This window comes from Streptomyces sp. yr375 (assembly GCF_900110755.1).
GTDB lineage: Bacteria > Actinomycetota > Actinomycetes > Streptomycetales > Streptomycetaceae > Streptomyces.
The window spans coordinates 1-55,980 of record NZ_FOFF01000054.1; the positions used below are offsets into that span (position 1 = coordinate 1).

Consider the following 55,980-nt stretch of genomic DNA (forward strand, 5'->3'; position numbering starts at 1 on the left):
TGGAAGGAGCGGACGAGGACTTCGTAGAACACGGCGCGTTTGAACCACTCCGGGTCGCGGTCCTTGGCGGGGGTGTCCTCGAAGGTGTCCGGAACAGGTGAGTTGACGGTCATGGCGGTCGGGAGCCTCCGATCGGAGGTGCGGGTCACCGGACGTGGAACACGTGGGCAGGCGTCCGGCCGGGCTCCAGGCGCACGTAGTTCGCGCTGCCCCAGGCGTATGTCTCGCCCGTCAGTTCGTCGTGCACGGTCAGGGACGCGCCGTGGTCCAGGCCGAGTTGCGGCATGTCCAACGACACCGTCGCCTCCTGGGTGTGGTGGGGGTCGAGGTTGACGACCACCACCACCGTGTTCGACCCCGCGCGCTTGCTGTACGCGATGACGGAGGGGTTGTCCGTGCCGTGGAAACGGAGGTTCCGCAGCCAGTGCAGGGCCGGGTTCGCCCGCCGGATCTCGTTGAGCTTCGTGATCAGCGGGGCGATCGTGCGGCCGTCCCGCTCGGCCGCCGCCCAGTCACGGGCTTTGAGCTGGTACTTCTCCGAGTCGAGGTACTCCTCGCCGCCTTCCTTCTGCGGGGTGTTCTCGCAGAGTTCGTAGCCGCTGTAGATGCCCCAGGCGGGGGAGAGGGTGGCGGCGAGCACGGCGCGGACCTCGAAGGCGGGACGGCCGCCGTGCTGGAGGTAGGCGTGCAGGATGTCCGGCGTGTTGGGGAAGAGGTTGGGCCGCATGTACGAGGCGGACTCGCCCGACAGTTCGGTGAGGTAGTCGGTCAGCTCTTCCTTGGTGGTGCGCCAGGTGAAGTAGGTGTACGACTGCTGGAAGCCGACCTGGGCGAGGGTGTGCATCATCGCGGGGCGGGTGAACGCCTCGGCCAGGAAGATCACGTCGGGGTCGGTGCGGTTGATCTCCCCGATGACCCGCTCCCAGAACACCACGGGCTTGGTGTGCGGGTTGTCGACGCGGAAGATCCGCACCCCGTGCGCCATCCAGTGCCGCAGGACGCGCTGGGTCTCGGAGACCAGCCCCTTCATGTCGGCGTCGAAGGCGACGGGAAAGATGTCCTGGTACTTCTTCGGCGGGTTCTCCGCGTACGCGATCGTCCCGTCGGGCCGGTGCTGGAACCACTCGGAGTGCTTGTGCACCCAGGGGTGGTCGGGCGAGCACTGGAGGGCGAAGTCGAGAGCGACCTCCAGCCCGTGCTCCCGCGCCTCCTGCACGAACCAGGCGAAGTCCTCGATCGTGCCGAGGTCGGGGTGGACGGCGTCGTGACCGCCCTCCGGTGAGCCGATCGCCCACGGCACGCCCACGTCGTTTGGCCCTGCGTTCAACGTGTTGTTGCGGCCCTTGCGGAACGTCGTACCGATGGGGTGGATCGGCGGGAGGTAGACGACGTCGAAGCCCATCGCGGCGATGGCGGGCAGTCTGCGCGCGGCGGTGCGGAAGGTGCCGTGCGGACGCTCCGGGGTGCCCTCCGAGCGCGGGAAGAACTCGTACCACGCGCCGTACAGGGCGCGTTGCCGCTCGACCAGCAGGGGCATCGGTTCGGCGGCGGTGACCAGTTCGCGCAGCGGATGGCGGGCGAGGACGGCTTCGACCTCCGGGGTCAGCGCCGCCGCGTAGCGCTCGGCCACCGGGAGGGCGTCGTCGAGCAGCCGCTTCGACGCGTCCCGCAGCAGGGTGCGCTCCGGGCCGCGCGGGGCGCGGGCCGCCGCCCGTTCGAAGAGCCGGCCGCCCTCCTCCAGGACCAGACCCGTGTCGATGCCCGCCGGGATCTTGATCTCCGCGTGCCGCCGCCAGGTGGCGACCGGGTCGCTCCAGGCCTCCACCGTGTAGGTCCAGCGGCCCATGGCCTCCAACGTCACCTCGGCGCCCCAGCGGTCGCTGCCCGGGGCGAGTTCGCGCATCGGTGTCCACGGGCCGCGGCCGCCGTCCGGGCTCTTGAGGACCACGTTGGCGCCGATGGCGTCGTGGCCCTCGCGAAACACCGTCGCGGAGATCCGCACCGTCTCCCCGGTCACGGCTTTCGCCGGCCGCCTGCCGCACTCCACGCGCGGTTCGACGTCCCGTACCGGAATACGGCCGATCGCCCTGGTGGACTTCACCTCTGCACCTCCGTTTGCTGAAACTGGCTTCGCCCGCCCGGTGTTGGGCGGCCTGACTGCCGCACCGCGCCGTAGCGCTACATCTCCGCCGGAAGCAGGGGGAGGGACCGCGTCACGGACAACCGTGCGACGCCCGTACGCCGGATCGGCCCCCTGCGCTCGCGTTGACGGGGGTCCCCGGCGGCCCGCAGATACTGTTCGGCGGCGTCCGCGGCCTCGCGCGCGCAGCGCTTGCCCAGCAGCACGCACAGGGTGTACCCGCAGTCCTCGAACGCGGCCCGCACCGTGCGGTCGCCCGGGCGCGCGAGCATCGCCCGCTCCCAGGACCGGTAACTGCCCAGGGCTTTGGCGACTTCGGTCTTCGCTGGTTGCAGCATCGCGCTGGTCACCTTCCGGGAGTCCAAGAGGTACGCCGCTCGGCGAAACGAGCGGGCCGGCCCTTTCCGCAGAGGCGCGAATGCGTCCAACCTCCCGTGGCCTTCACTTATGGTGCACGGCGCATCACCCAACGTCCTGTTGGATCTTGGTTGTGGTGTGCTCGTGTTGCACGAATGGCGTAGCAGCCGCACTGTGGTTGTGACTCAGAAGCGATTACCGCTCACGCTTCGTATCGGGGAACTCGGTCCGTCGGGCCGAGGATGAGCGCAGCCTCGCCGGTGAGGAGCCAACGACGATGAAGACAGCAGTCCCCTGCTACTACCACCTCGACGTGGACGTCAGTCCGGATCGCGTCGGACAGGTCAGGCGCATCCTGGCCGCTCATCTGAACCACTGGGACCTCGACCCGCTCGTCGAGCCCGTCTGCCGGGGCGTCGAGATGCTGCTGAAGGCCATCGACGAACACGCGACGGACAAGCACACGTCGATCGAGATGTGGTGGAACGGCCAGCATCTGATCACCGCGATCGGCGGCGACGACCGCGATCTGCGCCCCGACCACGACCTGCGCGCCTGCCTGGAGCGCATCGCCGTGATGAGCGACGGCTGGGGCTGCTGCACCACCGCCACCGGCAGCAAGGTCGTCTGGTTCTCCCAGCGGGCCCGCGCCGGCGAGCGCGTCCCCCGCGTGCACCTCGGGCCGGCGCCCACCCTGCGCGAAGGGTGCCAGGTGCCCCGCGCCCTGCCGGCGGCTGCCCTGGCCGCCCCGGCGGGCGAGGAGCGCGGCGTCCTGGCGGCCACCCGGTGACCTTACGGCCGAACCGGCCGTACCGCGGTGCAGGGGTGTCCGCCTGGAGCGGGCACCCCTGGCCGTCCGCTTCGACTTCAGCACAGCGAAGTCCCCTGGACGAACTGGCGGTTGACCGACGAACAGCGCGGCCTCGCCGACTTCTGCCGGCGCCTGCGGTGGTTCAGCGTTCGTCGTGCGAGGTCACCGTGAACTGGGCGCCGTCCTGATCCCGTAGCACCGCCTCGTGGGCGGACTCCACCAGTACGCTGCCGCCGTGCTTCTCGGCCGCCCGTGCGCAGGCCGCCACGTCCGCGACGGCGAAGTGGACCTGCCAGTGCGGACGGATCGTGGGATCCGGCGCCGCCTCCAGCGCGCCCGACTCGATCCGGGCCACCACGTCGCCCCGGCTGCGCAGCACGACCTCGCCGCCCTCGTAGCGGACCTCGACGCCGCCGGGCCGGTCCGTGGCCCACTCCAGGAGTTCGCCGTAGAAGATGGCGGAGTCGAAGGCGTCGCGCGTGTGCAGCTTGATGAAGGCGGGCGCCGCCTGCCGCCAGGCCTCCCAGTTGCCGATCAGCTCCCCCTCCCAGATGCCGAACGTCGCGCCGTCCCGGTCGGCCAGCAGCGCCGCCCGGCCCGGCGGCAGCGAGATCGGCCCGACGGCCACCGTCCCGCCCCGCTCCCGGGCCCGCGACGCCGCCTCGTCCGCGTCGGCCACCGCGAAGTACGGCGTCCACGCCACCGCCATCTGCCACATCGAGGCCACGGCGGCCACCCCCGCGACCGGCACGTTCCCGACCAGCGCCGTACGGAAGTGCTCGCCGAGCACCCCGCGCCGCCACTCCCAGCCGAGCACGGCCCCGTAGAACTCCTGCGTCGCCTCCAGGTCGCGGCTGGTCAGGCTCACCCAGCAGGGCGCGCCGAACACGGAGTCCGTGGACAGGGAGTGCGCGGACAGGGACCTTCTCGCACGGGCGGATGACGGGTGGTGGTTCATGGCACTCGCGTTCCTGCTCTCTCGGCCGACGGGCGGGGCCTTTCCCCAGTGTCCGGCCGTAACCGCCCCGAGCGCCTGCCGAGTGACCCGGTGGCACGATGGAGAGATGGCACGAGTACCGCGCGGGCCCGATGCCGAAACGGCTCGGATCTTCGCACTCGAAGCGGAGAACGCCCAGCTCAAAGAGGCGATCGCCGCCCACGCGGTGGTGGACCAGGCGATCGGCGTGGTCGTCGCGCTCGGGCGGATGTCGCCCGACGAGGGCTGGGTCGTGCTGCGCGAGGCCTCCCAGCACACGAACATCAGACTGCGCAGCGTGGCCGACCTGATCCTCGTCTGGGGACGCACCGGAGACCTGCCCGACGAGATCCGCGCGGAACTCGAGGACCTCCTCGACCGGCACGGCCCGCTCCAGATCCCCGGCGCACCCCCGCTGGAGTGAACGCCGACCGCCGACCGCCGTCAGGCCTCGGCGGCGATCTCCTCGCGCAGCCGCGCGAAGCAGCCGCTGAGCAGCCGCGAGACGTGCATCTGCGAGATGCCCAACTGCTCCGCGATCCGGCTCTGTGTCATGCCCGCGAAGAACCGCAGGTACAGGATGGTCCGCTCGCGCTCCGGCAACGCCCGCAGACAGGGCGCCACGGCCACCCGGTCGACGACGGTGTCGTAGCCGGGATCGGTGTCCCCGAGGGCGTCCTCCAGCGCGTAGCCGTCCGTGCCGGGCAGCTCGGCCTCCAGCGACAGCGCCGAGAAGCACTCCAGAGCCTCCGCGCCGGCGCGCACCTCGTCCTCGCTGAGCTGCGCGTACGCGGCGATCTCGGCGACGGTCGGGGGCCGGTCCGCAGGCGTCTGCGACAGCTCCTTCGCCGCGTGCCGCACCCGGTTGCGCAGATCCTGCACCCGGCGCGGCACGTGCAGCGTCCACATGTGGTCGCGGAAGTGGCGCTTGATCTCACCCGTGATCGTCGGCACCGCGTACGCCTCGAAGGCCCGGCCGCGCTCCGGATCGTAGTGGTCGACGGCCTTGACCAGCCCCAGCGCCGCCACCTGGTACAGATCCTCGAGGGCCTCGCCGCGCCCCCGGAAGCGGACCGCGATCCGCTCGGCCATCGGCAGCCAGAGCCGGACCAGCTCGTCCTTGAGCGCCTGGCGCTGCGGCCCGTCGGGCAGCGCGGCGAACCGTACGAAGGTCTCGGCGGTGTCCGGGGCGTCGTCATGGGGGTGCTGCTGGGTGCGGACGGTGCTGTGCATCACGCGCGCCTCCCTCGGGAGGGTGCCGATGAATGGGCGGACACCGTGGGAGGCGCTCACTGGGACGGTTCGCACAACACCCGGGGCCGGCCGCGCGGCGGGTCCCACGGACGTGCCTCCGGTCCGAAGCACTGCCGTGCAGATGCCCCCGGCCGGCCACCCCGAAACGAATTTGCCCCCGTTTATTACCTCTTGTCCCGCGTCGCGCCGTCCCATGTCCCATGGTGCGCTGTCCCTTGTCGCGCTTGACTTTCCCTTGGGGTGGATATCTCTGATGCAGAGGTAATCTCGGAGGTGTGGACGAAGAGACGTTCCCGGAAGAGCTCGCCGACGCGCTCGTCGGCGTCCAGCGGCTGCTGAGGCGGCGGCTGCGGGCCGGTCTGACCGTGCCGCGGCTGCGCGGCGCCGAGGTCGAGCTGCTGCGCCTCGTCGGGGGGCGGCCCGGCATCGGTGTGTCGGACGCGGCCAAGGAGCTGTGCCTCGCGGGCAACTCCGTCTCGACCCTCGTCAACAAGCTCGTCAAGGACGGCTATCTGGTGCGGGAGACCGACCCCGCCGACCGGCGCGCCGCGCGCCTGCTGCTCACCGACGCGGCCGAGGCACGGCTGCGGGCATGGCAGGAGCGGCGCGCCGCGCTCGTCGCCCGGCAGGTCGCCCGCCTCGACGCCGCCGACCGCCAGGCCCTGCACGCGGCGCTGCCCGCCCTGCGCGCGCTCGCCGTCACCCTGCACGAGGAGGCCGAGGAGTCATGACGACCGACACCGCCACCTATGCCGACACCGGCACGGCCGAGGCCACGGCCGCCGTCGCCTGCACCGGGCTCGGCTACGCCTTCGGCGACACCCGGGCCGTCGACGGGCTCGACCTGACCGTCAAGGAGGGCGAGGTCTTCGGCCTGCTCGGGCCCAACGGGGCCGGCAAGACCACCGCCCTGCGCTGCATCACCACCCTGCTGCCGGTCCCGTCCGGCATGGTCCGCGTCTTCGGCCACGACACCGCCGGCGACCGGATGGCCGTACGCCGGCTGCTCGGCTACGTCCCGCAGCAACTGTCCGCCGACGCCGGTCTGACCGGCCGGGAGAACGTGTCCCTGTTCGCTCGCGTCTTCGACGTGCCCCGGCGCGAGCGCGCCGCGCGCGTCGGCCAGGCGCTGGCCGCCGTCGGCCTCACGGACGCCGCCGACCGGCTCGCCGGCACCTACTCCGGCGGCATGGTCCGCCGCCTCGAACTCGCCCAGGCCCTGGTCAGCGCGCCCCGGCTGCTGATCCTCGACGAGCCGACGATCGGCCTCGACCCGATCGCCCGAACGGGTGTCTGGGAGCACATCACCGCCGTCCGCGAGGCCACCGGCATGACGGTCCTGGTGACCACCCACTCCATGGACGAGGCCGACCAGTACTGCCACCGGGTGGGCCTGATGCACCGCGGCCGGATCCGCGCCCTCGGCACCCCCGACGAACTCCGGCAGGGGCTCGGGGAGCGCCGACGTGCCGAGGGCGCGCCGGCCACGGATCCGGTGCCGAGCCTGGAGGACGTCTTCCGGGAGGTCGCCGGCAGCGGCCTCGACGAGCAGGCAGGAGATTTCCGCGATGTCCGAAGCACCCGCCGCACCGCTCAGCGCGTCGGCTGATCCCGCCGACCCCACTGACCCTGCTGACTCCGCCCGCGCGCAGGGCATCGACCTCCTGCTGCGGCCACCCCGCCCCCGCGAGGGCTGGCGGCTGCTGCCCGCCCGGATCGGCGCCCTGTGCGCCGTCGAACTGCAGAAACTGCGCCACGACCGCACCGAGCTGTACACCCGGGCCGTCCAGCCCGCCCTGTGGCTGCTGATCTTCGGCCAGACCTTCACCCGCATCAAGGCGATCCCGACCGGCGGCATCCCCTACGTCGACTACCTGGCGCCCGGCATCATCGCCCAGTCCGCGATGTTCATCGCCATCTTCTACGGCATCCAGATCATCTGGGAGCGCGACGCCGGCGTCCTCAACAAGCTGCTCGTCACGCCCACTCCGCGCTCCGCGCTCATCACCGGCAAGGCGTTCGCGGCCGGGGTGAAGTCGGTGGTCCAGGCGGTCGTGGTGGTCGTCATCGCCGCCCTGCTCGGCGTCGCCCTGACCTGGAACCCGCTCCGACTGCTCGGCGTCGCCGCGATCGTCGTCCTCGGCTCGGCCTTCTTCTCCTGCCTGTCGATGACCATCGCCGGCATCGTCCTCAGCCGCGACCGCCTCATGGGCATCGGCCAGGCGATCACCATGCCGCTGTTCTTCGGCTCCAACGCCCTCTACCCCGTCGCCATCATGCCGGGCTGGCTCCAGGCCGTCAGCAAGGGCAACCCGCTGAGCTACGAGGTGGACGCCCTGCGCGGGCTGCTCCTCGGTACGCCCGCGCACCTCGCCCTCGACTTCGGGGTGCTGGTCGTGGCCGCCGGGCTCGGCATCACCGCGGCGTCCTCGCTGCTGGGCCGGCTGGCCCGCTGATCTTGCCCCGGGACGTGATGTGCGGCACGCCCCGGCAAGCCCTTTCTGCGGCCGAGGGCGGATCGTCCCTGCGCACGGCTTGATCAGCGATCAAAAGGGGTGAAGTCCCTGGCCACAGCGCATTCCGCGCATTTGACAGTGCGATCGGCACACGGATAGGAAGCACCCCGGTAGACGTCGAGAGGTGGACTGTGTACGAGCCGAACGTGGTCGGGGACTGGCACGAGTACGACGAGCATGCCGGTCTGCGGGTCCGCGTCCACCGCCTGGAACCGAGCGAGCCGCCGCGGGGGCGCGACGACGCGGCCGAGGGGCTGACGTACTTCTGCCTCCGGGTCACCGTCGAGAACCGCGGCACCCTCCAGCCCACGATCCACCTCGAGGACGGCCAGATCGACGTACGGCTCGGGCCCGACGGCGAGAGCGCGTTCATCGACTGGCGCAACTCGCAGTTCATCGAGGGCTTCGACGTCCACCCGCTGCGCCGGGTCACCGCCGTGCTCTACGCGGCGGGCGCAGAGGCCGCGCTGAGCCAGGTGGACGTCCAGATCCAATTGCGGGTCGACGACGACTGGGCCGACCGCCGGCTGTGGACCGGCGGCATCGGGCTGCACGAGGGCTCCGGCGTCGCCCAGCCCGGCACGGTACGCGACAGCCTGGCCCGGCAGGTCAGCAACTTCCTGCGGGACCAGGCCGAAGAGGGCACCGCCTGACCGGCGCCGCCCCAGCCGCCCGGCTACGGCGTCGTCAGTGCGGGATGCCGTCGATGATCTCGCGCGCGCCCTGACGCAGCAGCGCCACCGCCACGGACGTGCCGAGGGTCGCCGGGTCGAGGCGGCCCGCCCACTCGTGGGCGTTCAGCCGCACCTTGCCGTCCGGGGTGAACACGCAGGCCCGCAGGGACAGTTCACCGCTGCGGTCCACCTGCGCGTACCCGGCGATGGGGCTGTTGCAGTGCCCCTGGAGGACATGCAGGAACATGCGCTCCGCCGTGGCCTCCCGGTGGGTGGCCGGATCGCCGAGGCCGCTGACCGCGTCGATCAGGTCGCTGTCGCCCTCCCGGCACTGCAGGGCGAGGATGCCCGCGCCGATCGGCGGCATCATCGTCTCCGGCGACAACACCTCGCTGATCACGTCGGGCCGGCCGATGCGCTCCAGACCGGAGACCGCGAGCAGCAGCGCGTTCGCCTCGCCCGCCGCCAGCTTCTCCAGCCGCCGGTTGGCGTTGCCGCGGAACGGCACGCACTCCAGATGGGGATGGGTGGCGGCGAGCTGGGCGACCCGGCGCACCGAGGAGGTGCCGATGCGGGTACCGGAGGGCAGCTCGTCGAGCGTCAGGCCGCCGGGGTGGACCAGCGCGTCGCGGATGTCGTCCCGCTTCAGGAACGCGGCGAACACCGTGCCCGCGGGCAGCGGCCGGTCGGCCGGCACGTCCTTGACGCAGTGCACCGCGAGATCCGCCGCACCGGCCAGCAGCGCCGCGTCGACCTCCTTGGTGAACGCGCCCTTCCCCTCGACCTGGGACAGGTCGCCCAGCCACTTGTCGCCGGTCGTCTTCACGGGGACGACCTCGGTGCGCACCCCGGGATACAGGGCGGCCAACTCCGCGCGCACGCGCTCCACTTGGGCCAGAGCCATGGGCGAGTCGCGGGAGACGATACGGATCAGTTCCGGAACGGACATGCGGAAAACGATAAACCCTCACACCCCCTGCGCCGCGCCGTTCGCCGCCGTCCACGGCCGAGGAGGGACCGGCCGTGGACGGCGGCCCGGGCTCACGCGGCGGGGTCGAAGGCGATCCCGGACGGCTTGGCCGACGTGAGGTGGCTGGTGAAGTTGGCGTCCTTCAGGCCGAAGTTGGCGCTGCCGAAGTCGTACGCGCTGAGCTTGTCGCGCAGCCCCGCCGGGTAGCCGTTCCAGCCGACCAGCGGCGGGAACTGCCAGGTGCCCTTGGCGTTCTCCGGCGGCTCGTCGTTGGGGTTGCCGAGCCGGAAGCAGTGCGTGGCGATGCCGTCCTTGTGGTAGACGATCTTCGCGTGCGTGCCGTCGAAGCGGACGCCGGAGGCCGCGGTCACGGTGAACGAGCCGTGGTTGGACGTCGAGACGTACTGCACCGAGCCGTTCTGCACCCAGATCACGACGTGCTCCCAGTCATGGCGGTGCCCGCCGATGCCGCTGCCGGCCACCGCCTGGTCCTTCTCGAAGTACAGGCCGTACATGTACGCGCACCAGCCGTTGTTGCACTTGTAGCGCGAGTAGGTGTTCGTGTTGTCCAGGTCGGAGGCGTCGTGGCACTCGCCGCTGAGCGAACCGGAGGGCTTCAGACCGCCGTTGATCGTGCCGTCGGGGCCGATGGCGGGGGTCGGATAGCAGCCGTCCGTGTCGTAGTCGAACGCGGGCTGGTACGTCAGCTCCGCGGCCTCGGCGTTGGACGGCAGCGCCGCCGGCGGGGCGGCGAAGGCGACCGACGGGACGGCGACGACGAGCGCGGCGGCCCCGGCGAGTCCGGTCAGCCACCTCCTGCGGTGGGCCTTGAACTTCGGTGACGACACTGCGTCCTCCTCGGGGTCGCGGGCGCAGCCGAACGGCTGTGTGGGGAAGGGGAGTTGAACAAAAGCTTAACCAGGGAGCGGAAAAGCAGTTCAGCTTCCCCGGTTTTCCCATCCGCGCCAAGGGGTCGCAGGCGTATCAGTGGTGAAGCGCAGCCCAATATTCGGCGGCTGAAGGGAGGTCAGGGCGAAATGTCCGGGAAATCGGCCGCCGACTCCTCGGGCGTCAGGTCCGGCCGCAGCCGCAGCCAGGACGGCTGACGCAGCAGCCCCGCCCGGGTGCGGGTGCTGTAGCGGACCTCGCCGACCAGTCGGGGCACGACCCAGTGCGCGCCCGCCGACTTCGGCACGGAGTCGAAGGGGCACACGTCGGTCGCGGCGGCCCGCAGCAGCGCCGCGAGTTCGGTCCGCTCGGCCTCGCTCCAGCCGGTGCCCACCCCGCCGACGTAGCGCAGGCCGGTCGCGGACCGCTGTCCGACGAGCACCGCGCCGGGCAGCCCGGCCAGCCGCCCCCTGCCGGGCAGCCAGCCGCCGACCAGGACGTCCGCGACCCGCATGTTGCGGATCTTGATCCAGGCGCGGGAGCGCACGCCCGGCTCGTACGGCGAGTCCAGCCGTTTGCAGACCAGCCCCTCCAGGCCATGGGCGCGGGTCGCCTCCAGGGCTTCGCGCCCGTGTCCGACCAGCGCCCCGGGCGTCGACCAGCACGGCCCGTCCAGCGCCAGCTCCGTCAGCCGGGACCTGCGCCGCAGGTAGGGGAGCGGGAGCAGGGAGCGCCCGGCGAGGTGCAGCACGTCGAACAGCACCAGGTGAACGGGCGCCGTCGCCGCCAGCCGCGCGGCCCGGCCCGGCGCCTGGACCAGCCCCATCCGGGACTGCAGCAACTGGAAGTCGGACCGGCCCTGTTCGTCCAGGGCGAGGATCTCGCCGTCCAGCACCGCCGGTGTGCCGCCGAGCGCCTCGCCCAGTGGCCGCAGTTCGGGGTAGGCGGCGGTGATGTCCTCGCCCGAGCGGGCGCGCAGGACGATGCCGCCGTCCCCGGCGAGGTACACGACGGCCCGCTGTCCGTCCTGCTTGGTCTCGTAGGCCCAGCGGGCGTCCTGGGTGGCGGGCGGCAGCGTGCCCGGGGTGGCGAGCATGGGGGCGATCAGCGGGAGGGTCACGCAGGAGTTGTGGACCCGGCCGCTCCCGCGCACGCGGCGGACGTGCCGGTTTCGCCTGAACGGCGCTGTGCGGTAGGGATGCCATAAATTACTTGCGTTACGCAACAAGATGGTAAAGTGCGGCACATGTCCACCGAACCGCTCCCCGAGCCCCCCGCCGCCTCTCAGGAAGTGATCGAGATCGAGCGCGCCCTCACGCGCATCACCTATCTGAGCACCCGCGCCCGCCGCCACGACCGGCTGATGGCGCTGGCCGGCGTCCCCCTCGACCGGGCCGCCGTCGCCCTGCTGCGGCAGGTCGCCGAGTCCGAGCCGCTGCGGCCGGGGGAGCTGGCCCAGCGCCTGGGCGTCGAGGCCTCCCATGTGACGCGCACCGTGCAGCAGCTCGACAAGTCCGGGTACGTCACCCGGGTCCCCGACCCGCAGGACGGCCGGGCCCAGCGGATCGAGCTGACCGACACCGGCCGCGCGGCCGTCGAGCGGGTGCGGGACGCGGGCGCGCGGGGAATGCAACTGGCGCTGTCCGACTGGTCCCCGGACGAGCTGAACCGGCTCGCCACCCTCTTCCACCGCATGGTCGACGACTTCCTCGCCCACTCCGCCGACGAGGAGCCCGAGCAACCCCCGACGCCTACCGGCACGTGACCCCCGGACGCTAGCCCACCCCGCCTCACAGGCCCCGCCTACCCTCCAGTAATGTCGGGCGCCTGATCTTCAGAGGAGGAACCGTGTCCCGGTCCGATCGTTCACCCCTGTTGCTGGCGGGCCTGCTGGCCACCGCCGGGATCGCGCATCTCGCCAAGCCGCAATCGTTCGACGCGACCATCCCGAGCGCCCTGCCCGGCTCGCCCAGGACCTGGACGTACGCCAGCGGCGTCGCCGAACTGGCACTGGCCGCCGCGGTGGCGCTGCCGCGGACCCGCAAGCCGGCCGCGCTGGCCACGGCCGCGTTCTTCGTCGGCGTCTTCCCCGCCAACGTCAAGATGGCGTGGGACGCCCGCCACGGCTCCACCCGGGTCAGGGCCATCACCGTCGGCCGCCTTCCCCTGCAGATACCCCTCGTGATGTGGGCCCGCGGCGTCGCCGCCGGCGCCGAGGCCGCGCAGACCGTGAAGGGGCAGGCATGACCAAGGCGCTGGAGACCGGCGACCTCGTGGAGGACTTCGCCCTGCCCGACGAGACCGGCACCGTGCGCAGCCTCACGGAGCTGCTCGCCGCCGGACCCGTGGTCCTCTTCTTCTACCCCGCCGCCCTCACCCCGGGCTGCACCGCCGAGGCCTGCCACTTCCGTGACCTGGCCGCCGAGTTCGCCGCCGTCGGCGCACAGCCCGTCGGCGTCAGCGGGGACTCCGTCGACCGCCAGCAGGAGTTCGCCGGCAAGCACACGCTCGACATGCCGCTGCTGTCCGACCCCGACGGCGCGGTGCGCGAACGGTTCGGCGTCAAGCGCGGCTTCTCCCTGGCCCCCACCAAGCGCGTCACCTACGTCATCGGCCAGGACCGCACCGTCCTGGAGGTCGTCCGCAGCGAGCTGCGCATGAACACCCACGCCGACCGCGCCCTCGACGCGCTGCGCGCCCACCGCGCCTGAAACCCCGGCGGGCCGTTCACCCACGGACGGCCCGCCGCGGTTGATGCGCCGGACCAAAGGGACCATTCTGTACGACATGGAGCATGTCGTCGCTGCGGCGGTCGTCGATGCCCGGGGCATCGTGACGGGCTGGAGCGAGGGTGCTCGTCTACTGACGGGCCACCCGGCCACGGAGGCCGTGGGCCGGGCGGCGGCCGACCTGCTCGCCGAGGACCCCCCGCCGCGCGCCGACGGCGCGTGGACGGGCCCGGTCGTGGTACGCCACCGCGACGGCAGCCCCGTCCGCCTCACCGTCACCGCCTGCCCGCTGCTGGGCCCCGACGGCCGCCCCACCGGCTACACCCTCACCGCCGAGCGGCCCCGCCCCCCGGAGCAGACCCTCGCCGGGCGCGCCTTCCAGCAGGCGTCCATGTCGATGTCGGTCTTCGATCCCCGGCAGCGCTATCTGCGCCTGAACGAGGTCGCCTGCAAGGTCATGGGCGTCTCCGAGGACGTCCTGCTCGGCCGCCCCTTCCCGGAGACCGTCGAGGACGCCGAACACAGCCGGGGCTTCAACTGGCACCTGCGCCATGTCACCGAGACCGGCCGCCCGGTCCGCTACGAGAGCTTCACCGGCGCCCCCTCCCTCAACCGGGAGCACGCCTGGAGCATCGAGATGTGGCCCGTGCGCGAGGACTCCGGCGAGGTCAGCGGCGTCGCCCTGGCCGCCTTCGACAGCACCGAGTCGTACCTCGCCCGCCAGCGCCTCGCCCTCCTGAACGAGGCGGCGGCCTCCATCGGCACCACCCTCGACGTGGTGCGCACCGCCGAGGAACTCATCGGCATCCTCGTGCCGCAGTTCGCCGACTTCGCCAGCGTCGACCTCCTCGACTGGGTCCTCGGCGCGGACGAACCGCCCCCCGTGCCCGACGGCGAGATCGTGCTGCGCCGCGTCGCCCACGGCTCCGTCCGCGACGGCGCGCCCGAGGCGGGCGTGCGCCTCGGCGACACCGACGCCTACCCGCCGTACAGCGCGCCCGCCCGCGCCCTGCGGGAAGGGCGGGCCATCCTCAGCCAGGCGGGCGAACCGGACTTCATGCGCTGGTTCGCCGAGCGCGACGCCAGCGCCCCCGAGGGCCGCCGCTACCGGCACGGCGTGCACACGATGATCGCGGTGCCGCTGCGGGCCCGCGGCACCGTCCTGGGCGTCGCCGTCGGCATCCGCGTCGCCCACCCCGACGACTACGAGGCCGACGACGCCGTCTTCGCCGAGGAACTCGCCAGCCGGGCCGCCGTCTGCATCGACAACGCCCGCCGCTTCGCCCGCGAACGCACCACCGCCCTCGCCCTCCAGCACAGCCTGCTGCCGCGCGGCCTGCCCGGACAGGCGGCCGTCGAGGTCGCCCACCGCTATCTGCCCAGCGGCTCCACGGCCGGCATCGGCGGCGACTGGTTCGACGTCATCCCGCTCTCCGGCAGCCGGGTCGCGCTCGTCGTCGGCGACGTCGTCGGGCACGGCATCCCCTCCTCGGCCACCATGGGACGGCTCTGCATGGCGGTGCGCACCCTCGCCGACGTGGACCTGCCGCCCGACGAACTCCTCACCCACCTCGACGACCTCGTCACCCACCTCGCGGCCTACGACGACGGCGGCGACGACGTCGCCGAGCTCGGCGCCACCTGCCTCTACGCCGTCTACGACCCCGTCAGCCGCCGCCTCACCCTCGCCGCCGCCGGCCACCCCGCCCCCGCCGTCGTCCTGCCCGACGGCACCGCACGCCTCGTCGCCATGACCCCCGGACCGCCGCTCGGCGTCGGCGGACTGCCCTTCGAGGCCGTCGAACTGGAACTGCCCGAGGGATCCGTCGTCGCCCTCTACACCGACGGCCTGATCGAGGGCCGCGACCGCGACGTCGACCGCGCCACCGGCGAACTGTGCAACGCCCTCACCGCGCCCGCCGCCACCCTCGACGCCCTCTGCGACACCGTCCTCAAGGCCGTCCTGCCCGAGGAGCCCGGCGACGACGTCGCCCTGCTGCTCGCCCGGACCCGGGCGCTCGGCGCGGACCAGGTCGCCACCTGGGACGTCACCCCGGACCCCGCCCACGTCGCCGCCACCCGGCAGGCCGCCACCGAGCAACTCACCGCCTGGGGGCTGGAGGAGGCCGCGTTCGTCACGGAACTCGTCGTCAGCGAACTCGTCACCAACGCCATCCGCTACGGCGCGGCCCCCATCCAGCTCCGGCTGATCCGCGACCGCACCCTCATCTGCGAGGTCTCCGACGGCAGTTCCACCTCCCCGCACCTGCGCCGCGCCCACGAGTCCGACGAGGGCGGGCGCGGCCTGCTGCTCGTCGCGCAGCTCACCCAGCGCTGGGGCAGCCGGCAGACGGACCGGGGCAAGACGATCTGGGCGGAGCAGACCCTCGAACCGGAGTGATCACTCGAACGGGCAGCCCGGGTTCGGCGCGTCCTCGGAGAACGGCGCGCCGTGCGGCAGCACGTACAGCACCTCGAGGACGAGCGGCACGGCCCCCAGGTTGCGGCCGATGTGCACGTTGCCGGCACCGGCCGGTTCCTGGACGACGCTGCCCCGGGGATAGACGCCGTCGGAGGCGCACGTCGACGCGAAGTGGCTGAGGGTGCCCGCCTTCACGACGGCGTACAGCGGCCCGTCGTGGTAGTGCCAGCCGGTGCCCTGCCCGGGCGGCACGGTCAGCTCCCGCAGGGTGTAGTCGGTGTCCCCGACGGTCTTCTGGGCGATCAGCCGGGCGGTGACCCCGGGACCCGGCGGGGTCGCGTGGGCGGCCGGCGGGCCGACCAGGGCGGTGGCGGCGACGGCCGCCCCGGTGAGGGCGGCGGCACGGAGCACGGTGCGCATACGGGACCTCCTGGGGACGCGGGGCGCGCCTCAGGTTCAACCGTAGGCGGCCGACTCCCAGTTGTCTCCGCCCGCGAGGCCCTCCAGGAGCCCGGCCTCCCGCACCTCGACCGTCAGTGTGGCCTGAGGGGCGCGGGACGGGTCCTGCCACAGCGCACGCCACTCGGCCTGGAAGGCGGCGTCCCAGGCGGCCGCGTCGGCGGGGTCGAGACCGCGCTCGCGCAGCACCGCGTGGATGCGCTCCTTGGCCGCGCGCTCACTGAAGGGCAGGTTGCGGCGGTCGGTCACCGCGACCTGGGCGACGACCTCACCGGCCGTGCCGGCGTCGGCCCGGGCGTCGAGCGCGCTCGCCCGCTCGGCCGCGCCGGCCGCCCGCTCCAGACCGTCGGCGAGCAGCCGGACGGCGAACGCGGCGCTCCGCGCAGGCTCACCGGCGTCCGGGTGGATCGCGGTGAGGCGCAGGACGACGGTCCCACCGCCGATCTCCACGACCCTGGCATTCCAAAGACTCGACATCCGGGACTCCTGCTGAGAGGTGCTTCACGAACAGTACGGGCGGCGGCCACGGGGCCGACCCGCCCTCAGGTCAGCATCCCGGTGCCCATGTTGTTGGCGAGGACCTCCAGCGCGGCCTCGTTCCCGATCCGCTCGGCGAACTTCGTCGCGCCCTGGCTCGCCGCGGCGCGGCCGCCCGCCCGGGGCGGCGAGAACGGGATCGCGTAGAACGCCGCGAGGATCCGCTCGCTCACCGTGCCCCCGTAGTTCGCCATGATCCCCTGGAACTCCGTCTGGCGGGCGCCGCCCGTCGCGATGCTCTTCAGGAAGTCGAGGTCGGGGGTGTCCCAGACCTTGGAGCTCGGCGGGAAGCCGGTGTACTGCCGCAGCGTGGCGAGGTCGATGCCGCTGATCGCCTGGGCGACCCGGCTGTCCGCCGGCTGCGCCACCTGGAAGGCGAAGGTCGCGCCGTTGTGCTTTCCGGCCTGCCAGCCCGCGGCCGGGTCGTACAGCTTGTGCGTGATGGTGAGGCTGGAGGGGAAGGCGTGGGCCGAGTTGAGCTGGCTGGCGCTGCCCTGGGCGGGAGCCGCGTTGTTGTAGTGCACCTGGACGCCGAAGTAGACGTACGCGCCGGGCGTCGCGGCGGCGGCCGTCACGTCGTTCTTGAGGTCCTTCTCGATGCCCTTCTCATAATTCTGGTTGTCGGACTGCGCCGCCGGCACCAGGTTGTTCGCGGTGCCCGGGCCGCCCGCCTTCTCGTTGACCAGGTGGAAGCGGATCCACTGACTGGTCAGTTTCAGCGAGCGGATGTAGTCGTAGCCGGGCGGATCCTGCGACGGCGTACTGCCCACCAGGGAACCGTCGTTGAGCATCTCGGACCTGACGGCCCGGCCCTGGCCGTCCTGCACCGCCTCGTGCCTGCTGGCGGTCGGCACCGCCGTCTGGTTCAGCACCCGCTGCACGAACGGCTGCGCGGGCCCCGCCTGTGCTGTGCCCGACTGCGGGGCGGCCAGGTCCTCGCCGGTCCCGGACCCGCTCGTACGGGCCGGGGCGCGCATGACGCGGGTCGCGTTGGCCTCCGCCTCCCGCTCGAAGCGGTCCGACGGATCCGACACCCGCAGCCCGGAACCGTTGTCGGCGCCCGCCACGGGCCCCTGGCGCTGCTGGATGACATGGGTCAACTCGTGCGCCAGGGTGTGCTTGTCGCCCCCGCCCTCGCCGAGCACGACATGGTTGCCCGAGGTGTAGGCCCGCGCGCCGATCTCGGACGCGGACGCCTTCGCCGCGGCGTCCGTGTGCACGCGGACATCGGAGAAGTCGGCGCCGAGGCGGCTCTCCATGTCGCCGCGGGTGGCGTCGTCCAACGGCCGGCCGCCGCTGCGCAGCACCTCGTGGACGGCCGAGCGCTGCACCGGAGCGGCCCCGGCCCCGGTGGCGCTCTGGTGCCCGCAGCCCGGGCCGTGCGCGTGCCGCTCCTGCGCCGGGGCCAGGGGGTGGCCTTCCTCGCGGAGCATCTGCACGACGGCGGCGTTGCCCGCGGCGCGCTGAAGGGCGAGGAGCCGGTGCAGCGGCCCTCCGGCCTTCGCCGGGGTCGCCGGTCCCCGACGGGCCGAGTCGTCGGGAGTCCTGCTGGGCTGCGGTGTGCGCACGAGGTGCCTTCCAAGCGGGCGAGACGGTACACCTCTGCATACAGGCCGACCGCCGGGCGCGTACAGGAACGCAGGGGCAGACTCCACTGCCCCGACGGACAGGAGCGAGGGACGCACCCCCTGCTCAGAACTCCTCGTGCACCTCGGGATCCCCGCCCAGCCGCTGCTGCGCCCGCTCGGCGATCACCGCCATCTGCGCCGGGCCCAGCTCGAAGCCGAAGACGTCGAGGTTGGCGCGCTGCCGCTCGGGGCTGGACGACTTCGGGATGGGGACCGCGCCGAGCTGGACGTGCCAGCGCAGCACGACCTGGCCGGGAGTCACGCCGAGCGCCTCGGAGACGGAGACGACGGCCGGGTCGTCCAGGAGCGCCGAGCCGCGCCCCAGCGGGCTCCAGCTCTCCGTACGGACGCCCCTGGCCTCGTGGAAGGCGCGCAGCTCCGCCTGCGGAAGGAGCGGGTGCAGCTCGATCTGGTTGACGGACGGCAGCACGCCCGTCTCCCGCTCCAGCCGCTCGATGTGCTCGGCGGTGAAGTTGGAGACGCCGATCGAGCGGATCAGACCCTCCTCGCGGAGCTTGATCATGGCCCGCCAGGAGTCGACGAACCTGCCGACCCGGGGGAGCGGCCAGTGGATCAGATACAGGTCCACGTACTCCAGGCCGAGCCGCCGACGGGACTCCTCGAAGGACGCGAGCGTCTCCTCGTAGCCGTGATGGCGGCCGGGCAGCTTCGTGGTCACCACGATCTCCTCGCGCGCCACCCCGCTGCGGGCCACCCCACGGCCGACCCCGCTCTCGTTGCGGTAGTTCGTCGCCGTGTCGAGCAGCCGGTAGCCCAGCGCGAGCGCCCCGGCCACCGCCTCCTCCGCCTCCGTGTCGTCCATCGGCCAGGTGCCCAGGCCCAGGGCCGGGAACCGCGTGCCGTCGTTGAGCGTGTGCTCCGGGATGCTGATCACGATCGGGCCTTCCCTCGACTGTGCCGTCCTCCCAGCCTCGGGGACAGGAGGCGGATTGATCAACCGGAGAGCCGGGCAGGGGTGGGGTCGGACGAGTGACGACGAGCGGAGCGCGCATGACGACGGAGGGCCGGGCGTTGTCTTCGGAAGAGGCTGCCGCGCGGGCGGCAGGGGTGGTGGTGAGACCGGTCGCCGGGCACATCGGCGCCGAGATCGAGGGCGTCGACCTGGCCGCCGGCCTCGACACCGCCCAGGTCGACGTGATCAGGGCGGCGCTGCTGCGCTGGAAGGTGGTGTTCTTCCGCGGGCAGCGCCTCGACCACGCCGGGCACGTGGCGTTCGCGCGCCGGTTCGGCGACCCCGTCGTGCTGCGCAAACGCGGCAGCGCCTCCCCGCCGGACTTCCCGGAGATCGAGACGACCGCCGACCGGCTGGAGTTGGGCGGGAAGTTCGGCATGGCGCACGAGGAGTGGCTGCGCCGCCGCCGGCACACCCTGCTGCGCGGCTGGCACTGCGACCACGGCGCCCGCGTCGACCCGCCCGCCGCGACGATCCTGCGCGCCGAGACAGTGCCGCCCTACGGCGGCGACACGACCTGGTCCAACCTGGCCGCCGCCTACGCCGGACTCTCCACGCCGGTACGGGAGTTCGCGGCCGGGCTGCGCGCCGAGCACCGGCTCGGCGTCGGCTACCAGCCGCGCCCCGGCGACGACGCGTACGCCCGCCACCTCCTCGACCACCAGGTCGCCTCGGTGCACCCGCTGGTCCGCGTCCACCCCGAGACGGGCGAGCGCGTGCTCTACGTCAACGGCTACTACGTCGAGCAGATCACCGACCTCTCGCGGGCGGAGAGCGCGGCGATCCTGGACCTGCTCCTCGCCGAGGCCACCCGCCCCGAGTACACGGTCCGCTTCCGCTGGGAGCCGGGCAGCGTGGCCTTCTGGGACAATCGCGCCACCATCCACCTCGCCCCGAGCGACAACGCCCACCTCGGCTTCCCGCGCACCATGCACCGGGTGATGCTCACCGGTGACGTGCCGGTCGGGGTGGACGGCAGGCCGTCGGAGCCGGTGACGGGGACCGCGCCCGGGCGCTGGTGAGGTCAGACGCCCGGCTGCCAGCCCAGGGCCGGGCCCAGCTTCGTCGCCATGTCGGTGAGGATCTGCACGTAGTCCTCGTGCTCGAAGGTGAACGGCAGCGCGAAGGCGACCTCGTCGATCTCGCGGAACGCGGCGTGGCCGTGCAGGAGTTCGGCGATCTCCGCCGAGGTGCCCACCAGGTCCGGGGCGAACAGCAGCCCGGCCGGACCCTGCGGGGACCGCGTACGGAGCAGCCGCTTCGCCGCGAACTCCTCGTATTTCGCGCGCTGTTGGGGCGAGGCGGAGTCGGTGGGGACGACCACGAGGCCCTGTGAGACGCGGGCGGCGTCGCCGTCGGGGTGGGCGGCGCGGAAGGCGCGGACGTGGGAGAGCTGGATCTCGGCGAAGTCCCTTGTGGCGCCTGGTCCTTCGGCTTTTACGACGCTGCTGGTGAGGAAGTTCATGCCGTGCTCCCCGGCCCACCGCGTCGAGTTGAGGCTGCCCCCGCCGTACCACAGACGGCGCCCGAGACCGGGGGACTGCGGCTGGACGCGATCGGAGAACACCTCGAAGCCCTCGACCCCGCTGAAGTCCGTGGCCGGCTTGCCGCGTACGAAGTCCAGCAGCCGCCGCACCCGCTCGTAGCCGAAGTCCTCCGCGCCGGACGTGTCCGGGTACAGGGCCTCCTTCACCTGGTCGTAGTGCATCGGCGGGCCGACGCTCACCCCCGGGTTGAGCCGGCCCCCGGAGAGGAGGTCGACCGTCGCCAGGTCCTCCGCGAGGCGCAGCGGGTTCTCCCAGCCCAGCGGGATGACCGCGGTGCCGAGCTCGATACGGCGGGTGCGCTGCGAGGCCGCCGCCAGGACGGCGACGGGGGAGGAGATGCCGTACTGCAGATGGCGGTGGCGCACCCACGCGCTGTCGAAGCCGAGCCGCTCGCCCAGCTCGATGATCTCCAGGGTGGTCTCGTGACCCCGGCGCGGGTCGTCCCCGTCGAACAGTCCGATGGTGAGGAAGCCCAGCTTGCGCAGGGGGCGTGAGGTCGGCGGCACGGACTCCTCCATGGTTCGCGGCGCGTACGGTTCGTACGGCAGTTCCCTGGTTACCTGTTCTGTGCCGATTGTCGCAGGCGGCGGTCGCAGGCGGCGGTCTCAGGTGAGCGGGATGGTGACCTCGTCCTCGACGGGCGGGTTCAGCTCCTGCGCGAGGTTGCCGGTGGCCGCGTAGCAGCGCAGCCGCACCGCCTGCGGGGTGACGTCCAGCCGCAGGAAGCACTTGAAGAACGGCGGGCTGTACGTCGCCGAGCTCGGCGAGAACAACTGGGTGTAGATCGTGCGCACGGGCAGCCGCAGCCGCTTGCGGCGGTCCGGGCGGCTCCCGGTGCCCAGCAGGGCGGCGATCAGCCGCAGCCGCCGCGTCACCCGGACCTCCGCGCCCGGCGTCCGGGTCGGCCCGATGCCCAGCCGCTCCGCGACGACCGCCTGGCCCTCGGCCTCCGTAAGAGCGAAGAAGCGGCGCAGCCGCAGCCGCCGCCCGTACAGGCGGCTGTAGAAGGCGAGGGAGTCGCCGCGCAGCGGATAGCAGCGGAAGTCCCCCTCGGTGACGCCGGCGACGGACACCCGGGGGATGGTGTGCGTGGCGTGCATGAAAGCGCCCCCGCCGCCCGCGACCACGTATTGCAGGGTCCGACCGTCCGCCAGCCGCACCGGGTAGCGCTGGTAGTTGTGGATGTCGCCGCCGATGGCCGCCACGTAGTGGTGCTCGGGCGCGCTGACGATGTCGTCGACGGTGCCGCCCCCTTCGACGGGGCACGGGTGGTGCTCGCCGTCGACGTACAGGGGCGAGCCGGTGATGAGGATCTTCGGCCGGGGGCCGCGGGACACCTCGCGCAGCCATGCGCCCTGTTCGGCGTCGATAGTGCCGAGCAGCCCGGTGTCGATGCCTATGATCCGCACCGGCCCGGTGTCGATCGCCCAGTACGGCCCCGGCTGCACGGCCTGTTGGGCCGCAGCCGACCTCAACTCGCGCATGTCGGCGAGGTGTTGGCCGTCGGTCGGGTGCGGTCGGTGCCACAGCAGGGTGCGCAGCCAGGCCCGGGACAGGGGGCGTGGGGCGGGCTCGGTGGGCAGGGGCGGGGCGTCGTCGCAGAAGACCCGCATGAACGCGCCGAGATCCTCGTACCAGTCGTGGTTGCCCGGTATCGCGTAGATCGGGGCCTGGTAGTCGCGGTACGGGCGGAAGAACTTGGTGCCGTAGTCGTCGGCACTGCCGACCGGGTAGATGACGTCACTGGCGACGACCGCGAACGACGTGCCCTGACTCACCCTCAGAAAGCCTGGCACGACGGCGTATTGGGGATCGTCGCCCTCGCCGGTGTCGCCGATGACCATGAAGGAGAAGGTGTCCGGGTCCGTCCGCCGGATCACCTTGTCGGCGGGTGCGCCGGCCGCCGCGCGCTGCGCGACCCACCGGCCGCGCGTACGGCCCGTCGGGTCGCCGAACCAGGACGCCAGCGCGCCGTTGCGGGCGGCCCACAGCGTCCGGGGATCCAGCCACGAGATCTTCTCGACCCGGCCCGGCATGAGCTGTCGGTACGCGCCTGGGTCGGCGGCGCCCCAGCCGGCGCCTGTGGCGGTATCGCGTGAGGAGTCAGACACCGGTGCACCGTAGCAACGGTCCACGGCGCGGCTCCGGGCGGGTGACCTGCCACGATGACCGGCCATGACGGCGGCTGGAGGGCGCGGACGCCTCAGTGCTCGCTCCACGACCGGGCGGCGGCGGGCGGGCCGGCCGGCCGGCCGGCTCCCGCGCCGGGTCGGCCCCGGCCGTCCGGGCGGGGCGGTTCCATTCGCCGTCGCCGAGCACGAGCAGCGGGTCGAACATCACCACCACACCGGCCAGCAGCAGGAAGATCACCGGGCCGATCAGCATCGGCAGCAGGAGCGAGGTCGGGGTGTCGCCGGCCCACGACGACGTCGCACCGTGCGTATGGACGCTGACCGCCGCCATCGCCGTGTAGTGCATCCCGGACACGGCGACGCCCATCACCAGGCTGGCGCCCAGGCTGGTCAGGAAGGAGCGGATCGTGACGGCCGCCCACAGCGCCGCCGTCGCGGCGACCACCGCGATCAGCACGGACGCCCCGACCGCGAGCGGGGCGTACTCGATCTCCCCGTTGAGTTGCAGCGCCGCCATGCCCAGGTAGTGCATGGCGGCGACCCCGAGACCGGTGACGATCCCCGCGAGCGACAGCGACCCGCGGCCCGCGCCCCGGTAGCCCACGATGAACACGCCGACGCCGACCACCACGACCGCGACGGCGAGGCTGAGCACGGTCAGGCCGACGTGGTAGCCGATCCGGGTCTCCTCCACCTGGAAGCCGATCATGGCGATGAAGTGCATCGTCCAGATGCCGCAGCCGATCGAGGCGGCCCCCAGCGCCAGCCAACCCGGTTTCCACGACCCGGTGTTGACCAGCGTCCGCACAATGCAGCGCAGCCCGAGCGCTCCTCCCAGGCAGGCCATCACAAACGCCGCGATCGGGGTCACCACCCCGTACCGGAACCCGTCAATCGTGCCCTGCATCCCCAACTCCCCCCGGAGTAATGGCTGTTCGTGGGGGAAGGTCTACGTGTAATGCGGTGGTAAAAGCAAGCGACGCCTGTCTGTCTGCATGCGAGACGCTTGCGGGCATATGCGGGAAGAGTATTTAGCGTGGCGAATTCCGGCTGTCGCCACCGGTGTTCGCCGACCGGTCTCGGCCACCGTCCGCGGTCGCGGTCCTCCCTCGCCGGACCTGGCCGGGGCCGCCCGGACAGTGAACGCACAGCTCGCGCACAGTCGGGCCGGGGGTGCGGGCCGTGAGTGCGTCCGGCACCGAGGGATAACCCTCGAAGCGCCGCTGTCTGAATGACATGCAACCGACAAGCCTGTCATTCTCCCTTCCAACTGCCGCACACCAACGGCACGTTGGCTCCACACCTCTCGCTCCCGCACAGCTCGGCTCGTCCCGGACAGCACATCCGTCTGCCCGGTCTGTCACCGGCCGTACCCCGCGGCCGCCGCAGTAGGAGAACGAGTGAGACCCAACCCCCGCAAGCGCACCACCGTCGGCGCGGCCCTGCTCTCCAGCGCCGCCCTCCTGGCCCTCGGTGTCCAGACGGTTCCGGCCACCGCGCTGCCCGCCGCCCCGCACCCCGGCCCTCTGCGCACCGGCAGCCTGCCCGCCGACCTCACGCCCGCCCAGCGCACGACGCTCATCAAGAGCGCCGAGGCGCGCACGACGCAGACCGCCGACACCCTGGGTCTGGGCGCCCAGGAGAAGCTGGTCGTCAAGGACGTCGTGAAGGACAACGACGGCACCGTGCACACGCGCTACGAGCGCACCTACGCCGGACTGCCCGTCCTCGGCGGCGACCTGGTCGTGCACACGCCCCCGGCGTCCGTGGCCGCCGGCACGGTGAGCACGACGTTCAACAACAACCGCCGTACCGTGTCGGTCAGGTCCACGACCGCCACGTACAGCAAGACGGCCGCCGAGTCCAAGGCCCTGACGGCCGCCAAGGCGCTCGACGCGAAGGACCCCGCCGCGCAGAGCGCCCGCAAGGTGATCTGGGCCGGCGAGGGCACGCCCAAGCTCGCCTGGGAGACGGTCGTCAGCGGTCTCCAGGACGACGGGACGCCGAGCAAACTGCACGTCATCACCGACGCCGCCACCGGCGCGAAGCTCTCCCAGTACGAGGGCGTCGAGACCGGCACCGGCAACACGCAGTACAGCGGCACCGTCAGCCTGTCGACGACCCTGTCCGGGTCGACGTACCAGCTCTACGACACCACGCGCGGCGGCCACAAGACGTACAGCCTGAACAACGCCACGTCGGGCACCGGCACCCTGATGACGGACTCCGACGACGTGTGGGGCACCGGAGCCGGCTCCAACACCCAGACGGCCGGCGCGGACGCCGCCTACGGAGCCCAGGAGACCTGGGACTTCTACAAGAACACCTTCGGCCGCAGCGGCATCAAGAACGACGGCGTGGCCGCGTACTCGCGCGTCCACTACAGCTCGGCCTACGTCAACGCCTTCTGGGACGACGACTGCTTCTGCATGACCTACGGCGACGGCTCCGGCAGCACCCACGCGCTGACCTCGCTGGACGTCGCCGGTCACGAGATGAGCCACGGCGTCACCTCCAACACGGCGGGGCTCGACTACACCGGCGAGTCGGGCGGCCTGAACGAGGCCACCTCCGACATCTTCGGCACCGGCGTCGAGTTCTACGCCAACAACTCCTCCGACGTCGGTGACTACCTCATCGGCGAGAAGATCGACATCAACGGCGACGGCACGCCGCTGCGTTACATGGACGAGCCCGACAAGGACGGCGGCTCGGCCGACAGTTGGTACTCGGGCGTCGGCAACCTGGACGTGCACTACTCCTCGGGCCCCGCGAACCACATGTTCTACCTGCTCTCCGAGGGCAGCGGCAGTAAGACCATCAACGGCGTCACCTACAACAGCCCGACCTCCGACGGGGTCGCCGTCGCCGGCATCGGCCGGGCCGCGGCGCTGCAGATCTGGTACAAGGCGCTGACGACGTACATGACGTCCAGCACCAACTACGCGGGCGCCCGCACCGCCGCCCTCAGCGCCGCCGCGGCGCTGTACGGCTCCAGCTCCGCCCAGTACGCGGGCGTCGGCAACGCGTTCGCCGGCATCAACGTCGGCAGCCACATCACGGTCCCGTCGACAGGCGTCACGGTCACCAACCCGGGCAGTCAGACCGCCACGGTCGGCACCGCGGTGAGCCTCCAGCTCTCGGCCAGCAGCACCAACAGCGGCACCCTGACCTACGCCGCCAGCGGACTGCCCACCGGCCTGTCGATCAGCTCGACCGGTCTGATCTCGGGCACGCCGACCACGGCAGGCACCTACAGCACCACCGTCACGGTGACCGACTCGACCGGCGCCACCGGCACCGCGGCCTTCACCTGGACGGTCGGCTCCACCGGCGGCGGCTCCTGCACCGTGACGCAGCTCCTGGGCAACAACGGCTTCGAGTCGGGCAACACCACCTGGACGGCCTCCAGCGGTGTCATCACCAACTCCAGCAGCCAGGCGGCCCGCACCGGCTCCTACAAGGCGTGGCTTGACGGCTACGGATCGACCCACACCGACACGCTCTCGCAGTCGGTGACGATCCCCAGCGGCTGCACCAACACCACGTTCACCTTCTACCTCCACGTCGACACGGCCGAGACCTCCACCAGCACCCAGTACGACAAGCTGACGGTCACCGCCGGATCGACCACCCTGGCCACGTACTCCAACCTCAATGCGGCCTCCGGCTACGTCCAGAAGTCCCTCAGCCTCGGGTCCTACGCGGGCAGCACCGTCGCCCTGAAGTTCTCCGGCGTCGAGGACTCCTCGCTCCAGACCAGCTTCGTCATCGACGACACCGCCGTCACGACCGGCTGATCCGCCCCGCCAGACCGACGTCCCGCACCCGGGCTCTCCCCGGGTGCGGGACGTCGTCGTGTCGTGTCCGCTCAGTTCAGCGGGTCGAGCGTGAGGTACGCCTCGCGCGGCGCGCCGTCGTGCACGAGCGACTCCTGCTGTCCGACGTCGTCGAAGGCGAACGCGTACGCCTTCCCGTCGGCCGTCCGGGCGTGGATCGCGCGGGCGTAGTGGTTGGTCACCGCGTCCCGGTAGAAGTCCGCCGGCGTGGTGTCCGGCTGGTCGGGACGGGTGAGGAGCGTGGAGCGGTTGAAGCCCGCGCACAGGGTGCGGGAGATCGGCCCGCGCACGGCGTCGTTCGGGGCGTCGAGGAGCCGGTGGCAGCCGAAGACGCTGGAGGCGTCCGGCTTCTGGAAGCTCGTCACGACCGCACCGGAGGAATCGGTGAAGTTGAGGACGCCGCCCGCGACCCGGCCGTAGTACTTCGTGGCGGGCCGGTCGGCGAACGGCGTGACGGTCAGGGTCGTGGTGGCGTACTTCTGCCAGACGCGGTCGACGTAGTCGTCCATGACGTTCGCCGGGAGCGCGCCCGTCTCCACCCCGTACAGCGGGGCGAGCGCCCGCAGCACGGTTCCGTCAGGCCGGGTCTGGATCAGGTTCGCCCAGCCGCCGCCCTGCGCGCGCAGGGCGGAGAAGAACCCGGTGTAGCCGCCCGCCTTGAGGCGCCCGGTGCTGACGGTGCTTCCGTCGCCGCGCTGCACGCCGACGGCATACGGCGCGGAGAACATGTCGACCTGGGTGCTGTTGAGCCACAGCCCGGAGTCGTTGAGCGTGTACTCCGACCAGTTGAACAGGGTGTTCCGGTTGGGGTCGCTCGGGTTCTGCACGGCCGGCTGCACCAGCCCGCCGGTGGTGAGCCGGAAGTCGAGCTTCTGTCCGTACGAGAAGTAGATCCGGCCCGAGAACTTCGGGATCCGGATCGTGGCGGACTGTCCGGCGGCCGGTCCCGCGATCGACGCGTCGGGCGCCGGCGTGGGCGGGTTGCCGCCGGCCGGCCACGCGTGGAAGCCGCCGTTCGCGTCGGCCCAGCCCTGCTGTCCCGTCGTCAGGAGGGTGCCGAGGTCGTAGACGTACAGGGCGTCGCCACGGCCCGAGTTGTTGGTGATCTTCAGTGGGACGGTGTCGGGGACGGCGGCCGCGGCCGGCGGTCCGAGGGTGAGCAGCGTGCCGGTGAGGGTGACCGCCGCGAGCAGTGCCGTCGTGATCCTGGTGACCTTCGATAACACTCTCCACCTCCGTGTTTGAGAGCGCTCTCAACGTGGCATTGGGGTGTGCTCATGTCAACATCGCGAACAGGTGTGAACGGGCGTGAACGAGCGGGAACGCGAGAGGGCGCCCGTGGCGGACGGTGAGCCGCGGGCGCCCCTGTGGCGGACGGGGTTCAAAAAGGGATCAGTGAACAGTGATCAGGGATTGGTGAAAAGGGATCAGAAGGTGCGCTTGAGGAGATCCAGCAGCGCGGCCCAGTGCCGCTCCGCACCCGCCTCGTTGTAGGCGGAGGTGTCGGCCTGCGTGTAACCGTGCTCGGCGCCGGTGTAGACCTCGCAGGTGTGCCGGACCCCGGCCGCGGTGAGGGCGTCCGCGAACCGCTCGATGTCCTCGGGCGGCAGGGACGAGTCGTTGTCCGCGTGGCCGAAGTACACCTCGGCCGTGATGCGCTCGGCCGACAGGTGCGGACTGTCCGGGGTGTCGGTGACGAGCCGCCCGCCGTGGAAACCGGCCGCCGCCGCGACCCGGTCCGGGTGCGCGCCCGCGGTCCACAGCACGAGCCGCGCGCCCATGCAGTACCCGGTCAGGCCCACGGGGCCGTCCGCCACCAGCTCGCTCTGCTCGAGCCACCGCAGGTAGGCGCCGGCGTCCCGCTCCACCAGCTCCTGGGTGAGCGACAGCATGATCGGGTAGATGGCCTCGAAGATCTCCGGACGCGCGCCCGGGTCGATGAACTCGGGCAGCTCCACGACGGGGGCCCGCCCGTTGCGGTAGAACACGTTGGGCACCAGCACCGCGTAGCCGGCCTCGGCCAGCCGGTCGGCCATGGCCCGCAGATGCGGGCGCAGCCCGAAGGCGTCCTGGTAGAGCAGCACGCCCGGCCGGGGAGTCCCGTCACCGGGATGGGCGAAGTAGGCGTCGACGACGCCGTCCTCGGTGGGGATGTCAACTGCGGTTCCCTGAACGGAGGTCATGGGGGAGCCTCTCTGCGCGATGCACGGCGACAAGGGGTCATCAGGCCCGGCAGGACCGGGCACCGGCCATCGTTGCACGCACCGTTCACCTGTTCGTGAGGACCCCCGGCACGACGGACGCCCCGCGGCCTACTCGAACCGGGAGGTGTCGCCCGCCCCGTGCCGCACGATCTTCGCCTCGCCGTCGGAGAAGTCGACGACCGTCGTCGGCTCGGTGCCGCAGTCCCCGGAGTCCAGCACACCGTCCACCACATGGTCGAGCCGGTCCTTGATCTCCCAGCCCTGCGTCATCGGCTGCGCCTCCCCGGGCAGCAACAGCGTGCTGGACAGCAGGGGTTCGCCCAGCTCGGCGAGGAGCGCCTGAGTGGCGACGTGGTCCGGAATGCGCACGCCCACCGTCTTCTTCTTCGGGTGCTGGAGCATACGCGGCACCTCCTTCGTCGCCGGCAGGATGAAGGTGTAACTGCCGGGCGTCGACGCCTTGATCGCGCGGAACACGTCCTTGTCCACCCGCACGAACTGGCCGAGCTGCGCGAAGTCCTGGCAGACCAGGGTGAAGTGGTGCCGGTCGTCCAGCTCGCGGATGGCCCGGATCCGGTCGATGCCGTCCTTGCTGCCCAGCCGGCAGCCGAGCGCGTAGCAGGAATCCGTCGGGTACGCGATCAGGGCGTCCGCCCGGATCGCGGCGGCGACCTGGGAGATGATGCGGGGCTGGGGGTTCTCGGGGTGCACGTCGTAGTACTTGGCCATTGGCCGAGCTTATGCCGTGCCACGGAGCGAGGCCGCGCAGGACCCTCGTCCGCAGGTCAGGACCCTGCGGGCGGCCGGGCCGCGCCTTGCGGGCCGGGCCGTGTGAGGTAACGTTTCCGACCGATATGACTGGTTCGGCCCGCGTGGGCCGGGAGGACGAGGAGAGCGCGGAAGATGGCCGCCCGGGACGACGAGCACCGCCACAGCGACCCGGCGGACGGCGCCGACCCGGCGTGGGCGCGGCAACTCCTCGACCATCTGCGCCCCACCGGACGCGACGTCCGCCGCGTCGTCGACTGGCTGGCGGACACCACCGACGCGACCGTCTCCCTGCGCGACGACACCGGCACCGCCCTCGCCGGACCGCTCGTCCCGCTCGACGAGAGCCTCGTCGCCGACATCACCGGCGGCCGCATCGCCTCCGCCGCCTGGGAGGGCGAGGGCACATTCGCGCGCCTGATCAGGGTCGAACTCCCGGGCCCCGGCGCGGCCGGCGTGCTCGCCGTGGCCCGCACCAGCCCCTTCGACCGGCGCGCCGCCGGCATCGTCACGCACACCGCGGCCGTCCTCGAAGTCCTCCTGCGCGCCGAGCAGACCGCGGCGACCGGACACCGCCTCGCCCGCGCCACCGCCGACCTGCGCCTCGCCATCCTGCAACTGCTCATGGTCGAGGACACCGTCGCCGCCCGCCGTGTCGCCGCCGGCCTGTGGCCCGGCCTGCTGGACACCGACACCGCCTGCGTCTACGTCGTCGAGAGCAGCCCCGAGGAACGCGACCGGCTCGCCGCCGCCTGCCTGGCGGCGACCCGCGACGAGGCACTCGTCGTACGCTGCCCCGCCATGGCCGGCCACGTCATCGTCGTCGTCCCCGACGACAGCACAGGACACGCGCTGCGCACCCTGTGCGACCGCAACCCCGGCGCGTTCCTCGGCGGCAGCGTCCGGCAGAGCCTCGCCCGCACCGCCACCGCCTACGGGCAGGCCGTCAGCGCCCTCGCCGTCGCCCGCTTCCGCCCCGACCAGACGGCCGTCTACGCCGAACGCACCCACCCCGAACGCCTGATGGACCCCGCCGTCCTGCGCACCTGGACGACCCGGCTGCTGCGCCCCCTCGACACCCTCCCGCACCACACCCGCGCCGAACTCCTCGCCACCACCCGGCTCGGCCTGGAGTTCACGGCCGTGAACGCGGCGAAGGTGCTCGGGGTGAGCCGCAACACCGTCCGAGCCCGGATGGAACGCGTCGAGACCCTGCTGCGCACCGACTTCTCCGACCTCACCGTCCGGGCCGCCGTCCACCTCGCCCTCAACACCCAGATCGGCATCGCGGGCGACCCGACCGGCCCCGCGGCCGCCCCCGCCCGCCTCGGCGAACTGCTCACCGGGCCCGCGCTGCGCACCTGGGCGCAGGACCTGCTGGCCCGGCTCGACATCGACGGCCGCGACCTGCGCGGCACCCTGCGCGCCTGGATCGCCGTCGGCGGCAACGCCGAACGGGCCGCCCACCTGCTGGGCGTGCACGCGCAGACCGTCCGCGAACACGTCCGCAGCGCCGAGCCCGTCCTCGAACGCCAGCTCCTCGCCGCCGGCAGCGACCTCTACGAAGTCGTCCTCGCCCATCTCGCGGTCGGCGACCTCGACCAGCCCGACCTGCACGAACACACCCAACGGGCGGAATCGGGCCATCCGGACGCACCTGTGCACAGGTGAGCCCTCCGGCCCCGGAAGCGGGCACCGGGACGATACACAACCCGGTCGCCGGGCACGTAGGTTCGAGGAGCCGCGGGGGTGCGACCGGCACGGGGGTCTGGTCGCACCCGCGCAGGCTCAGTCCCGCAGCCGCACCGGGATCTCCTGCCAGCCGCTCGCGATGAACGACGGCACCTGCCGCAGCTCCCCGGCCGCCCCGTCCAGCCGCAGGTCGGGGAACCGGTCGAACAGCGCGGACAGCGCCGTCAGCGCCTCCATCCGGGCCAGCGGAGCCCCGATGCACCGGTGCACACCGAGCCCGAACGCCAGATGGTCGTCCGCCGCGCGCGCCGCGTCGAACACCTCCGCGTCCGCCCCGTAGTGCGCCGGGTCCACGTTCGCCGCCGCGTACGTCGTGATGATCGCGTCCCCGGCGGGGATCGTCACGTCACCCACCGTCAGGTCGCTGACCGCGAACCGCAGCGGCAGCGTCGCGATCGACGGGTACAGCCGCAGCGTCTCGTCCGCGACCGCGTCCCAGCCGAGCTCGCCGCCCCGCACCGCCGCCGACTGGCCGGGGCTGCGCAGCAGCGCCACCACCGCGTTCCCGATGAGGTTCACGGTCGTCTCGAAACCGGCCCCGATGACCAGCAGCAGCGTGTACAGCAGCTCCTCGTCGCCGAGCCGGTCGCCCTCCTCGTCGCGCACCCGGATCAGCTCGGTCGTCATGTCGTCGCCGGGGTGCTCGGCCTTGTGGGCGATCAGCGAGCCCAGCACCGTACCGATCTGCTCCTGCACGAACGCGGCGTGCTCCGGGCTCGGATCGGAGGTGTCCATGATCGCCGCGATGAGTCGGCCGGTCGCCGCCCGCAACTCCTCCGGCACCCCGAAGAGTTCACAGATGATCCGCATCGGCAGCGGGTACGCGAAGGCGGCCTTCAGGTCGACCGTGTCCGGGCCCTTCTCGAGCGCGTCCAGCAGCTCCCCGGTGATCGCCGCCACCCGCGCGGCCAGCGCCTCGGTACGCCGGTGGGTGAAGCTCGGCGCCACCAGCCTGCGCAGCCGCGCGTGGTCGGGGCCGTACGTCGAGAGCATGTTGATCACACCGACCCAGCCCAGGATCCAGCCCCAGGAGGGGTGGTCGGCGAGCTCCGGCCACTGCCGCCAGTGCCGCCGGGGGTCCTTGCTGACCCGCGGGTCCAGGATCAGCGCCTTGAGGGTGTCGTACCCGGTGGGCGCCCAGGCCGGGATGCCGCCGGGCAGCTCCACGGGCACGATCGGGCCGAGGGCGCGCAGCCGGGCGCTCTCGGCATGCACATCGGCGCCGAACGGGTCGAGGGCGATGCGGTCGGTCACGCTCACGTACGGACTCCTGAGGGGTCGGCGGGAGAAGCGGGGGAGCGGGGGCTGAAACGCACGGGCAGCGCGCTGAGCGAACGGTGGAACGGGCCCGGCCGCCAGGCCAGCCGCTCGCGCGGCAGCACGGGATCGAGGTCGGGCAGCCACTGGGTGAGCCGCTCGATCGCCTCGGTGACGAGCAGCAGCACGTGCTGCTTCACCGGGCAGGCGTGCGACCCGGCGCCCCACGACAGATGCGACGCGTCCTTGGGCGACCGGCCGCCGGTGACGTACCGCTCGGCGAACTGCCCGAGCGCCCCGTACGACACCACGATCGGCACCGCCTCGCGCAGCCACACCCCGTGGATGGCGACCGGCTCGCGGGCGTAGTACGTGCCGTAGTTCGCGAGCGGCGTCTCGTGGTGCAGCACCTCCACCACCGCGTCCATCACGGGGCGGGCGCCGTTGGTGAGGGTCGAGTAGTAGAGCGGGTTGCCCAGGATCCGCGACAGCGTGTTGGACAGCAGGTTCGCGGTCGGCTCGTACCCGGCGCCGAGGGTCAGGAACACCTGCCAGGTGACCTCCTCGCAGGTCAGCTCGGCCGGATGGGCCAGCAGCCGGCTGGGCAGGTCGTCGCCGGGCCGCTCGGCCTTGGCCGCCACGAGCTCCAGCACGTACTGCGCGAACTGCGTCTCGCCCTCGACGGCCTGCGCGCCGCCCTCCATCATCTTGCCCAGGCCCTCGTTGAGCCGGTCGCTCTGACTGTCCGGCAGCCCGAACAGGTCGTTGAGCACCAGCGCCATCAGCGGCCGGGAGAAGTCCGCGACCAGGTCCGCCTCGCCGCGCGGCCCGATGCGTCCGGCCAGCAGCCGCACCGCCCGATGCACGCGCCCACGCAGGTCGTGCGGCTCCACCAGGTCGAACACGTCGATGAGGGTGGTGCGGTAGCGCAGGTGCGCGGCGCCGTCGGAGAACAGGGCGTTGGGCCGCCAGCGCATCATGCCGAGCACCGGCGAGTCGGGGGGCACGGTCTCCTCCCAGCCGCGCGGGTCGTGCGAGAACGTCCGGGTGTCGTGCATGACGTCCAGCGCGGCCCGCCGGTCGGTGATCACGTACGCGGGCACCCCGGGCGCCAACTCGGCCCAGCCGATGGGACCTTGGGCGCGCAGCGCGTCGTAGTAGCGGTGCGGATCCGGTGCGAAGCCGTCCTCCCACAGCCGCACGGGCGCGGAGCGGGAGAAGTCGTGCCGGTCCGGCGGGTAGGCGGTCACCGGGCCGCCACGGGGCCGCGGCCGATCAGATGGTCGACGAGCGCGAGCAGCGCGTCGATCGAGGAGTTCGCGTTCCGCGCGTCACACGTCACCATCGGCGTCTGAGGCTCCAGGTCCAGCGCCCGGCGCAGCCGCTCCTCGCCGTAGTGGCGGGGCGCGTCGGGAAAGTCGTTGAAGGCCACCGCGTACGGCAGCCCGCTCTCCTCCACCAGGCCCAGCACGTCGAACGACGCGTCGAGCCGGCGGCTGTCGACGAGGACGAGCGCCCCCAGCGCCCCATGGGCGATGTCGTTCCACAGCTCCCGGAACCGCGACTGCCCGGGCGTGCCGAACAGGTACAGCACCACGTTTCCGGGCAGGGTGAGCCGGCCGAAGTCTACGGCGACGGTGGTCGTCGACTTGTCCCGCACCCCGGCCAGGTCGTCGACCTGCGCGGACGCCTCGGACAGCGGCTCCTCGGTGTGCAGCGGCCGGATCTCGGACACCGAGTCGATCAGCGTCGTCTTGCCCACCCCGAACGGCCCCGCGACCAGGATCTTCACCAGGTCGCGGGCGGTGTCCGGCAGGTGGACGGCACCGGGCGCGCCGGGTGTGCCGGGGCTAGGTGCGGTGCTTGAGGGCGCGGAGGCCATCGGCCACTCTCTTCAGCAGGTCGGGGTCGAACCGGTCGGCGGGCGGGATCGGCGCGCGGGCCAGGACCAGGTCCCGGTCGACGAGGTCGGCCGCCAGCACCCGCACCGCGGAGACCGGCAGCCGCAGCAGCGCCGCCGCCTCCACCACCGCCAGCGAGCCGCCCTCCAGCGTGTCCAGCAGGGCGAGTTCGGCGGCCGGGAGACCGGCGGGCGGCACCTCGCCGCTGCGGGCGAGCACCGACAGCCGCTCCAGGTGGGGGCGGCTGGGCCGGGCCACACCGCCGGTCGACAGGTACGCGGGAACCAGGGGGCGGCCGGCCGGGCGGCCGGTCATGCCGGCGGGGTGTCGTCGGCTCCTCGAGGCGGGGACGCCATGGCCTTCTCACCCAGTCGCGCCACCTGGGAGTGCACCCGGTGCGCCAGCAGGTCCAGCCGCACCTCGCCGTCGCCGTACGCGGCCACACAAGTGCCGTGGTCGGTCGGCACGATCAGCACGTACCCGAGGTCGGACTCGATGACGATCTGCCGTATGTCGGCCCCGTCCCGGTCGGCGAACGCGGCCGCCGCCGTCCGGCAGGCCCCCTGCACCGTGCTGGTGATGGCGGCCACCCGCTCCGCAGACGGCTGCGACAGGGCGTCGGTGTATCCCGTCACGAGCCCGTCGCGGGTCAGTATGACGGCGGCCAGCACGTGCGGCACCTGCAGGATCGGGTCCAGCACCCATGCCGTGTCGCCCGTGTTGCGGCTGGTCATGTGGCCGCTCCCTCTTCGTTGTCGGTGTGGTCGGTGTCGTCGGTGTTCCGGGCGGCGGCGCGGGCCGCCGCCGTGCCGGACTGCAGCGCGCCGAGCGCGGCCGCCGCCTCCTCCGGACGGCGCGCCGGACGCCGCGCGGGGGTCTCCTGCGGCGGGGTCTGCGGCGGTGCGGCGGCCCGGGGGCGGCGCCTGCGCTGCGGCAGGCCGCCGTCGGTGTCCGGCGGCTCGTGGTGCCCGGGCGCCGCCTCCGGGACGCCGGCCTCCGCGCCGTACGCGTGGGCGGGCGCGGGGTGGACGGGGGCGGGCCGGTCGGGCGCCGCCTCGGGCGTCGTACGCGGTGTGGGCGTCGTACGCGGTCTGCGGGTCGTAGGTGGTGTGTGCGCCGTACGAGGTGTGCGGGTCGTGCGGGGGGCGCTGGCGGCCGGCGGGCGGTCGGCCGGGTCGAGGGTGCTGAGGAGGTGGCTGTCGACCCGCAGCACCGCGCGCACCCCGCCGTACGGGGAGGCCGAGGACACGTCGACGCCGAGGTCGAACTGCCGGGTCAGCCGGCCCACCGCGGCCAGCCCCATGCGCGGCGGATCGCCCAGGTCGGTCAGCAGGATGAGGTCGTCACCGGCCACCAGCCGCTGGGCGCGCTCGCGTTCGTCCTGCGTCATGCCCAGACCCGCGTCGTCGATCGTGACGCACACCCCGTGATGGACGTGCTGGAGGCTCACCACGACGGCGGTGTCCGGGGCGGAGTGCCGCAGCGCGTTGTCGAGCAGCTCGGCGACGATGATGGCCACCGGCTCGACGGCGTGCGAGACCAGGGCGGTGCCGGCCTCCAAGTGGTTGTGGACCTCGACCCGGTGGTAGCCGGAGAGCCGCGCCTGACCGCCGGTCACCGCGTCCACCAGGTGCGATTCCTCGCGGGCCAGCCCGACCCACGCCCCGCACACCACGGCGGTGACCTGCGCGCGGCGCAGCGACTGCTCGTTCTCGTGGTCGAGGCGGAACAGGGTCTGCGCCAACTCCGGGTCGTCGTAATGCTGTTGCAGCCCGCGCAGCGCGTCCTGGAGCCGGTACAGGGCCGCCTGGATCTCCCGGGTCGCGCCCCGCATCCCGGCCTGCGCCGCGGCGTCGACCCGGGTGCGCTGGACGGCCACCTCGGACTGGAGCGCCAACACCACGTTCTCCAGGGCGATACCGAGGGGGGTGCCGGTGGTGAGCGGCTGGAGCGGGCCCGGCACGACCAGGTGCGGATGCGCGACCTGACGGGCGGCCGCGGGCACGCGCTGCGCCGCGAGATGCTCGACCTCGGCCGTGAACGACCGCAAGGAGCCGTCGAGTTGGGTGCGCAGCGCGGCAATCTCCGCTCGCTGCCTGGCCTGTTGCCGCCGTAGCCGCAGCAGGCCGCCACCCAGGGCGAGCGCGGACAGCGTGCCGACGGCCAGAGCGCCGGTCACCAAGTCCGGTAATTCGATCATCGATTCGGTTCCAGGAAGGGGCGGGCGGGGGTGGGGCGACGATTCGGTGTCGTCGCGGAGTCGACGGCAGGGGCGGAGTGCGACGGGGGCGGGTTCGAGTGTGCGAACCGGGCACTCGGAGCACAGTACACACCGTCATCGATCGATCTCGCGCGGTTGAGCGAGACTCGGCTCCGAAACCGCCCGGCATCTGTTCGCTTCTGCGCGGACTGTCGTGAATATCCGTTCACCGGCGTGCCCGTCAGTTTCCGCTCACCGGGGCCAGCACGGCCAGCGTGCCGTTGGCCTGGCGCAGCGCCAACTCCAGTGTGGCGGGCGGGTGCAGCGCGCCGGTCCCGTCCGGCGGAACCAGCCATTCCATGAACCGGGCCGCCCGGTACGGCGGCGGCACCGCCACCCAGGAACCCCGGCCCGCGCGCCGCAGCCCCGCTCCGATCCACCGGCTGCCGGGGTCGGGCGGCAGGAAGAAACCCACCCGGTGCGCGGCGGTGTCCACCAGCGTCGGTCCCGGCGCGGGGCGCGAGGCCTGCCACAGCAGGTCCAGGGTGAGCAGCCCCAGCCGGTCGGGCACGCTGAGCACGTCCCAGTACCGGCCCGCCTCCAGCAGGGCGATGCCGTCGCCCCGGTCCCACTCCCGCTTGCACATCCGTGGGTCCGTCGCGGCGGCGGCGAGCCACTCCACGCCGCGCATCCACATCGCATCGCTCATGTCGGCTCCGGTCGCAGTCCCCCGCCGACCACATGCCGACCGGGCATATGCATGCTGGTAGATATTTCTACATGGCGGAAGGGGTGGCGAACCGTGGCGTTCAACCTGTTTTGTTCGAGCTTCGGCCTGTCGTTCGGTGACCGACACCTACGGGTTCCGCTCACCTCCGGCCGGGTCCGCCGCCCTGCGGCACCGACAAGGTCACCGGCGACGGCGACGGCATCGGCAACGGCACCGGTGCGGGCGCGGGCAGTTCGGCCTGGCGCAGCTCGGCCAGCAACTCGTTCTGCCCGGCGAGGAGTTCGGTGAGGATGCGGCGGGCGGCGCGCAGCAGCTCGGCCACGTCGCCGCCCGCGAGCGCGTAACTGACCGTCGCCCCTTCCCGGATCGACACCACGATCCCGGACCGGCGCAACACCGCCAACTGCTGGGACAGGCTGGACGGTTCGATCTCGATCTCGGCGAGCAGGTCCCGCACGGCGACGGGGCCGCCCTGCAGCAGTTCGAGGACCCGGATGCGTACGGGGTGCCCGAGCATGCGGAAGAACTCGGCCTTGGCCTGGTAGAGGGGAACCTGCATGTCTGTCGCTCGCTCCCTGCCGCGTTCGGTGCCTGTGCTCGACGGCGCGGGCGGCCCGCCGAAATCCCCGCGCCGCCCGCCGATCCCTGCGCCGCCGCCCGTCCCCACGCCGCCGCGCGCGACGGGCCGCGTCCCGATCCTGGTGGCTGCGGGCTCCGCACACCCGTGTGATGCGCTGATCTGGATGTGTCGAGATGAAGAAGACTTCAATTCGAGGGCGTGCGAAGCCGCGGGCCATGCCGAGCGCTACACCTCGAGCTCGGCCTCGATCCGCTTCAACTGGTGGCGGGCCATGGCCAGATTGGACCGGCCGCGGTCCAGTACGAGGTAGAGGAACAGCCCGCTGCTGCCACGGCCCTTGAGCAGCCGGATGAGGTGGTACTGACTGCCGAGCGTGATCAGGATGTCCTCGATCTCGCCCTTCAGCCCCAGGTGTTCCATGGTGCGGACCTTGGCGCGGATCACATCCGTGTTGCCGGCCGCGGCCACGTTCAGGTCGAGGTCCTTGCCACCGCCGAGCGTGCCGAGGGCCATGCCGCTGGTGTAGTCGACGAGGGCGACCCCCACCGCCCCCTCCACCGCGGTCATCGTCTCCTTGAGCGAGATCTCCACATTCGCCATGGCGCTTCTCCTGCCGGTTGCGCGGTCCGGGCACGTCCGCCCCCGCTGGTGCCCCGACCGTACGGAGCCCGTCCCCCGAGGGGGTGACATGCTCCGGGACTGGCCCAAAGGGTTTCGGGACGTGAAGATCTCCGTTCCTTTCCGACCATGTCCATACGAATGTTGAGCGGATCGAGAGCGGCGGACGGGAACGCCCTCTCGATCGTGATCGAGGGCGCGCAGGGGGTGGCGCGCCGGTCCGGAAGCGGTGCAGGATGACCCGAACCATCAGGAATCCTGTTGATTCCGCGTCGCGAGGACGGGACGGACCAGGCCCCTCACCCCCAGAATCCAGGCCCGGGCCATCCAACTGCTGCTCGGCGGCGTGATGGCGCGCGTGCACGAGGACCTGCGCTTCACCGACATCCCGAAACACGCCGAAACCCTCCAAGTGGAGACCGGCGCCGGACCGGTGAACTGCACCGTCTACCGCCCGCCCACCCCCGCCGACACCCCCACCCCAACCCCCACTCCCGCCCCCCGTCTACGTCAACTTCCATGGCGGAGGCTTCATCGTGGGCCGCCACGAGCAGGACGACCACCTGTGCCGCTACATCGCCGCCACGGCCGGCTGCGTCGTGGTCAACGTCGACTACGCCATCGCCCCGCAGCGCCCCTTCCCCGCCGCCCTCACCCAGGCCTACGTCGTCACCGCGTGGGTCGCCGAGAACGGCCCCGCCCACGACTGGGACGGCGCCCGGCTCGCCGTGGGCGGACACAGCGCCGGCGCGAACCTGACCGCCACGGTGTGCCGCACCGCCCGGGACCGCGGCACGTTCGCCCCGCGCCTGCAGATCATCGACTCCGCGCCGCTCGACATGGTCTCCGACCCCGCCACCAAGTCGTCCCCCATCGCCAAACCGCTGCTCACCCCGCACTTCATACGGGTCTTCACCGCTGCCTACGTCGCCGACCCGGCCCGGCGCGGCGACCCGCTCGTCTCACCCGGTCTGGCCGACGACCTCGCCGGCCTGCCGCCCGCCCTCGTCATCACCGCGGAGAACGACCGCCTGCGCGACGAGGGCGACGCCTACGCCAAGGCCCTGGCCGCCGCCGGCGTCCCCGTCACCCACCGCGTCTTCGCCGGCGCCGACCACTACTTCACCCACACCGGCCCGGTACCGGCCGGCAAGGAAGCCATCGAGCTGATGGCCACCACCCTGCGCACCGCACTGCACGCCTGAGCCCCGCCGCTCGGTGGCTTTCCGGCACGGTCATCCCGTGCCGGTGCCGGGCGGCAACCACTTCGCCAGGGCGTCGATGAGACGGTCGAGGGCGGGCTCGGCGGCGGACCGGTCCGTCGTGACCGTACGGCCGTCGAACCGCAGCGTGTACTGGAACATGTCCGCCGCTCCCGTGTTCCTCGTGACCGCGGGGACGTCGGCGAGCGCCGGGTCAGCGAGCAGCTTGCGCAACTCCGTGAACTGGGCCGTCGTGGTGCGGCGCACCTCGGACTCGCCCCGGTCGCTGGTACGGACGCTGCCGTCGCCCCGCAGGACCACTTCCTGGTTCACCCCGGCGAAGCCACCGCTGACGGTCATGGCCACCAACTGCTGGGAGGGGGACGGAGGCGCGGAGGAAGAGGGGGATGGGGAAGCGGAAGAGGGGGACAGGGACGCGGTTGGGGCGGGGCCAGTCGCCGTCGTGTGCCCGGTGTCCGCCGACTTCGGGGAGCTTGTGTCGCCGCCGCCCCCGGGAGAGCAGGCGGCCAGGGCCAGTGCGAGCACACCGGCCGCGCACACCATCGCCGTACTTCGACTGAGCACCCTGCACTCCTCGCGTGTCGATACCTGAAGGACCGTCACATCAGGGTGCCATGTCATGAGTTCCGCCGTGAGGTGTGTTTGTGTGTGCAGTCGTGAATCACGCCGTCGCTCCGGAGGCCCCCATGCCCGAACCGTCCGTCCTCGCCGCGCTGGTGTCCGCACTGCGCACCGGGTCGATCGACGTCGTCGACCTCACCTCGCCGTTGTCGTCGTCGACACCGGTGATCCAACTGCCGCCCGAGTTCGGCCAGACGGCGGTGTTCGAACTGGAGGAGATCAGCCGGTACGACGACCGGGGACCGGCCTGGTACTGGAACAACTTCCGCAGCGGCGAGCACACCGGCACCCACTTCGACGCCCCGAACCACTGGGTGACCGGCAAGGACCTCACCGATGTGGCGTCCGTGCCGGCGGGCCGCCTCGTCGCACCGGCGGCCGTGCTCGACTTCACCGCGGAGGTGGCGCGCGACCCGGACTTCCTCGTGGAGGTGGACCACGTCAAGGCGTGGGAGGCCGAGCACGGCCCGCTGCCCGAGGGCGGCTGGCTGCTGCTGCGCACCGGCTGGGACGCCCGCGCGCACTCCCAGGAGGCGTTCCTCAACACGGACGAGAACGGCCCGCACACCCCCGGCCTGTCAGCGGAGTGCGCCCGCTGGGTGGCTCAGGAGGCGCCGGTGATCGGCCTCGGCGTCGAGACGGTGGGCACCGACGCCGGACGCGGCCACTCGTTCGACCCGGCCTTCCCCTGCCACTCCTACCTCATGGGCAGCGACAAGTACGGCCTGACCCAGTTGCGGAACCTGGCGCAGCTCCCGCCGACCGGCTCCGTCGTCCTCGCCGGACCGCTGCCCATCGTCACGGGATCCGGCGCACCCGCGCGCGTGCTCGCGCTGGTGGAACGCTCATGAAGGTCGCGGAAGCCGTCGGACGGGCGCTCGTCGCGGCCGGGGTCGGCCAGGTCTTCGGCGTGGTCGGGTCGGGCAACTTCCATCTCACCAACGCCATGGTCGCGGCCGGGGCGCGGTTCGTCGCCGCACGTCACGAGGGCGGCGCGGCGACGATGGCGGACGCGTACGCCCGCGTGAGCGGCACCCTGGCCGCGCTCAGCGTCCACCAGGGCCCGGGTCTGACGAACGCCCTGACGGGGATCGCCGAGGCGGCCAAGAGCCGTACCCCGCTGCTCGTGCTGGCGGCCGAGGTGACCGAGCCGCGCTCCAACTTCCACATCGACCAGGACGCGCTGGCCCGGGCGGTGGACGCGGTCCCGATGCGCGTCATCTCGGCCGAGGACGCGGTGGAACAGGCCCTGGCCGCGGCCGGGCGAGCCGTACGCGACAGACGCACCGTCCTGCTCAACCTCCCTTTGCCGGTACAGGAGTTGGAGGTCCTGGATGCGGAGGTACCCGACAGCCTCCGGGTGCCGGCCGCCGAGCCGCCCCCACGGACGCCGGTCGACCCGGTCGACCCGGTCGACCCGGTCGAGCCGACCGAAGTCGACGTCGCGGCCCTGGCCCATGTCCTCGAACAGGCCCGGCGGCCGGTCTTCGTGGCCGGCCGGGGAGCCCGCTCGCCCGGTGCCGGGGACGCCCTGGAGGCTCTCGCCGACCACTGCGGCGCCCTGCTGGCGACGTCGGCCGTGGCACGCGGCCTCTTCCACGGCAACCCGTGGTCGCTCGACGTGTCCGGCGGTTTCGCCTCGCCCCTGGCGGCCGAACTGATCGCGGGCGCGGACACGCTCGTGGGCTGGGGCTGCGCCCTGAACATGTGGACGATGCGGCACGGCACCCTGATCGGCGCCGGGACGACCGTCGTACAGGTCGACGACGACCCGGCGGCGCTCGGAGCACACCGGAAGGTGCACCTCGGGGTCACCGGCGACGTGGCACGCACCGCGCGGCGCGTGCTGGAGACACTGGAGGCGGGCGGCGAGAAACGGCAGGGCTGCCGCACCGCCGACACCGCCGCCGCCCTCACCGCCCGCGTGCGGTGGCGGGACGTGCCGTACGACGACATGAGCGGCAAGCGCGTGAACGGCAAAGGCGCGACCGGCGAGGACATGGGCGGCGAGGCCCGGATCGATCCGCGCACGCTGACCATCGCCCTCGACGACCTCCTTCCCCCGGAGCGGGTCATCGGTGTGGACTCCGGCAACTTCATGGGCTACCCGAGCATGTACCTGTCGGTGCCGGACGAGAACGGCCTTTGCTTCACCCAGGCCTTCCAGTCGATCGGGCTGGGGCTCGCGACCGCGATCGGCGCGGCCCTGGCCCGCCCCGACCGGCTCCCCGTGGCCGCCCTCGGCGACGGCGGCGCGCTGATGGGCGCCGCGGAACTCGACACGGTTCGCCGGCTCGGGCTGCCGATGCTGGTCGTCGTCTACAACGACGCCGCCTACGGAGCGGAGGTGCACCACTTCGGACCCGACGGACACCCCCTCGACACGGTCGAGTTCCCGGACACCGACATCGCCGCCGTGGCCCGCGGGTACGGCTTCGAGGCGGTGACCGTGCGCACCCCGGCGGACCTGCGGCCCGTCGAGGACTGGATCGCCGGACCACGGTCCACGCCGCTGCTCATCGACGCGAAGGTGGTCAAGGACCGCGGGTCGTGGTGGCTGGAGGAGGCGTTCCGCGGCCACTGACCCTGTCGGCGGCGACCCCGACTCCCGTTCGTGTCAGAAGCGTTGACCGAGCCTCTGGAAACGTTTTAACGTCACCTCACTCGACCATCGAGGGGAGGAGACTCCGTGGCGACGCTGCTGCGCGAGAACCCCGGTAAGACGGAAGAGAGCGACCGGTCCCGCCGTCCGCTGCGGCGCCGAAGGGACCGAAAACGTTTCCAGAGACGCCGCGGCCGGACCCTGTTCCTGCTCATGCTGCCGGGGCTCGCCTACTTCCTCGTGTTCCACTACGGAGCCCTCGCCGGGAACGTCATCGCCTTCAAGGAGTACGTGCCGTTCGACGGCCTCTGGGGCAGCCCCTGGGCCGGACTCGGCAACTTCCAACGGATGTTCCAGGACGGCGAGTTCTGGGACGCGGTCCTCAACACGCTCTGGATCGCGGTCCTCCAGATCGTGTTCTACTTCCCCGTCCCGCTCGCCCTCGCCCTGCTCCTGCACAGCCTCACCTGGAGCACCGTCCGCCGCTTCGTGCAGTCGGTGGCCTATCTCCCGCACTTCATCTCGTGGGTGATCGTCGTCGCCCTGTTCCAGCAGGTCCTGGGCGACACCGGCATGGTGAACGGCTACCTCGGCGACGCGGGCCTGCACACCGTCGACATCATCGGCAACCCCGACGCCTTCCGCCCGCTCGTCGTCGCGCAGGTGATCTGGAAGGACGCCGGCTGGGGCACGATCATCTTCCTCGCCGCACTCTCCCAGGTCGACGAACAGCAGTACGAGGCCGCCGCGATCGACGGCGCCGGACCCTGGCGGCGGTTCTGGCACATCACCCTGCCCGCCATCCGGGCCGTGATCGTGCTGCTGCTCATCATGCGGCTCGGCGACGTCCTCTCCGTCGGCTTCGAGCAGATGCTGCTCCAGCGCGACGCCGTCGGCCCGCAGGCCGCCGAGGTCATCGACACCTTCGTCTACTACCGGGGCATCGTCGGCGGCGACTACGGATTCGCCGCAGCAGCGGGCCTGTTCAAGGGCCTGGTCGGCGCGCTGCTCGTGTACGCGGCCAACAAGGTCGCCCACCGCCTCGGCGAACAGGGGGTCTACAGGTGAGCGGCACCCGAGGCGGCGGCGCCCCCGTCCGGCCCGGCTGGCTGGAGCGACCGAGGCCCCTCACCCAGGCCGCGAAGGCCGTCGCCCTCGCCACCGTCGTCCTGCTGGTCTGCGTGCCTTTCCTCGTCATCCTCTCGACCTCGCTCGCCGCCCCGCGCGAGGTCGTGGCGAACGGCGGCTGGGTGCTGTGGCCGCGGCACCCCACCCTCCAGGCGTACCGGGACATCCTCGACGGCGGCATCGTCACCCACGCCCTCGCCGTCAGCGCCGGAGTCACCCTCGTCGGCACCGCGCTCAGCCTCGCCTGCACGGTCACCCTCGGCTACGCGCTGTCGCGCCCCGGCGTGTTCGGAGGCCGCCTGGTGCTGCTGCTGATCCTGTTCACCTTCCTCTTCCCGCCGGGCATGATCCCGGGCTTCCTGCTTGTCAAGGAGCTTGACCTGCTGGGCAGTTACGGCTCGCTGATCCTCCCGGTGGTGGTCAACGTCTTCAACCTGGTCGTCCTGCGCGGCTTCTTCCAGGGCATCCCCGAGGAGCTGTACGAGGCGGCCCGGCTCGACGGCGCAGGCGACTGGCGCGTGCTGTGGTCCGTCGTACTGCCGCTGTCGAAGGCGGCGCTCGCCGTGGTCGGACTGTTCTACGCGGTGGCCTACTGGAACTCCTGGTTCTACGCCTCGCTCTACCTCGAGAGCGACCGCTGGCCGCTGCAACAGGTGCTGCGCACCTACGTCGTGGCCGGTTCCGGGCTCACCGACACCACCACCGGCGAGGCCGCCGTCAACGCGCCGCAGACCATCCAGATGGCCGTCCTGGTGATCGCCACCGTGCCGATCCTGCTCGTCTACCCCTTCCTCCAGAAGTACTTCACCAAGGGCGTGCTCACCGGCGCCGTCAAGAGCTGACCCACCACCCCTCGCACCACATCAGTACGTCAGACTCCAAGAGCCGCACGCGGAAAGGTCGTTCGCCATGCCCGGCATGTCCCGACGCACGCTGCTGCGATCCGCGGCCGTAGGTGGCGCCGCCGTCGCCGCCCCCGGTCTGCTCACCGCCTGCTCCACGGGCTCGGACGACGGAGACGTCTCCAACGCGGGCAAGGAACTCGCCCCCTGGCCCGCCCACGCCGCCCCCGCCGGACCCCGCCCCGACCTCGCCCCCACCGACGCGGGCGTCCAGGCAGGCTTCACCTCCTACCCCTCCGACCTGGTCACCTCGGCCGCCCGCACCCCCGGCGACGGCTCCACCGTGAAGGTCCTCACCGTCACCTTCGGCACCCCGCCCAAGCCGGCCGCGCAGAACCGGTACTGGCGGGCCGTCGAGAAGGCCCTCGGCGTGACGATCGAGTTCACGGTGGTCCCGCAGGCCGACTACCAGAAGAAGATGGCCACCGTGATGGCCGGCGACCCCGAGTCGCTGCCCGACGTCATCAACGTCTTCGGCGGGTTCACCCTGCCCCGCGAGGCCCAGTTCGTGCAGCGCAGAGCCGAGGACCTCACCCCCCACCTCTCCGGCGCGGCGGTCAGGGACTACCCCAACCTGGCCGGCATCCCCACCCACGCCTGGCACGACATGGGCCGCATCGGCGGACGGCTCTACGGCGTCCCGCTCGAACGCCCGCTGCCCGGCTCCACCCTCTGGCTCAACCAGGGCCTGTTCACCGACGCCGGCATGCAGGCCGGCTGGACCTCCACCGACTTCACCGCCGTGGCCCGCAGCGCCACCCACGGCAAGCGGTACGCGCTCGGCGCCTCCGTCGGCTCCCTCTTCGGCAACGCCGTCCACGCCGCCGCCCACCACGCCCCGAACACCTGGGCAATCGACAGGAACGGCACCTTCCACGCCCACTACACCGACGACCGCTACAGGGCCGCCGTCGCCTTCCAGGCCCGCCTGCGCAAGAACGGCTCCTACCACCCCGACGCCACCGCCATGTCGCAGGCGGACCTCGGCACCCTCTTCCTCAACGGCACCGTCGCCTCCCTCCAGGACGGCTTCGGCGCGTACCAGACCCGCTACCCCGACGCCGAGGGCCTGCTGACCCCGGCGCCGGCCCTGCCGTACAGCGTCGACGGCGCCCCCGGCGGCATCGTCGCCGCCCGCCGCTCCTTCGGCTACACGATCCTGAAGAAGGCCGGCCAGGAACGTATCCGGATGCTGCTGCGCCTCCTCGACCACCTCGCCGCCCCCTTCGGCAGCAGGGAGTGGGAACTCCTCCACCACGGCCTGGAAGGCGTCCACTTCACCCGCGGCACGGACGGCTCCCCGCGGCCTACCAAGCTCGGCGAGGTGGAGAACGTCTCCAACCTGCCGTTCCGCTACCTGGCCGAGGGACCCCAGGTGCTGTACCTGCCGGGGCGGCCCGACGCCGTACGGGCCCTGCACACCTGGCAGCGGGCGGTCGTCCCGGTCGCGATCCGCAACGCCTCCTTCGGCCTGAAGTCCCGCACCGAGACCTCCCAGGGCGCCACCCTCAAGGCCCTGATGGACGACACGATCACCGCCGTCGTCGCCGGCCGCGCCCCCATGGCGCAGTACGACGAGGCGGTCCGCACCTGGCGGTCCCGGGGCGGCGACAGAATGGCCGGGGAGTACGCCGAGGAGTACGACGCCACCACCTGAGCCGACGGCAGAGGCGGCGGCGGACGTGGACTCGGGCACGGCGAGAGGAACGGGGAGCGACATGGCGGCACAGGGGCGGGTGACCATCCGTGAGGTGGCCGAGCGGGCGGGCGTGTCCGTGGCCACGGTCTCGCGCGTCCTCAGCGGCAACTACCCGGTACCGCCCGCCACCCGCACCCGGGTCCTGCGCGCCGCCCGCGCCCTCGACTACGTCGCCAACGCCCACGCCCGCGCCCTGGTCGGCGGCGGCCGCAAGACGGTCGCCGTCGTCGTACGCCAGGTCACCAGCCCGTTCTACGCCCAGGTCGCCGAGGGCGTCGAGGCCGAGGCCGCCGCCCACGGCCGGCTCTGCCTGGTCGGTACCACCGGTGGGGACCCGCAGCGCGAGCTGGCGTTCGTGCAGCTCATGCGGGAGGAGGGGGCCCGGCTGGTGATCCTGGTCGGCGGGGTCGTCGAGGACGACGCCTACCGCGAGCGCGTCGCCCACTACGCCCAGGCCCTGGACGCCGCCGGCGCCCGCCTCGTGCTGTGCGGACGGCCCGCCCCCGACCCTCGAATCCCCGCGCTGGTCGTCGAGTTCGACAACGAGGCCGGGGCCCGCGCCCTCACCGCGCACCTGCTCTCGGCCGGCCACCGCAGGATCGTCTTCCTCGGCGGACTGCCCGGCAACACCGCCCTGGACGCCCGCGTCCGCGGCTACCGCGCCGCCCTCGCCGCACACGGCCTGCCGCCGGCCGCCGCACACGTCGTCGACTGCGGCCTCGGGCGGACCGCCGGACTGCGCGCGATGTCCGAACTCCTCAAGGAGCGACCCGAGTTCACGGCCGTCTTCGCCGGTGACGACATGGTCGCGGCCGGCGTCCTGCGCGCCGTCGCCGAGGCCGGACTGCGCGTCCCCGACGACATCTCCGTCGTCGGCTACAACGACATACCGCTCGCCGAGGACTTCCACCCGCCCCTCACCACCGTCCGCACACCCGCCGAGGAACTCGGCCGCGCCGCCGTCCGCATCGCTTTGCGCGACCCCGAACACGCCGCAGGCGCCCACCACTTGCTCGGCACCCACATCGTCGTACGCGACAGCGTCGCCGCGCCCCCACCCGGGCGCGCGCACTGACCCACGGAGGTACCGCCCCCGTATGACCGCGCCGCACCCGTCGGCCGCCGCCGGCCAACTCCCGCCCCCCGACCACGACTTGTCCCCCCGGACCGGCTACACCCGGGCCCACTGGGAAGCCGCCGCCGACCGGCTGCTCGCCGCACTCCAGCCGTACGCCACCCCGGGTCTCGCCCAGTACCGGCTGCCCGGCCGCACCGGTCACTCCGGGGCCTGGTCGGACGGGCTGGAGGGATACGCCCGTTCGTTCCTGCTGGCCGCCTTCCGCATCGCGGGCTCCGCCGGAACCGTCGGCCCCGCGCTGATCGAGCGCTACGCCGCCGGGCTCGCCGCCGGAGTCGACCCCCGCCATCCGGAGCACTGGCCGCCCCTCACGGACCGCTCCCAGCCCATGGTCGAGGCGGCCTCGCTCGCCCTCGCCCTGCACGAGACCCGCTCCTGGATCTGGGAACAACTCAGCGACCGAACACGGGAGTTGACGGTCGACTGGCTTGGCGGCTTCGTCGGCGCCACCGTCAACGACTCCAACTGGCGGCTGTTCCAGGTCGTCGTCGAGGAGTTCCTCGCCTCTGTCGGCGCTCCGCATGAGCGCGCCGAGATCGACGCGGGACTGGACCGCCTCGACGACTGGTACCGGGGCGGCGGCTGGTACACCGACGGCGACGGCCGGAAGTTCGACTACTACAACGCCTGGGCCCTGCACCTCTACCCCGCCCTGTGGGCCCGCGTCGCCGGGCCCCGCGCGGACCCGGCCCGGGTCGCCGTCCACCGCGCCCGGCTGCGCGAATTCCTGTGCGTCCACCAGTACTTCTTCGGATCCGACGGCGCCCCCGTCCACCAGGGCCGCTCCCTCACCTACCGCTACGCCACCGCGGCCCCGCTGTGGGCGGGCGTCCTCGCCGACGCCACCCCGCTGTCACCCGGCCGCACCCGCCGCCTCGCCTCGGGTGCCCTCAAACACTTCACCGACCGCCAAGTGCCGGACGAGCAAGGATTGTTGAGCCTCGGCTGGTACCGGACCCACCTTCCCGTCACCCAGCCGTACTCGGGACCGGCCTCCCCGTACTGGGCGAGCAAGGCCTTCCTCGGTCTGCTTCTGCCCGCCGACCACCCCGTGTGGACGGCATCGGAGGAGGCGAGCCCCGTCGACACCGCCGACCGGCACCTGACCCTGCCCGCGCCCGGCTGGCTGCTGCACTCCACGGCCGCCGACGGGATCGTCCGCCTGGTCAACCACGGCTCCGACCGGCTCCCGCCGCCGCCCGCCCCGTCCGACGACAGCCCGCACTACACGGCCTTCGCCTACTCCTCCGCGACCGCCCCCGAGACCCCGCCCCCCGGCGAACCGCCCGGGACCGCACCCGACAACCGCATCGCCCTCCTGACCCCCACCGGCCCGTCCCGCCGCGGCCGTATCCACCCGCTGTACACGGACGGCCGACGCGCGGCGTCCTGGCACACGCCGCTCGGCCCGGACGGCGACGACGGCGCGCGCATCACCACGGTGAGCGTGGTGCACGGCCCCTGGGAGATCCGGGTGCACCGCGTCGAGTCCCCGGCCGGCACCCCCGTCCGCGAGGGCGGCTGGGCGGTGGCCGGCGACGACGCCCCGCCCACCGCGCGGACGGGCGGAGCCTGGGCGCAGGCCCGCCGCGCCGACGGCCTGACCTCGGCCCTCGTCGGCCTGCTCGGCTGGGACGACGCCACCGCCGAAGTCGCCCGGGCCCGCGGCCACAACGCCTACGGCGACCACTCCGCCGTCCCCCTCCTCACAACACCGCACCCGGGCGGAACCCTGCTCGTGGCAACGCTGGTGATCCTCACCGCCGACCCCCTCATCGCGGCGGACACCCGGACGGGAGCCCGCGCGGTCCCGGTCACGGACGGCCGCCTGGAGCTCCGCTTCCCGGACGGCACGACCGAGACCGTCACCCCGCCGCCCGGTCCGGCGTGACCGGCGGCGGCGCTTGCGGTCGGCCCGGGGGAGCGGGCAGGGTCTGGTGCCGTGGCCACCTTGCTGATCGTCCATCACACCCCCTCGCCCAACTGCCAGGCGCTCTTCGAAGCGGTCGTCTCGGGCGCGACGGCACCCGAGATCGAGGGCGTCCGCGTCGAGCGGCGGGCGGCCCTCGCCGCGACCGCCTCCGACGTCCTGGCCGCCGACGCCTGCCTGCTGGGCACCCCGGCCAACCTCGGTTACATGTCGGGCGCGCTCAAGCACTTCTTCGACCTGGTCTACTACCCCTGCCTCGACACCACCCGCGGCCGGCCCTTCGGCTACTACGTGCACGGCGGCAACGACGTCACCGGCGCGGTACGCGGCATCGAGGCCATCACCACGGGCCTCGGCTGGCGACGCGCCGCCGAGCCGGTCACCGTCAAGGGGGAACCGGGCAAGGCGGACCTGGCGGCCTGCTGGGAACTGGGCGCGACGCTCGCGGCCGGCCTGATGGACTGACCGGACCTGATCTGACCTGCCCTGATCTGACCGGGTCGGTTCAGTTCCACAGCGGGTACGACACGACCCGCGCGAACTGCCGGGGCCGGTCCCCGGGGTAGGTCAGGGTGATCCGGCTGTAGTGCTGCATCCGCGGGTTCTTCTTCCAGGGCCGCGGCCGGTCCAGCTTCACGACGACGGCGTACCGGTGGAAGGTGCCCACCGCGCAGTACGGGTCACAGTCGTTGACGGCGTTGCCCCCCGTGGCGTGCGCCGAGTCCGCGCCCCAACTGTCCCAGTGCAGCGAGACTAGACGGCTGTTGCCGTCGCCGCACGCCAGGACGAAGTCGCCGGGCCGCACCTGGGCGTGCCAGAAGCAGTCGACCAGGACGGGCGCCGTGGCCCGCCGCACCGCGGCCTCGCGCGCTGTGGGCGGCGCGGCGGCCGGCGCGGCCGAGGCCGAGCCGAGGGTCGCCGTGAGGCCCAGCGCCGCACAGAGCATCACCGCAGTTCGCGTCGTGTGTCGCATGTCCGCTCCCGCCCGCCCGAACCGGGACCCGCCGATGCCGCGCCCCGCTGAGGTTCCCTCCGACGCTACGACGACGAGCCGAACGGGACCACTCGGACACACCATGCCCCCGGCAGCGGCGGCACACGCCTGCGTGAGAGGCGGCGCCCGCACGCATCAGAGATGGCTTACGCAAGCGGCCGAAAACGTGCGACCGGCCGTCCGAATCGGTCCGAATCCCCAGTTGGGCATGGTCATTTCAAGCCGATGTCTTGGCATTCCCATGACAAAGCTGTGCACGCGGTGCCAGTCTGCTGCCGAAGTTCACCGTTCCTTCACACCCGCATCATGCGGGGCACCCCTCACCCACCCCACCTCCTGCCACCCGCCTGCCGTGCAGCGCCCCGGACCGGCCCCGACCACGCCGGTCCGCCCCCACCTCGGCCGCCATCCCGGGCCGACCGTGCACACAAGGAGAACCCGTTGCCCCGTCGACACCGTCCCACCCTCCGGCGCAGACGCTCCACCGCCCTCGCGTTGACCACCGTCGGGACCCTGCTGGCACTGGGTGCCCCCGCGGGCCTCGCCGGCGCGGCCCCCGCCGACCCGGCCCCGTCCAAGATCACCGCCACGCCTCGCGCCGGAGCGGCTACGGCGGCCCTGTCGCCCGCCGGCCGCGCCGCGCTGATCAAGAGCGCGCAGACCACGGCCGCCACCACGGCCCAGCGGCTCGCCCTCGGCGCGCAGGAGAAGCTCGTCGTGAAGGACGTCGTCAAGGACGCCGACGGCACCGTCCACACCCGCTACGAGCGCACCTACGCCGGGCTGCCCGTCCTCGGCGGCGACCTGGTCGTGCACGTCAAGAGCGGCCGCACCACCGTGACGAAGGCCAGCGCGGCGACCCTCACGGTGCCGTCGCTCACCCCGAAGCTCTCCGCGTCCGCCGCCACCGGCAAGGCCCTCACCGCCTCGAAGAACGCCGCGGTCAAGGGCTCCGAGACCGGCAGCGCGCCCCGGCTGGTCGTCTGGGCCGGCAGCGGAAAGCCCGTGCTGGCCTGGGAGACCGTCGTCGAGGGCGTCCAGCGGGACGGCACGCCCAGCAGGCTCCAGGTCGTCACCGACGCGACCACCGGCAAGCAGCTCCTCGCCGCCGAGCAGGTGGAGACCGGCACCGGCACCGGCCAGTACAGCGGCCCCGTCTCCCTCGGCACCACCCGGTCGGGATCGACGTACCAGCTCACCGACGGCGACCGGGCCGGACACAAGACGTACGACCTGAACCAGGGCACCTCGGGCACCGGCACCCTCTTCACGGACGACAACGATGTCTGGGGTGACGGCACCGCCGCCAACCGCCAGACCGCCGGTGTCGACGTGGCCTTCGGCGCCGCCGCCACGTGGGACTACTACAAGGACGTGTACGGCCGCAACGGCATCCGCAACGACGGCGTCGCCGCCTACAGCCGCGCCCACTACGGCAGCAGCTACGTCAACGCCTTCTGGGACGACAGTTGCTTCTGCATGACCTACGGCGACGGCTCGGGCAACACCCACCCGCTGACCGCCCTCGACGTGGCCGCCCATGAGATGAGCCACGGCGTCACCGCCGCCACCGCCGACCTGAACTACTCGGGCGAGTCCGGCGGCCTCAACGAGGCGACCTCCGACATCTTCGCCGCCGCCGTCGAGTTCCACTCGAACCTCGCCAACGACCCCGGCGACTACCTCGTCGGCGAGAAGATCGACATCAACGGCGACGGCACCCCGCTGCGCTACATGGACAAGCCCTCCAAGGACGGCGACTCCCGCGACAACTGGAGCTCCACCCTCGGCAGCGTCGACGTCCACTACTCCTCGGGCCCGGCGAACCACTTCTTCTACCTGCTGTCCGAGGGCAGCGGCGCGAAGACCGTCAACGGCGTCGCCTACGACAGCCCGACCTACGACGGCCAGGCCGTCACCGGCATCGGCATCGACAACGCCGCCGCCATCTGGTACCGGGCGCTGACGACGTACATGACGTCGACGACCGACTACGCGGGCGCCCGCACCGCCACCCTCCAGGCCGCCGGCGACCTGTTCGGCGCCTACAGCCCCACCTACCTCGCCGTCGCCAACGCGTGGGCCGGCATCAACGTCGGCAGCCGCATCGCCCTCGGCGTCAACGTCGCCCCGATCGCCGACCAGATCAGCGGCGTCGGCCAGGCCGTCAACCTCCAGGTGGACGCCTACACCACCAACTCCGGGGCCGGCCTGACCTACGAGGCGACCGGGCTGCCCGCCGGACTGAGCATGAGCCCGAGCGGCCTGATCACCGGCACGCCGACCACCATCGGCAGCGGCGACGTCACCGTCAAGGTCACCGACAGCACCGGCGCGTCCGTCACGGACACCTTCACCTGGCGGATCGCGTACATCTACGCCAGCACCACCCGCGTCGACATACCGGACAACGGCGCGGCCGTGGAGTCCCCGGTCACCATCGCGGGCCGCGACGGCAACGCCTCCGCCACCACCTCGGTGTACGTCAACATCGTGCACACCTACCGCGGTGACCTGACCGTCGACCTCGTCGGCCCCAACGGCACCGTCTACTCCCTGCTCAACCTGAGCGGCGGCTCCGCCGACAACGTCGACCAGACGTTCACGGTCAACGCCTCCGCCCAGCCCGTCAACGGCACCTGGAAACTGCGCGTCCAGGACCACGCGTCGATCGACGTGGGCTACATCCAGCGCTGGCAGCTCACTCCCTGACCGGATCCCGCCCCACACCGCCGCCCGGGCCCTTCGAGACCCGGGCGGCGGTGTGTCACGCTCTGGACCTGGTCGAGAGCCCCGCAACCCGGCGGCCATCGCCCGCCTCCGCGCGTATCTGCGGACGGTGGACCGGGCCCGCTGAGGCCGGCGGCGGGTCTCACGTGCGCCGGGGCGCGGGGACGACTCCGCCCGCGAGTTGCGCCAACGGCGTGCCGCACGCCCACAGGCGAAGCCGGGGGCCGTCGATCAGATACGTGCGGCCCTCGCGCGAGGCCCACACCTCGTCGCGGTGCGTGAACGTGCCCCGGTGCACGACCAGCCGCAGCGGGGGACCGGTCCGGCCCCGCGCCCGCGTCCGGGCCCGGCAGGAACAGGCCGACTCCTCGTCCGGCAGCGGCTCGGCCACCGGCCGGAAGGCCACGTCCAGCAGCAGCCCCCGGCCGTCACGGGCGGCGAGATGAAGGGTGTCGTGGCGCGGGGGCGGCAGCACCCGCCAGCCGTCCCGCCGGAGCATCCGGGCCACGGCGACCATCAGCGCGGGCATGTCCAACTCGGCCAGTTCCTCGGCGGTGTAGTACCCACCGCGCCGCCGGGCCGGCCGCCGCGACCGCCGCCGTACGACGACGGCGACCACCGCGAGCGGCACCAGGAGCAGCGCGCAGGCCGGACCGCCGAACGCGCGCGTGACCAGCACGAGTCCCGCGACCGCGGCGCACGCGGCGGCGAGCAGCGCCATGAGGACCGGCAGCACCTCGCGCAACCGCGGCCCGTAGCGCCCCGCCGCCCGCAACTCCCGCACGGTCCGCCGACGCCGGGCACGCACCGACTCACCGGCCGGCCCCCGCTCCCGCCCACGTGCCATCAGGGTCGGCCCCCCAGCCCTCGCACAACGACGTGTAAGGGGTGGATACCCGCCGGGTTGGGACCTGCCCCCGGACACCGCGTTTCCGCCACGGTCTTGGCCGAAGAACGCCCACGGAGGCGGCAGTGCGTCGGCGCCGGGCCGTTGTCAGTGGTGGGTGACAAGCTGCTGGTCATGGACGAGGTTGAGTTCTTGCGGGGCCGGGTCTACGGCGCCGACCACGAAGACGCCGGCCCCCGCCCCGACCGCGTGTACGCACACCTGGTGGGCGGCCCGCTGGACGGGCTGCTGCTCGACGTCACGGACCGGTCCGACCACGAGCTGCGCGAGGTCGCGCTGACCACGGAGATCGGCCGCTACGGCCCCGGCGGCCGGGCCCTGTACGGGCGGCGCGGCCCCGATGCCAGCAGGCTCGACTGGCGGGGGGACACCCCGGGCACGCCCTGACCTCGGCGGGGTCGTAGGCGGAACGGTGTCTTCCGTCGCGGACGGGTGATCAAATGTGCGAATGTTCACAGGATCGTCACCCGTCACCCGGCCGGCGACCACCGCGCCGGCGGTCCGTCACGGCTGGCACAAAATGCTCATCGGGCTCTTCCTGCTGGGCCGCGCGACCCGCATCCCGGCCGCGATGGACGGCATGGTGGGGGCGACCCCGTCGGGCTGGTGGAACGCGCTGTGGGAGGTGCTCGCCCTGGTGCTGGCCGCGTTCGCGGTGAGCGAGTGGGAGATCCTCAGTGCGACGTCCTGGCGCATGCCCGTGTCGCAGTGGATCTGCATGGTCGTCTTCCACATCGGACTCACCGGGTTCCTGATCTCCCTCGTGTTCCAACTCCTCCAGCCACTCGAACTGCTCCAACTGCTCTAGTCCCGGCCCGCCGTGACGGCGGGTCAGTTGGTTCGATCGCACGAACATCACACGAACATGGCTTCGATGGGTTACTTCTGTCACCTGACACTGATAGGAAACATTCCTGTCAGTTGCAGTGTGGAGTCACCCCACCCCCACTCCTCATCAGGAGCCACTGTGGTGCACATACCCGGGCCGTTCGACGGCCCCACCCTCACCCCCGTCTCCACCCCCGTCTCCACCCCCGTCTCCCGTCGCTTCTTCCTCGCCGTCACCGGCGTCCTGACGGCCGCCCCGCTGCTCGACGCCCACCCGGCGATCGCGGAGACTGGGCTCATGACGTCCACAGGCCTCGACGACCCGGCGAAGAAGGAGATCGCCATGAAACTGGTGTCGAGCGCGGAGAACTCCTCGCTCGACTGGAAGGCGCAGTACCAGTACATCGAGGACATCG

53 protein-coding genes and 2 pseudogenes are annotated in these 55,980 nt (G+C 72.4%); 26 read left to right on the forward strand and 29 right to left on the reverse strand.

Features of this window, described 5'->3' with window-relative positions:
* Window positions 1-145: 145 nt before the first annotated feature.
* Both BMZ82_RS33830 and BMZ82_RS33835 read right to left on the reverse strand, forming a co-directional pair.
* A complete protein-coding gene (locus tag BMZ82_RS33830; protein ID WP_093781230.1) occupies window positions 146-2,101 on the reverse strand; it encodes an alpha-1,4-glucan--maltose-1-phosphate maltosyltransferase in 1,956 nt (651 codons plus the stop codon).
* Between the two features lie 77 nt (window positions 2,102-2,178).
* Complete coding sequence (locus BMZ82_RS33835) at window positions 2,179-2,478, reverse strand: DUF5133 domain-containing protein (protein ID WP_093781231.1); 300 nt, start codon at window positions 2,476-2,478, stop codon at window positions 2,179-2,181.
* A 296-nt stretch (window positions 2,479-2,774) separates the two neighbouring features.
* Between BMZ82_RS33835 and BMZ82_RS33840 the strand changes: the two genes are divergently transcribed.
* Window positions 2,775-3,287, forward strand: a complete 513-nt coding sequence (locus BMZ82_RS33840; RefSeq protein ID WP_093781232.1) for a pep a2 — start codon at window positions 2,775-2,777, stop codon at window positions 3,285-3,287.
* A gap of 163 nt (window positions 3,288-3,450) precedes the next feature.
* On the opposite strand, the gene BMZ82_RS33845 is transcribed toward BMZ82_RS33840, so the two are convergent.
* Window positions 3,451-4,266 (reverse strand): VOC family protein, encoded by an 816-nt coding sequence (locus BMZ82_RS33845; protein ID WP_093781233.1) that lies wholly within the window; start codon window positions 4,264-4,266, stop codon window positions 3,451-3,453.
* Window positions 4,267-4,372: 106 nt separating this feature from the next.
* Between BMZ82_RS33845 and BMZ82_RS33850 the strand changes: the two genes are divergently transcribed.
* Window positions 4,373-4,708, forward strand: a complete 336-nt coding sequence (locus BMZ82_RS33850; RefSeq protein WP_093781234.1) for an ANTAR domain-containing protein — start codon at window positions 4,373-4,375, stop codon at window positions 4,706-4,708.
* Window positions 4,709-4,728: 20 nt separating this feature from the next.
* Here the strand turns inward: BMZ82_RS33850 and BMZ82_RS33855 are convergent, their stop codons facing one another.
* Window positions 4,729-5,517 carry a SigB/SigF/SigG family RNA polymerase sigma factor gene (locus BMZ82_RS33855; RefSeq protein WP_093781235.1) on the reverse strand — a complete coding sequence of 263 codons (789 nt, stop codon included), beginning with the start codon at window positions 5,515-5,517 and terminating at the stop codon, window positions 4,729-4,731.
* A gap of 296 nt (window positions 5,518-5,813) precedes the next feature.
* On the opposite strand from BMZ82_RS33855, the gene BMZ82_RS33860 reads away from it, so the two are divergent.
* From BMZ82_RS33860 to BMZ82_RS33875, 4 genes are all read left to right on the forward strand, one after another.
* A complete protein-coding gene (locus BMZ82_RS33860; protein ID WP_093781236.1) occupies window positions 5,814-6,269 on the forward strand; it encodes a MarR family winged helix-turn-helix transcriptional regulator in 456 nt (151 codons plus the stop codon).
* A complete protein-coding gene (locus tag BMZ82_RS33865; protein WP_093781237.1) occupies window positions 6,266-7,147 on the forward strand; it encodes an ABC transporter ATP-binding protein in 882 nt (293 codons plus the stop codon). The genes BMZ82_RS33860 and BMZ82_RS33865 overlap by 4 nt, the downstream gene beginning before the upstream one ends.
* Window positions 7,107-7,994 (forward strand): ABC transporter permease, encoded by an 888-nt coding sequence (locus tag BMZ82_RS33870; protein ID WP_093781238.1) that lies wholly within the window; start codon window positions 7,107-7,109, stop codon window positions 7,992-7,994. Before BMZ82_RS33865 ends, BMZ82_RS33870 begins: the two co-directional genes overlap by 41 nt.
* A gap of 191 nt (window positions 7,995-8,185) precedes the next feature.
* Complete coding sequence (locus BMZ82_RS33875; RefSeq protein WP_093781239.1) at window positions 8,186-8,707, forward strand: hypothetical protein; 522 nt, start codon at window positions 8,186-8,188, stop codon at window positions 8,705-8,707.
* Window positions 8,708-8,741: 34 nt separating this feature from the next.
* Here the strand turns inward: BMZ82_RS33875 and hemC are convergent, their stop codons facing one another.
* From hemC to ligD, 3 genes are all read right to left on the reverse strand, one after another.
* Window positions 8,742-9,677, reverse strand: a complete 936-nt coding sequence (gene hemC / locus BMZ82_RS33880; protein ID WP_093781240.1) for a hydroxymethylbilane synthase — start codon at window positions 9,675-9,677, stop codon at window positions 8,742-8,744.
* Between the two features lie 92 nt (window positions 9,678-9,769).
* A complete protein-coding gene (locus tag BMZ82_RS33885) occupies window positions 9,770-10,546 on the reverse strand; it encodes an NPP1 family protein (protein ID WP_093781241.1) in 777 nt (258 codons plus the stop codon).
* Between the two features lie 179 nt (window positions 10,547-10,725).
* The gene (gene ligD, locus BMZ82_RS33890) at window positions 10,726-11,706 is read right to left on the reverse strand and encodes a non-homologous end-joining DNA ligase (RefSeq protein WP_093781242.1); all 981 of its coding nucleotides are present in this window, start codon (window positions 11,704-11,706) and stop codon (window positions 10,726-10,728) included.
* 126 nt (window positions 11,707-11,832) lie between these two features.
* Between ligD and BMZ82_RS33895 the strand changes: the two genes are divergently transcribed.
* From BMZ82_RS33895 to BMZ82_RS33910, 4 genes are all read left to right on the forward strand, one after another.
* Window positions 11,833-12,351 (forward strand): MarR family winged helix-turn-helix transcriptional regulator, encoded by a 519-nt coding sequence (locus BMZ82_RS33895; RefSeq protein ID WP_093781243.1) that lies wholly within the window; start codon window positions 11,833-11,835, stop codon window positions 12,349-12,351.
* Between the two features lie 83 nt (window positions 12,352-12,434).
* Window positions 12,435-12,833 carry a DoxX family protein gene (locus BMZ82_RS33900; RefSeq protein WP_093781244.1) on the forward strand — a complete coding sequence of 133 codons (399 nt, stop codon included), beginning with the start codon at window positions 12,435-12,437 and terminating at the stop codon, window positions 12,831-12,833.
* The gene (locus BMZ82_RS33905; RefSeq protein ID WP_093781245.1) at window positions 12,830-13,297 is read left to right on the forward strand and encodes a peroxiredoxin; all 468 of its coding nucleotides are present in this window, start codon (window positions 12,830-12,832) and stop codon (window positions 13,295-13,297) included. The genes BMZ82_RS33900 and BMZ82_RS33905 overlap by 4 nt, the downstream gene beginning before the upstream one ends.
* Window positions 13,298-13,373: 76 nt before the next feature.
* Entirely contained in the window at window positions 13,374-15,716 is a 2,343-nt protein-coding gene (locus tag BMZ82_RS33910) for an ATP-binding SpoIIE family protein phosphatase (protein WP_093781246.1), read from the forward strand.
* On the opposite strand, the gene BMZ82_RS33915 is transcribed toward BMZ82_RS33910, so the two are convergent.
* From BMZ82_RS33915 to BMZ82_RS33930, 4 genes are all read right to left on the reverse strand, one after another.
* Window positions 15,717-16,157 (reverse strand): cupin domain-containing protein, encoded by a 441-nt coding sequence (locus tag BMZ82_RS33915; RefSeq protein ID WP_093781247.1) that lies wholly within the window; start codon window positions 16,155-16,157, stop codon window positions 15,717-15,719. It lies immediately after the preceding gene.
* Between the two features lie 36 nt (window positions 16,158-16,193).
* Window positions 16,194-16,673, reverse strand: coding sequence for a hypothetical protein (locus tag BMZ82_RS33920; protein ID WP_143098960.1), 480 nt, complete (start codon window positions 16,671-16,673; stop codon window positions 16,194-16,196).
* A 65-nt stretch (window positions 16,674-16,738) separates the two neighbouring features.
* A complete protein-coding gene (locus BMZ82_RS42280) occupies window positions 16,739-18,301 on the reverse strand; it encodes an eCIS core domain-containing protein (RefSeq protein ID WP_256252258.1) in 1,563 nt (520 codons plus the stop codon).
* Window positions 18,302-18,425: 124 nt separating this feature from the next.
* Window positions 18,426-19,256, reverse strand: a complete 831-nt coding sequence (locus tag BMZ82_RS33930; protein ID WP_093781249.1) for an aldo/keto reductase — start codon at window positions 19,254-19,256, stop codon at window positions 18,426-18,428.
* A 116-nt stretch (window positions 19,257-19,372) separates the two neighbouring features.
* On the opposite strand from BMZ82_RS33930, the gene BMZ82_RS33935 reads away from it, so the two are divergent.
* Window positions 19,373-20,356, forward strand: coding sequence for a TauD/TfdA dioxygenase family protein (locus BMZ82_RS33935; protein ID WP_093781250.1), 984 nt, complete (start codon window positions 19,373-19,375; stop codon window positions 20,354-20,356).
* A gap of 2 nt (window positions 20,357-20,358) precedes the next feature.
* Here BMZ82_RS33935 and BMZ82_RS33940 read toward each other — a convergent pair whose 3' ends face one another.
* From BMZ82_RS33940 to BMZ82_RS33950, 3 genes are all read right to left on the reverse strand, one after another.
* Window positions 20,359-21,387 (reverse strand): LLM class flavin-dependent oxidoreductase, encoded by a 1,029-nt coding sequence (locus BMZ82_RS33940; RefSeq protein ID WP_093781276.1) that lies wholly within the window; start codon window positions 21,385-21,387, stop codon window positions 20,359-20,361.
* 99 nt (window positions 21,388-21,486) lie between these two features.
* The gene (locus BMZ82_RS33945; RefSeq protein WP_093781251.1) at window positions 21,487-22,992 is read right to left on the reverse strand and encodes a metallophosphoesterase family protein; all 1,506 of its coding nucleotides are present in this window, start codon (window positions 22,990-22,992) and stop codon (window positions 21,487-21,489) included.
* Window positions 22,985-23,920, reverse strand: coding sequence for an MHYT domain-containing protein (locus BMZ82_RS33950; protein WP_256252259.1), 936 nt, complete (start codon window positions 23,918-23,920; stop codon window positions 22,985-22,987). Before BMZ82_RS33950 ends, BMZ82_RS33945 begins: the two co-directional genes overlap by 8 nt.
* Window positions 23,921-24,413: 493 nt before the next feature.
* Between BMZ82_RS33950 and BMZ82_RS33955 the strand changes: the two genes are divergently transcribed.
* On the forward strand, window positions 24,414-26,813 hold the full coding sequence (locus tag BMZ82_RS33955; RefSeq protein ID WP_093781252.1) for a M4 family metallopeptidase: 2,400 nt from the start codon (window positions 24,414-24,416) through the stop codon (window positions 26,811-26,813).
* Between the two features lie 71 nt (window positions 26,814-26,884).
* On the opposite strand, the gene BMZ82_RS33960 is transcribed toward BMZ82_RS33955, so the two are convergent.
* From BMZ82_RS33960 to BMZ82_RS33970, 3 genes are all read right to left on the reverse strand, one after another.
* Window positions 26,885-28,078, reverse strand: coding sequence for a glycoside hydrolase family 64 protein (locus tag BMZ82_RS33960; protein ID WP_093781253.1), 1,194 nt, complete (start codon window positions 28,076-28,078; stop codon window positions 26,885-26,887).
* 201 nt (window positions 28,079-28,279) lie between these two features.
* Window positions 28,280-29,035 (reverse strand): dienelactone hydrolase family protein, encoded by a 756-nt coding sequence (locus BMZ82_RS33965; protein ID WP_093781254.1) that lies wholly within the window; start codon window positions 29,033-29,035, stop codon window positions 28,280-28,282.
* A gap of 129 nt (window positions 29,036-29,164) precedes the next feature.
* Window positions 29,165-29,785, reverse strand: coding sequence for an L-threonylcarbamoyladenylate synthase (locus BMZ82_RS33970; RefSeq protein ID WP_177244793.1), 621 nt, complete (start codon window positions 29,783-29,785; stop codon window positions 29,165-29,167).
* 174 nt (window positions 29,786-29,959) lie between these two features.
* On the opposite strand from BMZ82_RS33970, the gene BMZ82_RS33975 reads away from it, so the two are divergent.
* The gene (locus BMZ82_RS33975; protein WP_093781255.1) at window positions 29,960-31,495 is read left to right on the forward strand and encodes a helix-turn-helix domain-containing protein; all 1,536 of its coding nucleotides are present in this window, start codon (window positions 29,960-29,962) and stop codon (window positions 31,493-31,495) included.
* A gap of 117 nt (window positions 31,496-31,612) precedes the next feature.
* On the opposite strand, the gene BMZ82_RS33980 is transcribed toward BMZ82_RS33975, so the two are convergent.
* The 9 genes from BMZ82_RS33980 to BMZ82_RS34020 form a co-directional block, all read right to left on the reverse strand.
* A complete protein-coding gene (locus tag BMZ82_RS33980) occupies window positions 31,613-32,836 on the reverse strand; it encodes a cytochrome P450 family protein (protein ID WP_093781256.1) in 1,224 nt (407 codons plus the stop codon).
* Window positions 32,833-34,083, reverse strand: a complete 1,251-nt coding sequence (locus tag BMZ82_RS33985; protein ID WP_093781257.1) for a cytochrome P450 family protein — start codon at window positions 34,081-34,083, stop codon at window positions 32,833-32,835. Before BMZ82_RS33985 ends, BMZ82_RS33980 begins: the two co-directional genes overlap by 4 nt.
* Window positions 34,080-34,715, reverse strand: coding sequence for a GTP-binding protein (locus BMZ82_RS33990; RefSeq protein ID WP_093781258.1), 636 nt, complete (start codon window positions 34,713-34,715; stop codon window positions 34,080-34,082). Before BMZ82_RS33990 ends, BMZ82_RS33985 begins: the two co-directional genes overlap by 4 nt.
* On the reverse strand, window positions 34,684-35,049 hold the full coding sequence (locus BMZ82_RS33995; RefSeq protein WP_093781259.1) for a DUF742 domain-containing protein: 366 nt from the start codon (window positions 35,047-35,049) through the stop codon (window positions 34,684-34,686). Before BMZ82_RS33995 ends, BMZ82_RS33990 begins: the two co-directional genes overlap by 32 nt.
* Window positions 35,046-35,468, reverse strand: a complete 423-nt coding sequence (locus BMZ82_RS34000; RefSeq protein ID WP_093781260.1) for a roadblock/LC7 domain-containing protein — start codon at window positions 35,466-35,468, stop codon at window positions 35,046-35,048. Before BMZ82_RS34000 ends, BMZ82_RS33995 begins: the two co-directional genes overlap by 4 nt.
* Window positions 35,465-36,934: an ATP-binding protein gene (locus tag BMZ82_RS34005; RefSeq protein WP_093781261.1), complete on the reverse strand. Its 1,470-nt coding sequence runs from the start codon at window positions 36,932-36,934 to the stop codon at window positions 35,465-35,467. Before BMZ82_RS34005 ends, BMZ82_RS34000 begins: the two co-directional genes overlap by 4 nt.
* Window positions 36,935-37,175: 241 nt before the next feature.
* On the reverse strand, window positions 37,176-37,643 hold the full coding sequence (locus tag BMZ82_RS34010; RefSeq protein WP_093781262.1) for a hypothetical protein: 468 nt from the start codon (window positions 37,641-37,643) through the stop codon (window positions 37,176-37,178).
* A 160-nt stretch (window positions 37,644-37,803) separates the two neighbouring features.
* Window positions 37,804-38,223 (reverse strand): ArsR/SmtB family transcription factor, encoded by a 420-nt coding sequence (locus tag BMZ82_RS34015; protein ID WP_256252260.1) that lies wholly within the window; start codon window positions 38,221-38,223, stop codon window positions 37,804-37,806.
* Window positions 38,224-38,469: 246 nt separating this feature from the next.
* Window positions 38,470-38,844, reverse strand: coding sequence for a hypothetical protein (locus BMZ82_RS34020; protein ID WP_093781263.1), 375 nt, complete (start codon window positions 38,842-38,844; stop codon window positions 38,470-38,472).
* Window positions 38,845-39,211: 367 nt separating this feature from the next.
* Between BMZ82_RS34020 and BMZ82_RS34025 the strand changes: the two are divergent.
* Window positions 39,212-40,067, forward strand: a pseudogene (locus tag BMZ82_RS34025) (alpha/beta hydrolase).
* A gap of 30 nt (window positions 40,068-40,097) precedes the next feature.
* On the opposite strand, the gene BMZ82_RS42285 reads toward BMZ82_RS34025, so the two are convergent.
* On the reverse strand, window positions 40,098-40,424 hold the full coding sequence (locus BMZ82_RS42285; RefSeq protein ID WP_256252261.1) for a protealysin inhibitor emfourin: 327 nt from the start codon (window positions 40,422-40,424) through the stop codon (window positions 40,098-40,100).
* 347 nt (window positions 40,425-40,771) lie between these two features.
* Here BMZ82_RS42285 and BMZ82_RS34035 point away from each other — a divergent pair, with 347 nt between their 5' ends.
* From BMZ82_RS34035 to BMZ82_RS34070, 8 genes are all read left to right on the forward strand, one after another.
* Window positions 40,772-41,557 carry a cyclase family protein gene (locus tag BMZ82_RS34035; protein WP_093781265.1) on the forward strand — a complete coding sequence of 262 codons (786 nt, stop codon included), beginning with the start codon at window positions 40,772-40,774 and terminating at the stop codon, window positions 41,555-41,557.
* On the forward strand, window positions 41,554-43,290 hold the full coding sequence (locus tag BMZ82_RS34040) for a thiamine pyrophosphate-binding protein (RefSeq protein WP_093781266.1): 1,737 nt from the start codon (window positions 41,554-41,556) through the stop codon (window positions 43,288-43,290). Before BMZ82_RS34035 ends, BMZ82_RS34040 begins: the two co-directional genes overlap by 4 nt.
* Before the next feature lie 231 nt (window positions 43,291-43,521).
* Window positions 43,522-44,376 carry an ABC transporter permease gene (locus BMZ82_RS34045; RefSeq protein WP_093781278.1) on the forward strand — a complete coding sequence of 285 codons (855 nt, stop codon included), beginning with the start codon at window positions 43,522-43,524 and terminating at the stop codon, window positions 44,374-44,376.
* Window positions 44,373-45,278: a carbohydrate ABC transporter permease gene (locus tag BMZ82_RS34050; protein WP_093781267.1), complete on the forward strand. Its 906-nt coding sequence runs from the start codon at window positions 44,373-44,375 to the stop codon at window positions 45,276-45,278. Before BMZ82_RS34045 ends, BMZ82_RS34050 begins: the two co-directional genes overlap by 4 nt.
* A 67-nt stretch (window positions 45,279-45,345) precedes the next feature.
* Window positions 45,346-46,995: an extracellular solute-binding protein gene (locus tag BMZ82_RS34055; protein WP_093781268.1), complete on the forward strand. Its 1,650-nt coding sequence runs from the start codon at window positions 45,346-45,348 to the stop codon at window positions 46,993-46,995.
* Between the two features lie 61 nt (window positions 46,996-47,056).
* Entirely contained in the window at window positions 47,057-48,112 is a 1,056-nt protein-coding gene (locus BMZ82_RS34060) for a LacI family DNA-binding transcriptional regulator (RefSeq protein ID WP_093781269.1), read from the forward strand.
* Window positions 48,113-48,134: 22 nt separating this feature from the next.
* A complete protein-coding gene (locus BMZ82_RS34065) occupies window positions 48,135-50,066 on the forward strand; it encodes a DUF2264 domain-containing protein (protein WP_093781270.1) in 1,932 nt (643 codons plus the stop codon).
* 51 nt (window positions 50,067-50,117) lie between these two features.
* On the forward strand, window positions 50,118-50,570 hold the full coding sequence (locus BMZ82_RS34070) for a flavodoxin family protein (protein ID WP_093781271.1): 453 nt from the start codon (window positions 50,118-50,120) through the stop codon (window positions 50,568-50,570).
* Window positions 50,571-50,610: 40 nt separating this feature from the next.
* On the opposite strand, the gene BMZ82_RS34075 is transcribed toward BMZ82_RS34070, so the two are convergent.
* Entirely contained in the window at window positions 50,611-51,078 is a 468-nt protein-coding gene (locus tag BMZ82_RS34075) for a hypothetical protein (protein ID WP_093781272.1), read from the reverse strand.
* Window positions 51,079-51,540: 462 nt separating this feature from the next.
* Between BMZ82_RS34075 and BMZ82_RS34080 the strand changes: the two genes are divergently transcribed.
* Window positions 51,541-53,811 carry a M4 family metallopeptidase gene (locus BMZ82_RS34080; RefSeq protein ID WP_093781273.1) on the forward strand — a complete coding sequence of 757 codons (2,271 nt, stop codon included), beginning with the start codon at window positions 51,541-51,543 and terminating at the stop codon, window positions 53,809-53,811.
* A 160-nt stretch (window positions 53,812-53,971) separates the two neighbouring features.
* Here the strand turns inward: BMZ82_RS34080 and BMZ82_RS34085 are convergent, their stop codons facing one another.
* Window positions 53,972-54,676, reverse strand: coding sequence for a hypothetical protein (locus BMZ82_RS34085; RefSeq protein WP_256252262.1), 705 nt, complete (start codon window positions 54,674-54,676; stop codon window positions 53,972-53,974).
* Between the two features lie 174 nt (window positions 54,677-54,850).
* Here BMZ82_RS34085 and BMZ82_RS34090 point away from each other — a divergent pair, with 174 nt between their 5' ends.
* The 3 genes and pseudogenes from BMZ82_RS34090 to BMZ82_RS34100 all read left to right on the forward strand — a co-directional run.
* The gene (locus tag BMZ82_RS34090) at window positions 54,851-55,123 is read left to right on the forward strand and encodes a hypothetical protein (RefSeq protein WP_093781279.1); all 273 of its coding nucleotides are present in this window, start codon (window positions 54,851-54,853) and stop codon (window positions 55,121-55,123) included.
* Between the two features lie 61 nt (window positions 55,124-55,184).
* Window positions 55,185-55,544, forward strand: coding sequence for a hypothetical protein (locus tag BMZ82_RS34095; protein WP_093781275.1), 360 nt, complete (start codon window positions 55,185-55,187; stop codon window positions 55,542-55,544).
* A 159-nt stretch (window positions 55,545-55,703) separates the two neighbouring features.
* Window positions 55,704-55,980: pseudogene (locus tag BMZ82_RS34100) on the forward strand (chitosanase); the annotation flags it as partial.

What these genes read in the sequence shown, in the direction of transcription:
- BMZ82_RS33835 (WP_093781231.1), bottom strand. Translation starts at nt 2,478, where the DNA reads ATGCTGCAACCAGCGAAGACCGAAGTCGCCAAAGCCCTGGGCAGTTAC.
- BMZ82_RS33840 (WP_093781232.1), top strand. Translation starts at nt 2,775, where the DNA reads ATGAAGACAGCAGTCCCCTGCTACTACCACCTCGACGTGGACGTCAGT.
- BMZ82_RS33845 (WP_093781233.1), bottom strand. Translation starts at nt 4,266, where the DNA reads ATGAACCACCACCCGTCATCCGCCCGTGCGAGAAGGTCCCTGTCCGCG.
- BMZ82_RS33850 (WP_093781234.1), top strand. Translation starts at nt 4,373, where the DNA reads ATGGCACGAGTACCGCGCGGGCCCGATGCCGAAACGGCTCGGATCTTC.
- BMZ82_RS33855 (WP_093781235.1), bottom strand. Translation starts at nt 5,517, where the DNA reads ATGCACAGCACCGTCCGCACCCAGCAGCACCCCCATGACGACGCCCCG.
- BMZ82_RS33865 (WP_093781237.1), top strand. Translation starts at nt 6,266, where the DNA reads ATGACGACCGACACCGCCACCTATGCCGACACCGGCACGGCCGAGGCC.
- BMZ82_RS33870 (WP_093781238.1), top strand. Translation starts at nt 7,107, where the DNA reads ATGTCCGAAGCACCCGCCGCACCGCTCAGCGCGTCGGCTGATCCCGCC.
- hemC (WP_093781240.1), bottom strand. Translation starts at nt 9,677, where the DNA reads ATGTCCGTTCCGGAACTGATCCGTATCGTCTCCCGCGACTCGCCCATG.
- BMZ82_RS33895 (WP_093781243.1), top strand. Translation starts at nt 11,833, where the DNA reads ATGTCCACCGAACCGCTCCCCGAGCCCCCCGCCGCCTCTCAGGAAGTG.
- BMZ82_RS33905 (WP_093781245.1), top strand. Translation starts at nt 12,830, where the DNA reads ATGACCAAGGCGCTGGAGACCGGCGACCTCGTGGAGGACTTCGCCCTG.
- BMZ82_RS33910 (WP_093781246.1), top strand. Translation starts at nt 13,374, where the DNA reads ATGGAGCATGTCGTCGCTGCGGCGGTCGTCGATGCCCGGGGCATCGTG.
- BMZ82_RS33915 (WP_093781247.1), bottom strand. Translation starts at nt 16,157, where the DNA reads ATGCGCACCGTGCTCCGTGCCGCCGCCCTCACCGGGGCGGCCGTCGCC.
- BMZ82_RS33920 (WP_143098960.1), bottom strand. Translation starts at nt 16,673, where the DNA reads ATGTCGAGTCTTTGGAATGCCAGGGTCGTGGAGATCGGCGGTGGGACC.
- BMZ82_RS33935 (WP_093781250.1), top strand. Translation starts at nt 19,373, where the DNA reads ATGACGACGGAGGGCCGGGCGTTGTCTTCGGAAGAGGCTGCCGCGCGG.
- BMZ82_RS33950 (WP_256252259.1), bottom strand. Translation starts at nt 23,920, where the DNA reads ATGCAGGGCACGATTGACGGGTTCCGGTACGGGGTGGTGACCCCGATC.
- BMZ82_RS33965 (WP_093781254.1), bottom strand. Translation starts at nt 29,035, where the DNA reads ATGACCTCCGTTCAGGGAACCGCAGTTGACATCCCCACCGAGGACGGC.
- BMZ82_RS33970 (WP_177244793.1), bottom strand. Translation starts at nt 29,785, where the DNA reads ATGGCCAAGTACTACGACGTGCACCCCGAGAACCCCCAGCCCCGCATC.
- BMZ82_RS33975 (WP_093781255.1), top strand. Translation starts at nt 29,960, where the DNA reads ATGGCCGCCCGGGACGACGAGCACCGCCACAGCGACCCGGCGGACGGC.
- BMZ82_RS33990 (WP_093781258.1), bottom strand. Translation starts at nt 34,715, where the DNA reads ATGGCCTCCGCGCCCTCAAGCACCGCACCTAGCCCCGGCACACCCGGC.
- BMZ82_RS33995 (WP_093781259.1), bottom strand. Translation starts at nt 35,049, where the DNA reads ATGACCGGCCGCCCGGCCGGCCGCCCCCTGGTTCCCGCGTACCTGTCG.
- BMZ82_RS34000 (WP_093781260.1), bottom strand. Translation starts at nt 35,468, where the DNA reads ATGACCAGCCGCAACACGGGCGACACGGCATGGGTGCTGGACCCGATC.
- BMZ82_RS34005 (WP_093781261.1), bottom strand. Translation starts at nt 36,934, where the DNA reads ATGATCGAATTACCGGACTTGGTGACCGGCGCTCTGGCCGTCGGCACG.
- BMZ82_RS34010 (WP_093781262.1), bottom strand. Translation starts at nt 37,643, where the DNA reads ATGAGCGATGCGATGTGGATGCGCGGCGTGGAGTGGCTCGCCGCCGCC.
- BMZ82_RS34015 (WP_256252260.1), bottom strand. Translation starts at nt 38,223, where the DNA reads ATGCAGGTTCCCCTCTACCAGGCCAAGGCCGAGTTCTTCCGCATGCTC.
- BMZ82_RS34020 (WP_093781263.1), bottom strand. Translation starts at nt 38,844, where the DNA reads ATGGCGAATGTGGAGATCTCGCTCAAGGAGACGATGACCGCGGTGGAG.
- BMZ82_RS42285 (WP_256252261.1), bottom strand. Translation starts at nt 40,424, where the DNA reads ATGACCGTCAGCGGTGGCTTCGCCGGGGTGAACCAGGAAGTGGTCCTG.
- BMZ82_RS34035 (WP_093781265.1), top strand. Translation starts at nt 40,772, where the DNA reads ATGCCCGAACCGTCCGTCCTCGCCGCGCTGGTGTCCGCACTGCGCACC.
- BMZ82_RS34040 (WP_093781266.1), top strand. Translation starts at nt 41,554, where the DNA reads ATGAAGGTCGCGGAAGCCGTCGGACGGGCGCTCGTCGCGGCCGGGGTC.
- BMZ82_RS34045 (WP_093781278.1), top strand. Translation starts at nt 43,522, where the DNA reads ATGCTGCCGGGGCTCGCCTACTTCCTCGTGTTCCACTACGGAGCCCTC.
- BMZ82_RS34055 (WP_093781268.1), top strand. Translation starts at nt 45,346, where the DNA reads ATGCCCGGCATGTCCCGACGCACGCTGCTGCGATCCGCGGCCGTAGGT.
- BMZ82_RS34060 (WP_093781269.1), top strand. Translation starts at nt 47,057, where the DNA reads ATGGCGGCACAGGGGCGGGTGACCATCCGTGAGGTGGCCGAGCGGGCG.
- BMZ82_RS34065 (WP_093781270.1), top strand. Translation starts at nt 48,135, where the DNA reads ATGACCGCGCCGCACCCGTCGGCCGCCGCCGGCCAACTCCCGCCCCCC.
- BMZ82_RS34075 (WP_093781272.1), bottom strand. Translation starts at nt 51,078, where the DNA reads ATGCGACACACGACGCGAACTGCGGTGATGCTCTGTGCGGCGCTGGGC.
- BMZ82_RS34085 (WP_256252262.1), bottom strand. Translation starts at nt 54,676, where the DNA reads ATGGCACGTGGGCGGGAGCGGGGGCCGGCCGGTGAGTCGGTGCGTGCC.
- BMZ82_RS34090 (WP_093781279.1), top strand. Translation starts at nt 54,851, where the DNA reads ATGGACGAGGTTGAGTTCTTGCGGGGCCGGGTCTACGGCGCCGACCAC.
- BMZ82_RS34095 (WP_093781275.1), top strand. Translation starts at nt 55,185, where the DNA reads ATGTTCACAGGATCGTCACCCGTCACCCGGCCGGCGACCACCGCGCCG.